The organism is Shewanella electrica (assembly GCF_022321485.1).
Lineage (GTDB): Bacteria > Pseudomonadota > Gammaproteobacteria > Enterobacterales > Shewanellaceae > Shewanella > Shewanella electrica.
Window position 1 is genome coordinate 1 of sequence record NZ_JAKOGG010000011.1, and the last position, 56,966, is coordinate 56,966.

Genomic DNA, 56,966 nt, shown 5'->3' on the forward strand with positions numbered 1-56,966 from the left:
CCATCAAATCGCCATAACGCGGAAGAAAACCGAGAAAAAAGAAACAACCACGCAAATGGTGGCTGTTCCAATTATTTGATGGCCCCAATTATTTGGGCCCGCCAAGATCAGCTAGAACTTATAACCAAAACCAATCGTCACAGAGCTGATATCGTAAAGATCGTCAGCAAAGAAATGGTTGTAAGCAAGCGTGGTGAAATAGCGGTCATAATCGGCTTTTAGTCCAATACTGGCAACAGGTTTATATTCGCTATCGGACGCTGAGCCCGATAGGGAAAAAACATCGCCAACATAGTTCACCTCTACTTTGGCATGCAGATAGCTGTAACCCGCTTTTACAAAACCCTGCACCGTTGGTGTAAATGGGTAGCTGGCTTTCATTGCTACGTCTATGGCATAGACGTCAATATCAATACCGTCGTTACTGCTGTGCCAATAATGGAAATCTGACTCCACTGCCCATGTGGCATTTAATGGAATACCCGCGGTAACACCATACACAGCTTTGTTATCATCGAGGCCGTCTGTCAGGTTTGTGCCATAACCAACATTAGCCGCCAGATAAAACTGACTATCAACACTCTGAGATGACTCATCTGCCACCGCAGCAAATGAAAGCAAACCCGCGATTGGAATAAATAAAGCAATCTTGCTGTACTGCATGAAATTTCCTTATATCAATAACTATCCATCTAGATAGGCTGCAAATACTAGCAGCCCCCATGGAGATGGCAAACAATGTTGAGCTTAACTATTGATAAAAATCGCAAAATCAGCAATTAGCCATCAGCAAATCGTCACGTAAAGAGAGTTGTTGGGGGTTATTGCGTTGGTGGGGTTTATTTGGACAGCCATCAATCTGCAATACAACCACACAAATGGTGGCTGTCCCAATTATTTTTCCTTCGATTCTACCAAAACCGAGAAAAAAGAAACAACCACACAAATGGTGGCTGTCCCAATTATTTTTTGACGCGGAATAAAACCAAGAAAAAGAAACAACCACACAAATGGTGGCTGTCCCAATTATTCTTATTATTTGGACAGCCATCAATCTGCAGTACAACCACACAAATGGTGGCTGTCCCCATTATTCTCCATTATTTTCCAATTATTTGTGCTTACTTTTGTTAATAACTTCAGGATCAGGACTGATCATAATTAAGTTATTTTCATCCGTCTTAAGCAAAAGATGAAAGTTGGCAGTACCGTCATCCACACATAAATCTTCTAACACCAATGTATCCCCATTTTCACTTACATAAGAGTTCTCAACAATTTGCGTGAATGGTTTAGTAAAACCAGCGCCAATAAACCGTAACCCTTTAGGTGCCAAGTCTAAATTAATTAGCTTGTAGAAGATAACTGATGGCCCAGTAATCACTACTTGACGTTCTTTTTCTGATAACGGTTTACTACTACCTGATTCGTAGTAAGTAAATACCGGTTTCTTTTTAGCCGTTACCGTAACACTTACATCAAACATAAATGCATCAATAGATTTCTTATCCATAATATCCCTTATTAATTAAAACATTTTTCAAAACCATTTTTGAAAAAAACGTAACTTTGGTCGTTTTTACTCACACCTATTTTTTCTAATTTTTTATTAATATCAGTACAACTATATGAAATTTTGTCATTACCGATTTCATTATAACCATATATAAACTTTAGCATATCAAAATCGCTGACATCGTAATTCCCGGAAATATAAGCATCATTAAATTTCTCACTCTCCAAAAATGCAGCTTCTGAATCTCCTTTTAACAAAAAATCATAGACTCTAAAAACGATTATATTAGAAGAGTACTCATCTCGACCTAAATCTTCAGTAATAGCTTTCAACTTCTCCAATCTAACATCATCATTTTCTTTTAAATAAACAAACTTTAGATAAAGGATGTTACTTTCCAAAATGATATAGTCCTCTTTCCAACTCGAATTATCAGGATCTTGAGACACTGCTCTATCGACTTTACCTTCTGCTATTATAAATACATTCAAAGCATCGTCATTTTTTGAATAAAAGTAATACTCACCAAGAAATTTTAATGATGAGTAAAGTCGCTCTTGAATATACGAATTATTCGAATATTTTGGTTTGTCAAACTCACGCTTAATACTTTCCCAGATTTTAATTGCATCCTTAGTCTGACCTTCCGCCACCAAAGCACTAGCCACAAAAGATCTCGCATTAATTACATCCCCAACCAACGCTTCATCGTCGGGAGATGCCTTTAGTAAAGCTTCCTTCTGCTGCAACGCCTGTTCAAATAGCACTTTCGCTTGCGCAAAGTTCTTCAATTTAAGCTGTATCGAACCCAAATTATTTAGCGAAGAAGCCAATTCTTTTTGCGCATCCTTATCCTCTGGCGCCATGTCGACCATCTTCTGGCTGTAACTCAAATACTGTTCAAAAAACGTAGCTGTATTGTCCCAATCCGCTTGGTCATAAAACATCTGCCCTTGCCAAAAGGCATTGGCACCAAGGGACTTTAAGAGTTCCAAGTTTTCGGGTTGCTCTTTTAATAATGGCAAGAACTCCTTTTCTGCAGCGAGTAACGCGCTTTTTGCTTCATCATTCTTGCCGCGGGAATACGCCACTTCACCGATGGCTTCTAAGGTTTGCCCATGCTGAAAGCGGCCTTCAAAGCCCAAGGTTTTGTCCTGAATATTACCTTTGGCGGTAAAGTATTCCAGCGCCTTGTTGGAGATACCATCGAGCAAGTCCATACGGCCAATATTACGCAGTTTGTCGGCAAAATCCCCCACCATAAAGCCCAACAAGTTTTCAGCATCTAAACGCCGTGCTGTGGCTTGTTGTTCAGCGTCAATACTGCGGGCGGTCATCAGTACCGAAATTAGCGTCAATGTTGCCAAAGACGCGACAATACCGCGCCGCAACCAACTGCGGCGTTTGGCACGCTGCACCGAGGCGTTGATGAAGCGGTGTTCGGTGTCATCCAATGCGATCAATGGATTGTCGGCCAGCTGTTTGGCATCTTGCAGCGGTTTGCCTTCTTGCAGCAGATAAGCACTGGCTTGCTGTTCAGCTTGCCAACGGCTAGCACTGTGAAACAGCCGCGCTTGCTGCGCGAGCATCTCTTTATGTTGCTCAATCCATTCGCTGGCGCGCGGCCAACGGCGCAGTAACGCTTCGTGAGCGATGTGGAAACTGGGTTCACCTTGGTGCAGTTGCGACACAAATAAGCGCCGCTCGACCATGGCTTCGACCAAGGCGCGTTCGCTGTCGCTTTGTAGCTGTTGCCACGAGGCACTGCGGCTGGTGACTGACTGCTCGTCTTCCCGCAGGGTAACTAACAAGGATAATACCCGTGGCACCGCTTGCTGCTCGGCATCACTGAGTGTGGCAATCGCGTCTTCGGCGGTCACGCCGATTGCGCCTTCCAGTCCGCCGAGTTCGTGGTACACGCTGACCAGCATGGTGCCTTGTGCGTCGCGGCTGAGATACAACTGCTGCAGCATATATTGCAGCATCGGCAGGGCGTCGGGGTAATTGGCCGCTTCGCTACAGAGGATTTCATCCAGCGGTGTGGCGGTGCTGTCATCGGTTTGCCAGTTGAGGCCTGCGGCGGCGGCAGGCAGGCGGATCATCTGCAATAACTCTTGGCGCGATGGTGGTGCTAAGTCAAAGTGAGCGCCACGCCCTTTACCGGCACGCAGGCTCGGGTAACTCACCAACTGTGGATAAAATTCGTTACGACAGGCACTGAGCAGTAGCACGGTGCCAGATGTGGCTAATTGTTCCAGTAGATCAATCCAGTGCTGGCGTTGCTCATCGTCAAATGCGGGGGATGACAACAGCACTTCTAAGCGGTCGATGAACAGACCAAAGCGATAATGTTTGTCCCGTTGCGCCTGCGTATGGGCGGCTAAGCGGCTTAATACCGCGGTGAGATTTTGCTGGAGTTTGTAGGCAAGGGTGTCAGCGCTTTCGCCCTCTAGCACGGGCAGGTCGTCTAGCTCCCAATCGAGCATAGCGGAAGCTAGCGCTAACCATAAGGTGTCGCCGTTGACATCGGCGAGATCCAGCGCCGCGTGCGACAGTAAGCGCACACCGTAGGCGCCCTGATCAGTCAGCAAGTTGGGGATAATACCAGCATTGATTAACGACGATTTACCACTGCCGCTCGGCCCTAAAACCAAGCAGAAGTCGCGCCCATATTTTGCTTGTTGGCCGATACGTTCGAGCAGCAGTTGGATCTGCTCACTGCGACCAAAGAACACCTCAGCATCATCGGCGCTGTATGCACGTAGACCGGGGAATGGCGATTCCCCTTGCCAAGTGGGGGTATCGCTGACCGCTTGTTCGGAGCCGATAGGAAAGCGCACTTCGGCTAAGGTGCGGTAACCGCGTTTGCGAATGGTTTCAATATACGTCGGCGCGGTGGCGCTATCATCCAGCGCACGGCGCAGTTGAGCGATGGTTTTATGCAGTGGATTGTCACCGGTATCGACGCCTGCCCAGCAGTGTTCCAGCAGTTGCTCGCTACTGACCACTTCACCCGCTTGCTCGCATAGGTAGCAGAGCACATCCATCGCTTTGGGTTCAAGCTGTCGTTTTTTACGTCCCTGTTGCAATGTATTGGCGACGGGGCTTACCTGCCAGTCACCGAAAAAGAAGATGCGTTCTGCCATGAATGTTGTCCTACATGGTCAATAAAATGTCGAGTGTCAAAAAACACAATACCTCAAGGCATTATCCCAATTGTTCTATCTAATCACCAGTCGCTTTTATTAACAAGCTGTGTAAATTTGGTTACAACTAGGCATTGGTAAAAATGCGACATCTCCGGGGTTTTATTTTGTGGCGGTTCGGGCGATCATAGCCCGATACCAGTGATGTTAAGGAATATCTTATGAGCAGCCATACAGTGAGCAACCTCAAACTTAAGCGTAAATCTCGCTTGTTAGAGATAACATTTGGCGATGGCAGCGTGCACCAACTCACCTGTGAGTTTTTACGGGTTAATTCACCGTCAGCCGAGGTGCAAGGCCACGGTAATCCAAAGTTAGTGACGCACAAACGCAATGTGAACATTAAGGCGATTGAGCCGGTGGGCAACTATGCGGTAAAGCTAGTGTTTGATGATGGCCACGATAGCGGTCTATTTTCATGGGATTTACTGCATGATTTTTGTGAAAATCAGCAAGCTTATTGGGAGCAATATTTGGCCCGCTTACGCGCCGAGAAAGGTTCGCGCGAGCCGTTGATTGCCATGAATATAAGCTACAGCTAACGTTTAGCAAAATCAGCGCGCTGGACCGACAATCGCTTGGCCGAGCGCGCGATTATCACGCTTGGAGCGCCAGCTATCGGGTAACACCACCTGCTGCCACAGCGCTTGGCATAAGCTTTGTGGATCGCGCCAATCCCCCGCCAGTAACCAGCGCACCAACATGTCGCCAACATCGGGATAATGGATCGGCTGCGGGTTATTGGCTTTCAACCAACGTTTTAGTGCTTGTTGGTCGAGTGTGTTCATATGGTCGGCCGCCGCTAATAGCGCCAAGGCTGCCACATTCGATAGTTGCTCAAACTGGCCTTGCAGCGGCTTAACCAGCAACTTTTTGCCTAAGGTCATTGCTTCGCTAGCTAGCTCAAAACCGGCATTACCAATCACACCACTACAGCGCCCCATGTCACGTTTGAACCCCTCACGATTAAAACCGTGCCAATGGATATGCCCAGCCAACTGCGGCGGCGCGGCACTGGCGTGATACACCTGAAATTGATAGTCACTGAACGGCGTCAGCAGCTCGGCAATATCACCGGCTGCCTCAAACGGGAGATAGACTAAGATCTGCTCGGCGTGCAGTTTTTCGTGGCTGTCCACTTCGACAAACGGTGGCAGTATCGGGTAACCAAAGTGGTGCCAGTGGCAACCGAGTGCCAGATCTGCTGGGGCGAAGTTTTCCAACAACCAATCGTTAAACCAGCTGTTACCAACTTTCGGCACCGGATAACGCAATGCCGCTTGGTGGCTGATACTGATGCAGTTAACCCCTTGGCGCCGCGCGGCCCATGCGGTCACGGGTTCAAAATCATTGAGCACTAAATCGTAATCGCTTAAATCGAGTTGGCGAATATCACGCCACAAACGCCACAGCGAGTTGTTTACCGCAGTGGCAGCAATATCTACCTTACCTTTGCGGGTAGTAAATGACAGCCCATCTCGGACTTGGTATTCCCCAAACGCTGCCATATCAAAATATTGAGCGGCGGCGCGGCCACTGAACAGGTAGTCCACCTGCACTTGATGGGTGGCAAATGCTTTTGCCATCACCCGGGCGCGGCTCAAATGACCATTACCCGTGCCTTGAACACCATACAAAATGCGCATGCGTTATCCTTGCAAACAATAAGAAGCGTAGAAAGCAGCACTGCTGCCAAGCAACATGCCAGCGATGATATCGGTGGGATAATGCACGCCGAGCACCACGCGCGAGCAGGCAACGAGCGACGCCCACGCCAGCAAGGGCAGCGTGAGGATGGGGAACTCTAGCGCTAAGGTGGTGGCAAAGACGAAGGCAGCGGCGGTGTGACCAGATGGCAAGCTGAAACGGTCAGACGGTTCAAAATCGATAGCGATGTCAGCCGGTAAGTTGTGACACGGGCGCACACGACGAATGGTATTTTTCAGCAGTAAATAGAACGGTAGTTCAATAAGAAAGGCGGCCAGTAATAGATTAAACAGATGTTGGCCTTGCTCATAAAACAGCAGTAACAATACCGCAAGGTAGAGATAGAGCGGGCCGTTACCCGAGGCCGAGCACGCTAGCGCAAATGCACGTAGACGATATCTGCGCCCCCAATAGAGCAGTTGGCAAAAGCCTAAGCGATCCCATTCTGCGAGTCGTAGCAGCATAGCGGTCACTCCTTTTCGTCATATGCTGGCAAGACTAGCTAGCGGCGATGACGCATAAGTGACAGTTGCTCGACAGTTTTGTGACAATCTCCCGGGTTAGGCGGTCACGGGATCAGCAGATTTTTTACGGTATAAGCGCACCAGATGCACCACGTTGACGATGCCAACAAAGCCATTCATCACCGCTACTGGCATAGCATTAATGGCAATGCCGTAAGCGACAAACAGGGCACAGCCAACAAAATTCAACCAACGCAGCCAAATAATATCTTTCATCATCAGCGAGATAGCTACCATTAGCGACGCAGCGTAACCGACGATTTCCACGGTATTTAATGTATCCATATTCAGGTACCTCAAACCAGCAAGGCCCTCTGCCATCCATAAGCCTAGTGGGGGATCCGTGCCCCTAAAGCAGCAATAAAATTAGAGAAAGGAACTTTTAAGGCGCATATAATAGCAGACCGCAGTAAAACGGGTCATGCAATTTCAGCGCAAACTGAAGTGCTGCACACCTGTACTGCTGCAACGGGGATGCGCTGAAACTGTTGTAAATGTCATAACTTGCGTGACTAAATACACTTTTCTTTTGAAGAAACCCTTATATACTGACGATGTTGTGCCAACCCTTGTCTGACAAGGCCGAGCTGAAGAAACAGGAGTAATAAAATGGAATACAACACTTCCGAACTGTGTGATATGTACCTGGATGTTGTTGATGTAGTAGAACCCATGTTCAGTAACTATGGTGGCTGCAGTTCCTTTGGTGGTGCGATCTGCACGATCAAATGTTTTGAAGACAACGGTCTGATCCTTGATGTGTTGCAAGAAGACGGAGAAGGCAAGGTACTGTTAGTTGATGGCGGTGGTTCATTGCGCCGCGCGCTGGTTGATGCCGAAGTGGCCGAACTGGCGGTAAAAAACAACTGGGAAGGTCTTGTTATCTACGGTAGCGTGCGCGAAGTCGATGCGCTGGAAGACTTGGATATTGGTATTCAAGCAGTGGCTTCCATTCCAGTGGGCGCCGATGCCAACGCCGTGGGTGAAGTGGATATTCCGGTGAACTTTGGCGGTGTGACCTTCCTACCCGGCGACCATATCTATGCCGATAACACTGGCATCATTTTGTCACCTGAACCACTCGACATCGAATAAGTGCCACTGCACCGCAAAAGCCGACTCTGTGTCGGCTTTTTTGTCGGCGTAAACTCCAAAGCCGATCACTATTCACAACGGATGGTTTATGGTCTAATGCACAACCTAAATTATCAGCGACATGCCTAATTTTTAAGAGATGATCACACCCTGACACGAAAGGGATTTGGTACATCAGCATTAGCGCATACACTTTTACGCAATTTTTAGCTCGTCATAGGAACACACGAATGTCTGAAGACTCATCCCAAAGCACCCACTTTGGTTTTAAGACGGTTGAAGCCGACAAGAAAGCGGATATGGTCGCAGGTGTTTTCCACTCAGTTGCCACGCGTTACGACATCATGAATGATGTTTTGTCCTTTGGTATTCATCGTATTTGGAAACGTTTTACCATTGAGTGCGCCGGTGCGCGCCCTGGCATGAAAGTGCTTGATTTGGCCGGTGGTACTGGTGATTTGACCGCCAAGTTCTCACGCTTGGTTGGTGATAGCGGCGAAGTCGTATTGGCCGATATCAACGACTCAATGCTGAAAGTTGGCCGCGCCAAACTGCGCGATAAAGGCATAGTGAACAACGTCAATTACGTGCAAGCCAACGCGGAAAATCTGCCGTTTCCGGATAACACCTTTGACATTATCACCATCGCCTTTGGTCTGCGAAACGTGACCGACAAAGACGCGGCGCTGAAGTCTATGCAACGCGTGTTGAAACCAGGTGGCAAGCTGTTGGTGTTGGAATTCTCTAAACCAAAACACGCCATCATGAACAAAGCCTACGATCTGTATAGCTTTAAGATGCTGCCGATGATTGGCAAGGTGATCGCGCACGATGCTGACAGCTACGAATATCTGGCAGAATCGATCCGCATGCATCCAGACCAAGAAACCCTCAAAGGGATGATGGAAAACGCTGGTCTTGAGCAAGTTGACTACATCAACATGACCGATGGCATTGTGGCACTACACCGTGGTTACAAGTTCTAAGATGCAATTCACTCCCGCCCACCAATGGCGTTTGCTGTGCTGCGGCGCCATTGAAACGGCGCTCGCCAAGGCGATGAGCCTATCCAGCATTGAACCAAGTAAGCTCAAACCTCTGCAAGGCAAAGTGTTTTGCTTTGCGTTGTCAGAGCTGTCTTGGCCGATGTACTGGATATTTAGCGATGAGATCCAAATCCTCAGCGACTACAGCGGCAACGTCGATGTGCGCGTCAAAGCCGACGCCACCCAACTGCTTAAACTACGTGAAGGCGAAAATCTCACCGAGCTGATCAAGCAAGACAAGCTCAGCATCGAAGGGGATTTGGCGCTGCTCCAGCAGTTTAGCCAGTTCTTGCAGCAGTTAGATCCTGACGTAGTCGAGCCGCTATCGCGCTATATTGGCGATGCCCCGGCGCATTGGCTCACCAACGGTCTAGCCCGTGCGAAAAGTGATCTACAGATGGTGGCGCGCAAAACTTGGTCACACCTTGGACAACTTGCCACCGAGGAGTACCAAATTGCACCGCACAAGCTTGAATTTATTCGCCATTGCGACAGAATTGAGCAGCTTGTGACGCAAGTCACTTCGTTAGAACAACGCATTGCCAAATTGAAGGACAACATCACCCCATGAGTTTCGTCAGTAGTATCAAAAGAGCCTATCAAGTTGTTGCTATCTTCCTACACTATGGGTTGGATGAGTTGCTGCCGAAAAAGATGACTCCTTGGTACTTCCGCTTATGGCGTCGCAGCTTATTCTGGCTGCGCAACAAACATAAAAACAAAGCGGGTGGCGAACGTCTGAAACTGGCGCTGCAAGAGCTAGGGCCGGTGTACATTAAATTTGGTCAAATGCTGTCAACGCGCCGCGATTTGCTCAGTGATGAGTGGGCGTATGAGCTAGCCATGCTGCAAGACCGCGTGCCGCCGTTTGACTCCCAGCTAGCTCGCGCAGCGATTGAAGCTGAGCTAAAAGCACCGATTGAATCATTATTTGATGATTTTGATGATAAGCCGTTAGCCTCAGCCTCCATTTCACAAGTACACACAGCTACGCTCAAGTCGAACGGCGAAAGAGTGGTACTGAAGGTGCTGCGGCCAAACGTAGAAAAGCAGATTCTGGCGGACCTGCTGTTAATGAGCCAAACCGCTCACCTGATTGATAGCCTGTTAGGTTCAGGCAACCGATTGCGCCCCGCTGAAGTGGTGGATGATTATCGCACCACCATCTTGGGTGAACTGAATCTCAAGTTAGAAGCGCTGAACACGGTGCGTTTGCGCAATAACTTCCTCGATTCCAATGCGCTGTACATACCTTATGTTTATGAGGATTTGTGTTATCCCCGCTTGATGGTGATGGAACGCATTGAGGGCATTCCGGTATCAGATATTGCGGCGCTGAAAGCGCAAGGCACCAATTTGCAACGGCTGGCCGAAAAAGGCGTTGAGCTGTTTTTTACCCAAGTGTTCCGCGATAACTTTTTCCATGCCGATATGCACCCGGGCAACATTTTTGTCTCACGCGAGAACCCGCAAGATCCGCATTACATCGGCCTCGACTGCGGCATTATGGGCACGCTGAGCGATACCGACACGCGCTATTTGGCAGAAAACTTTCTGGCATTTTTCAACCGCGATTATCACCGCATTGCGCAGTTGTACGTCGAATCGGGTTGGGTGTCGGCCGACACCGATATGCAAGCGTTTGAACAAGCGGTGAAAGTGGTCTGTGAACCGATGTTTAACAAACCACTGAACCAGATTTCGTTCGGCCACGTGTTGCTGGAGTTATTCCGTACCGCACGCGAGTTCCACATCATAGTGCAGCCACAATTAGTGCTGCTGGAAAAAACCCTACTCTATATTGAAGGATTAGGGCGCCAGTTGTATCCGCAGTTGGATCTGTGGCAAACCGCTAAACCGTTTCTCGAACAGTGGATGGCGCAACAAGTTGGCCCGAAGGCAATGTTTTCGAAAGCGAAAAAGCAGTTGCCTTATTGGTCGGACAAACTGCCAGAACTGCCAGAACTGATCTACGACAATCTTAAACTTGGACGCAATCTGCTCGGGTCTCAACAGCAGATGCTGGATAGATATCTGCGCCATCAGCAACGGTCGCACACAAGTAATTATCTCCTAATTACATCTGCAGTTTTGTTGATCTGTGGCACGATATTATTCACTCAGGACGTTACACTCTGGGGCGCAAATGCCTGTGTGATCGCTGGAGCGATAATCTGGCTACTCGGATGGAGATCCAGACCAAAGATCCGAAAATTTTAATTCGTTATTTACTAATCAACGGTTCATAATAGGGCCGAAAATTGATTCAAGAGGAAACCTTCATGGGTGGTATCAGTATTTGGCAACTTCTTATCGTCGCATTGATCGTAGTTCTATTGTTCGGAACGAAAAAGCTGCGCGGTATTGGCGGTGATCTGGGCGGTGCAATCAAAGGCTTTAAGAAAGCAATGTCTTCTGAAGAAGAGCAGAAAAAATCTCTTGAAGATACTGCGGCAACCAAAGACAACGCTGCTGAAACCAACGCGCAGCCGAAATCTGAGTCCAAGGAAAAAGAACAGGCGTAATCCTATATGTTCGACGGTATCGGTTTTTCCGAGCTACTGTTGATCGGGATTTTGGGGCTGGTGGTTCTCGGCCCCGAACGTCTACCGATTGCAGTACGCACGGTGTCCGGTTGGATCCGCGCGATGAAGCGCATGGCCAATTCGGTTAAAGACGAGCTTGAGCAAGAACTTAAGCTTGAAGAGTTGCAGGCCGATCTCAAAAAGGCCGAGCAGAAAGGTCTTGGCAACCTGTCTCCTGAACTTAAAGAGTCTCTCGATCAGCTAAAAGAAGCAGCGCAGGCGGTTAATCGTCCCTACGAGATTGACTCATCTTCACCATTTTCTAAAAACCCGCCGAAACTTCACGATGACAGTGAAAGTGACAGCGTGGCGGTGACTCCAGCCCCAGCCGCTAATTCTGAAAAAGATAAAAAAAGCGAGTAATTCATGTCGCAACAGCAGCCGTTAATCAGTCATTTGCTGGAACTGCGCAATCGTTTGCTCAGAGCCATTGCCAGCGTTTTGCTGGTCTTTGTCTGCCTAGTTTATTGGGCAAAAGATATCTATCACTACATCGCGGTGCCATTGCTGCAAGCGATGCCTGAAACGGGCACCATGATTGCCACTGATGTGGGGGCGCCATTTTTTGCGCCGTTTAAACTCACTATCGTGCTGTCGTTGTTTATTGCTATTCCCTATGTGTTATTCCAGATTTGGTCATTTGTTGCCCCTGGTTTATACAAACATGAAAAACGCTTAGTCTTTCCACTATTAGTGAGCAGCACCTTGTTGTTTTATCTCGGTATTGTGTTTGCTTATTATGTGGTGTTCCCAGTGGTATTCGGTTTCTTTGCGAACGTGGCGCCTGAAGGCGTGCAAGTTGCCACCGATATCAGCAGTTATCTCAATTTTGTACTCAAGCTGTTTTTCGCCTTTGGTTTAGCGTTTGAGATCCCGATTGCCGTGGTATTGCTGTGCTGGGCAGGTGTCACCACTCCGGAAGATCTGCGAGCTAAACGGCCTTATATTGTGGTCGGCGCATTTGTGGTTGGTATGTTACTGACACCGCCAGATGTGTTGTCACAGACGATGTTAGCAGTACCGATGTTACTGCTGTTTGAAGGTGGTTTGCTGGCCGCGCGCTTCTATAAACCCGCCGCCGATGAGGACGACTCAGAGGAAACTGAGCAGCCCTAGTAACACATCCCGCATCATATTAAGATAACGGCAGTATTTAATTGATAAAGGATGTTTCGATGCGCTATTTATGTTTGGCCATGTTTTGTGCATGTTTAACTCTGCCGGCGGTTGCGTCGGTGGAACAATCACTGCAGCAATGCGGACAGATCAGTAACGATAAGCAACGTTTGGCCTGTTTTGATCAACTCAGCGCATCAATCAACACATCTCAATCCCAAGACAAGGTAGCCTCAGCGGCTGCCTTGTCTGGAACTACGCCATCCGAGTCTGCCGTTGATCGTTTTGGTGCCAAGCCCAAAGAAACCGTTAGCGAACCAGATGAGATTAAACTCACAGTGGCGAGCATAGATAAGTCACCCCGTGGTGCGTTAATTATGACCTTTGAAAATGGTCAAATCTGGCGGCAATTGGAAGTCGAACACTTTTCACTCCAGCCGGGGAGTAAAGTGACAATTAAAAAGGCCGCGTTTGGGTCATTTTTATTACAAGCGGACGGACTTTCCCGTTCAACTAGAGTGCGTCGAGTTCAGTGAATCAGTACATTGATATTGCCGTAAATTTGCTGGGCAGTAGCTTAGAAGCGCAAGCAGCGCAGGTCATTGCTGATGCAGCGGCGGTGGGAGTTGCGCCGCTGATCTTGATCGGCAGCGAATTAGATGAAAGTGCGCGTTGTATCGATCTCTGCCAACAGTACCCACAGCAGCTGTATTCCACTGCGGGGGTCCATCCGCATCATGCTAGCAGTTGGCAACTCAGTAGCATCGAGCAACAACGCCAATTGTGCGCCGCGCCTGCTGTGGTGGCTGTTGGCGAGTGTGGTTTAGACTTTAACCGTAATTACTCGACCCCAGCGGAGCAGCGCCAAGCATTTGCCGCCCAGTTGGCCTTAGCCGTAGAGTTGCAACTGCCAGTACTCATGCACGAGCGTGATGCCCATGATGAGTTCCTCGCTATGGTGCAAGAGTATCGGCCACAACTAAACGGCGCGCTACTGCATTGTTTCACCGGTGATATCGCCCAAGCCGAAGCATATTTAGCCCTCGATCTGCATTTGGGCGTTACCGGTTGGGTATGCGACGAGCGCCGTGGTCAAGCCCTAGCTGAAGCGGTCAAGATCATTCCAGATAATCGGCTGCTATTAGAAACTGACAGTCCCTATCTGTTGCCACGCACCCTTAAACCAAAACCTAAATCCAGCAAGAACCTGCCGCAATATCTGCCCCATATCGCTGAATATGTAGCGCATTTACGACATCAGCCAGCAGAAGAATTAGCCCATCGGTGCTATAACAATAGTTTGCGTTTCTTCGGGCTGGAGTAAGCATGACACATTGGCTGAGTGGGTGGGCGAGCGTTTTGCTATTGCTGATATGTGCTTCCGCGTCAGCGGTTGAAATCAGCGACAGTAAAACCATTGATATGGCGCTTGCTCCTTTTGCTTTAGCCACACTCCAAGCTGCAAATGCAAGCTATGAACAGGTACGCCAACTTCCAGCGGAACAATGGCAACAAGCTGACGAAGGCATATTGCTGCGTATGGGGGAAAAAGGTCTATGGTTATACGTTAAGCTGTCACAACAGGGTGTTGGCAAACGTGACCGCATTCTGGAAATGGGCAATCCCAATATTGACCATCTTACGATCTATCACGCAGTTAACGGCGAATTAGTCGAGCAGAAAGTACTCGGTGATAGCTTACCCTTTTCGCAACGTCCACAAGTACACGCCAACTTCCTGTTGCCATTTGAGATGGAAGCGGGAGAAGTACATGAGTTTTGGCTGCATGTAAGTTCACAAGGCAGTAATTACTTGCCACTGCATCTCTGGTCGCCAACTGCGTTGATGCAACATGACCAGCCGCGTGAGCTGACAAAAGGATTACAACTTGGCACCCTATGTGCCATCGGTTTGTTTTCACTGTTCATGGCTGCGGTAACTGGGTCATATACCTACGGCTATTATGCCGCCTATGTGTTGTTGATGGCACTGTTAGTCAGCAGTATGAACGGCACGGCGTTTCAGTATCTATGGCCCAACTCACCACTGTTGCAGCAACTGGTACTGCCGTTTACCCTCCCCCTCGTGGTCGCGTTTAACGCATTGTTTACCGAAAAAACCTTACTGCTTAAATATCACAGTATGCGCATGTTGCGGCTGTGCCGTGCCATGGCGGCGGTCTCGATAATGTGTGCTTTCTTAACCCTCATTATTAGCCAGTATGCTGGTTTGCTGTTAGGTATGTTGCTAGTGGTCAGCGTATGTTTAACCATCGCCGTTATCACCATCATGCAGGCCATCGCCGGTAACAAACTCGCGCAGTTATATGCCTTTTCCTCTCTGGGAATCGTCGTTGGTTCACTGCTAACTTGCGGTCAATACCTGGGCCTCATCGTGCTGGCACTCAATCCACAAACGCCAGTAATGATTGGTCTGACGGTCGAAATCACCCTCAAGGCGGCGGTATTAGCCATTCGTTATAATGAGGAACGCAAAGCTAAAGCGGATATTCAGCAACAAGCCTTGTTACAAGCGGAGCGCATGAGAGAAGCCAAAGAGGAAGCGCTGCACACCGAGGAAGAAACCAATGCACGACTGGAACGCATGGTGCAAGAGCGCACGCTAGAGTTGGAATTTGCCCTACGAGAGCTGAATGAGGTGAATCATAAGCTGACGGAGCAAACTCAAATTGATAGCTTAACTGGGGTGCGCAACCGCTCGAGCTTTGAAAAACGGTTACAGGCCGAAGGCCGTATCAGCCGTCGGCAACACACTCCGATGGCGTTACTGATGTTAGACATCGACCATTTCAAAATCATTAATGACACCTTCGGCCACCTCGCCGGTGACGCCACGCTAAAAGCGGTGGCAGAAACCCTGCGTAACAACGTCAAGCGACCGAGCGACCTCGTCTGTCGCTTTGGTGGTGAGGAGTTTGCCGTGATTCTGCCAAACACTGATACTGAAGGCGCGCTAGCGCTGGCAGAGTCGTTACGCTTAGCGGTGTCACAACTCAATGTGCAGTGGGATACCCAAAAGGTACCGCTGACGATCAGCATTGGGGTCAGCAGCAGTATTATTCACTCAGATGATCACATCACCTTAGTCCTGAGCGAAGCGGATAAAGCGCTCTACCGCGCTAAAAGTCAGGGGCGAAATCAGGTGTGCCTCTATCAAGCCGAACAAGATGTGGCAGCCACACCTGTGGTAGTTGCGCCACAAAGCTAACGTCTACCCAAATCCTTTTAAAAAGTTTAGTGATCCCTGTAACAGCCGCAACCTTGTTTACTTCTCAACCGGAATTAACAATGCTTCAATCAAGCAAGACTAGAGTCACAGTTGTTAAGGACGTAGAATGCACAACCAAATAAAAGCATTACTGGCGACTACTGCTATCTTTTTTGCTGGTTACAGCGTTGCAGATCCCGGATGCAGTTTTGAAGAGAATCAGGAAGGCTTTATGTCGACCTGTAAGCAGGAGAAGCAAGAAGTGATATTAACGGGTGTGGTTGATGGTCACAAACTGGTGACAGAATTGCCGCCATTTATGAGCGGTTATACAGAATATCAAGTCGATACCACGGCGATTGCGCCGATTAAAGCCGTCACTAAACCGACTGAGATTGTGGTGATCATTGGCACTTGGTGCCCCGATTGTCACCGCGAAACACCGCGCTTTATTCGCATCATGGAAGCCGTGAATAACCCAAATATTAAGGTGACTTTCATCGGTGTGGATCGTCAAAAACAAGATCCTGAAGGTTTGGCTGCGAAATACGATTTCAAACGTATTCCAACCTTTATGGTGCTCCAAGACGGCAAAGAGATTGGCCGGATTGTGGAACGCCCAACCGAATCGTTAGAAAAAGATTTGGCTAACATTCTTAAATAGCTACTCGCTAAATACGTTAAAGGCTCCCGCGGGAGCCTTTATTATTTATATCACTGTAACCGCTGCTGTAGCATTAACAACACACCTTCTCGCAAGGCCCCACCTGATAGACTGAGTTGGCTAATTTGCAGTTGTTGAAACAGCGCCAGCAAGATAGCTACGCCAGCGGCAAAGGTTGGTGCTCGCTCAGGTGATAAACCCACGATGTGCGTCAGCGATAGCGAGGTTTGACTGAGGATCTCTTGCTTGAGCCCTTCCAGCACAGGATAAGTGATAGTTTCCGATACGCCGCGATGTTGCAACACTTCCACCACCGCTTGCACCGCGCCAGACGCCCCAACCACCGTGTGCCAACCAAGCGTCAGCAACTGCTGGCGATGTTCGGCAAGACAGGCCGCAACGGCGGCCGCGGCATCATCAAAATCTAATGGCTGTAACGGCGCCTCACTAAAAAACTGGCGATTAAATGTCACCGAGCCAAAGGGCAGGCTGGTTTTAAATAGCAGTTGTTCACCATCGCCGATAATAAACTCGGTGCTGGCACCGCCAATATCGATCACCAAACGGCGACCTTCGCTGTGCGTCGTTGCCACCATGCCTTGATAGATCAACTCGGCTTCACGCATGCCGCAGATCACTTCAATCGGATGGCCTAATATGGGGAGCGCGCGACGATTAAATTCATCGGCGTTGTTGATTGAACGCAGTGTGGCGGTGGCAATCACCGCCACCGCATCTTGGCCCACTTTGTGTTGCTGCAACATTGCAGCGAACATTTGCAGGCAATCTAAGCCACGTAGTATAGCTTCTTCAGTCAGCGTACCATCAGCCGCTATGCCCTCTGCCAGCCGCACCTTACGCTTGTACTTGGCAATCACTTGCGGCTGATTTCCGACAGTGTGCGCAACCAGCATATTGAAACTATTAGAACCAAGCGTGATAGCTGCGTACGACTTCAAGATGGCTTATTTCCTGCGGCTGCGGTCACTACTGCTGCGGCGTGGACGGCCAGTATTACTGCGCTCACGCTTAGCACCTGAACTGTTCGCGGGACGACGACGTTGGATCTTCACTGGCGCAGGAACATCACTAAGTAACGCATCACGGTCATACGAGCTGACGGGAATTGAGTGCTGAATGTAGGTTTCAATCGCCGGTAAGTTCAACGCATATTCTTCGCAAGCAAAACTGACCGAAATTCCCTTGTGACCAGCACGTCCGGTACGGCCAATGCGGTGCACATAGTCTTCACAGTCATCTGGCAAGTCAAAGTTATACACGTGAGTCACATCAGCGATGTGCAAACCACGGGCAGCAACGTCGGTAGCTACCAGAATATCCAATTCGCCTTTGGTAAATTGATCAAGGATCTTCAGACGTTTTTTCTGCGGTACATCGCCGGTCAGCAGACCGACACGGTGACCATCACCTTCCAACCAGCTCCAGAGGTTCTCACACTGATGCTTGGTATTGGCAAACACGATCGCTTTATCTGGCCAATCTTCTTCAATTAGGCTCAGCAGCAACAACACCTTGTCTTCCATTGATGGATAGAACAGTTCTTCTTTGATGTTGCGTGAAGTTTTCTCTTCCGGGGCGATTTCGACTTTGACCGGATCATTCATGTGATCGTACGCCAGCTCCTGCACTTTCATCGATAAAGTGGCAGAAAACAGCATGTTCAAACGATCAGCAGCGTCCGGCATACGACGGAACAGGAAGCGGATATCTTTAATAAAGCCGAGATCGAACATGCGATCGGCTTCATCAAGCACCACAGCTTGAATCGAGTTGAGGTTAATAACGCCTTGACGCACATAGTCGATGATACGGCCAGTGGTGCCCACCAGAATATCAACGCCTTGATCTAAGACTTTACGTTGGGTTTCGTACGCCTCACCGCCATAAACAATACCGAGTTTTAACCCAGTATGTTTGGCTAACAAGCGCCCGTCTTTGGCAATTTGAATCGCCAATTCACGGGTAGGTGCCATAATGATTGCACGCGGTTGATTCAACTGGCGCCCTTCTGGGCTGGCAGTAGTCAGTAAGTGGTTAAACGTCGCGACTAAAAACGCTAATGTTTTACCAGTACCCGTTTGTGCTTGTCCGGCAATGTCCTTGCCTTGCAAGAGCACAGGCAAAGATAACGCTTGAATGGGTGTACAGTGTTCGTAGCCAGTTTCTTGCAACGCGGCGAGCACTTGAGGCTGCAACGGCAAGTCGGCAAATTTTTGTTGGGATAAATGTGTTTCGCTCATAGCGGAGAAGCATAGCAGTTAGGGTTGCAATAAGATATACGATAGTTTGAAATAGCCACAAGGGAAAATGGCGACTTGAAACGCTGTTTTGTGGCCCAATATAAAGGTTAAGCCGATTACATACCAGTAAAGGCACCCATTTGGAGAACATCATGAGTGACAAAATTATCTACGTAAGCGATGACAGCTTTGGTAACGACGTGCTGAAATCTGACACACCAGTATTGGTAGACTTCTGGGCCGAATGGTGCGGACCATGTAAAATGGTTGCGCCAATCCTCGATGACTTAGCTGGTGAATACGAAGGTAAACTGACTATCGCCAAACTTAACGTTGACCAAAATAACACAACTACAGTGAAGTATGGTGTGCGCAGCATCCCAACTTTGTTGTTGTTCAAAAACGGTGAGCTGGCAGCAACCAAAGTTGGCGCACTGTCTAAAACTCAATTAAGAGAGTTTATCGACGCTCAAATCTAAGCCTTTAGGCTAACTTTTGAGTGACCCCCAACACGCTCTCATTTAAAAAGCGTGTTGGGCGGTCTAAATCTCTGGACGCTCCTCGGTTTCAGTGCTAACGTATTAACCAGTTTCTATCTAAACCCACTTCTTCGCAGTTCAATCATCCTTCTTCGAGTCAATAATTGAGTGGTTGACCGCGTAGCTTTTTCGCTAAAACAAGACCCACCAGAAATGAACTTAAGTGAATTAAAAAACAAGTCTATTGCTGACTTAGTCGCGCTGGCCGAGGCCATGAACATCGAAAACATGGCGCGTGCCCGTAAGCAGGACATTATTTTCGCCATTCTGAAAGCCCACTCCAAAAGTGGTGAAGACATTTTTGGCGGTGGTGTGCTGGAGATTTTGCAAGACGGATTCGGATTCCTACGCAGTGCCGATGGATCTTATCTAGCAGGCCCAGATGACATCTATGTGTCGCCGAGCCAAATTCGCCGCTTCAACATGCGCACGGGTGACACCATTTTTGGTAAAATCCGCCCGCCAAAAGAAGGCGAACGTTATTTTGCCCTGCTGAAAGTCTCTGAAGTCAACTTCGACAAACCTGAAAACTCCCGCACCAAAATCCTGTTTGAGAACTTAACCCCATTACATGCCGAAGAACGTTTGCGCATGGAACGTGGTAATGGTTCTACCGAAGACATCACTGCTCGTATTCTGGATTTGTGCTCGCCTATCGGTAAAGGCCAACGTGGTTTGATTGTTGCTCCGCCAAAAGCGGGTAAAACCATGCTGCTGCAAAACATCGCTCAATCCATTACCTACAACAACCCAGAAGTGACGTTGATGGTGTTGCTGATCGATGAACGCCCGGAAGAAGTGACCGAAATGCAACGTCTGGTTAATGGTGAAGTTATTGCTTCAACCTTTGACGAACCAGCCAGCCGTCACGTACAAGTGGCTGAAATGGTTATCGAAAAAGCCAAACGTTTGGTTGAACACAAAAAAGACGTGGTGATTCTGCTCGACTCTATCACCCGTCTGGCACGTGCTTACAACACCGTCGTACCTTCATCAGGTAAAGTGCTGACCGGTGGTGTGGACGCTAACGCCCTGCACCGTCCGAAGCGTTTCTTCGGTGCGGCACGTAACATCGAAAACGGCGGTAGCTTGACCATTATCGCTACGGCATTGATCGATACCGGTTCGAAGATGGACGAAGTGATTTACGAAGAGTTTAAAGGTACTGGTAACCAAGAGTTACACCTGTCTCGTAAAGCTGCTGAAAAACGTATCTTCCCAGCGATTGACTTCAACCGTTCAGGTACTCGCCGCGAAGAGAAACTGACCTCTAGCGACGAACTGCAGAAGATGTGGATCCTGCGTAAAATCCTCAACCCTATGGATGAGGTCAGCGCCATGGAATTCTTGATCGACAAGTTGGCGATGACCAAAACCAACGATGAATTCTTTAATGCGATGAAACGCTCTAAGTAATCCATTGAACGCATAAAAAAAGCCGCTAATTAGCGGCTTTTTTGTTGCAACAAAATAAGCTACTGCGGTTTTTCTTCCAAGCCGACAGTCGTCATCCACTGCTCAAAATCGATCAGGTTGGCCGGCAGAATGACGCGGTTGCCCGCTTTACCTAGTTCGCCTAATTTGGACAGATACTGTTCACCAAGTTGCATCCGCAAGGCGTTTTCACCGCCAGGGGCACTGATGACTACCGCTAACTTCTCAATCGATTCCGCAGTTGCCTTAGCAATGGCGAGGATCTCTTCTGCCTTACCTTCGGCTTCGTTGATACGGCGCTGCATTTCACCTTCAGAGATGTTGATCATCTCCTGCTTCACACCTTCAGAGCGATTAATTTTGCTTTGCTTGTCGCCTTCGCTCTTGGCTAATAATGCTCGGCGTTCACGCTCCGCGTTAACTTGCATCTCCATGGCGTTTTTCACGGTTTCTGGTGGGGCGATGTTTTTAATTTCATAACGGTGCACCCGAATCCCCCAGCTCGCGCCAGCTTGATCGAGCACTTCCACCACTTTGGCACTGATCAGATCGCGTTCTTCAAAAGTGCGGTCTAATTCCAGCGTACCAATCACCGAGCGAGTGGTGGTCTGCGCCAACTGAATCGCCGCATAGCGGTAGTTGGTCACGCCGTAACTGGCTTTGATTGGATCGGTAACAGAGATATAGATAACGCCATCCACTTCGACATTAACTTCATCGCTCGAGAAACACTCTTGCGGCGGTACGTCGATGGTTTCTTCTTTGAGATCATGGATATAAGCCACTTTATCCACAAAGGGGATCAACGCATGAAAGCCCGCGTCCAAGGTGGTGTGATACTTACCTAAGCGCTCCACGATATACGCAGACTTGGTAGGTACCAGCCGAATCGAGCGAAACAGGTTAACGATAAAGACCAGAAAGATAACGCCCCAAATACCGAGCACCACTAAATCGGTGTCAATGTTGTTCATGCTTTTGCTCCTTTTAGCGCATTCACTGTCCCTGTTACTTGCTCGATGCCTTCAAAGAAGCCTTCCATTTTGGCTAACTCTGCGGGTACCACGGCAATATCTGACTTACGCATAATGTCGCCTAGTTGTTCGATGAACTGCTCTTTGAGTTGCATGTTCATTGCTTCGTTACCGCCTTTAACGGCGAGCGCTTTAGCGACCAAACTCATGGCTTCGGCTTGCGCATTGGCGACAATGGCAATCTCTTGTGCGGTGCCTTTTGCTTCGTTAATCCGTTTTTGTTTATGTCCTTCAGAGATGTTGATCGCCTCTTGCCGCTCACCTTGTGACATGTTGATGGTGGCTTCTTTCTCGGCGCTGGCTAAGGTGATTTCCGCCCGCTTACGTCGCTCGGCTTCCATCTGTTTTTCAAGGGTATGAATAACATGACGCGATGGCGTGATGTTTTTGATCTCATAGCGCAGCATCTTGATGCCCCATGGATCAGACGCTTTATCGATTTCACGCACTATGGCTTCGTTCAAGCGTTCCCGCTCGGAGAAGGTTTCGCTCAGAGTCAATTTACCAATTTCTGAACGCATGGTGGTTTGCGCTAAGTTGACTGCCGCCATGCGGTAATCTTCAATACCGTAACTGGCGAGCTTGCCATCCATCACCCGCAGATACACTAAGCCGTCGACTTCCAACTGGATGTTGTCTTTGGAAATACAGCTTTGTGGTGGCACATCGAGCACTTGCTCGCGGGTATCGTGTTTGTAGGCAACACGATCAAAAAATGGGATCAGGAAATGAAATCCCGGTGCTAAGGTCGTGCGAAATTTACCAAGACGTTCAATCACATGCACTTCACGCATGGGCACAATGAGCATCAATTTATAAAGAATGAACATGACGAACAGAAACAGAATGGTTATAGCTAACATTGCAATCTCCCTGCAAAAATCAATCGGTTTCAGCGAGCGGTTCCACCACTAACGCAATATTTTCACGGCAAACAACACGCACGCGGCTGCCTGCGACAATTTGACTGCCATCGCCCAAGGCAGGCCAATCGGCGCCTTGAAAGTTGACTCGCCCAAGTTGTTCTCCCGGACCAATGGTCTGTTTAACCACGGCAACTTGGTTGTAGATATCTAGCTCTTCGTCGGTGTTGTCGACATGAGAATCGCCGCCCACCAATTTTTGGGTCACTTGGCGAAATGCCAGCAGTAACACAATGGAAGCGATAAACCACAACGTAAATGCCTGTGCGATACCACTTATTAGCCCTAGCCAAAGGGCTGCGGCAACGATTAAACACGCCGCCCCTAGAAACACCACGATACCGCCAGGGATAATCAGCTCTGCCAGCATTAACACCACGCCGGCAATTCCCCACCATAACAGCGAATTTGAAGACATTGATTCCCCCCCGGTTGCTGCCTCCACTGCGGCACTATAACAACTGTTTCGTTGACAATCGACATAATATGTCAAAAATATTTAAAATTTCTGTGTACATTGGCTGATGATGACCAGTTCAGTCGTCAGCGAATTTTAAATCTGATCACAAATATGCAATCTTTTCTGCCGCAATGGCATAAGCCAATGGCACAGAGTTAATTTAAACCAAATAAAAAACAGTATTTTTCATGGTGTTAAGCACGGCATTTCAATTTAATGCTAATAAGCAAAAATTCTTTGAGTCTAACGAGGTTTTTCCCTATAGTGCTCGGGATTTTTACCCGGTGACAACAAATAAAATTCGCCCACGAAACTTAGTCCCAGACTGAATTGAGCGGACGTCGCAATAGCCGGTAAAACGACATTTTGCTTCGACTCTACCAAGGGAAAACTGATGAAAAAAACCTGTTTATGTCTGGCGTTGCTAGCCGCCGCACCTCAGGCTTATTGTGGTGATTGGGTGCAGTGGACAGACACCAGCGTGACCGTGTTATACGGTGATGATTACAAACTAGCGAACTCCGATGAACAAACCACAGTAACCATCGAATCAGCTGGTGCATGGAAATACGGCGATTGGTTCGTATTCCATGACTTTATCAACTTCAATGGCGGTGTGGGTGATTCCAATACCAACTATGGTGAGATCTCCCCTCGTTTCAGTGCCAGCAAAATCCTTGGCACCAAAGTTGGCGCGGGCGCGATCTCTGACGTGTCATTAGCGTTCACTATGGAACACGGTGACGGCCCCGTTGAAACCTTCTTGTACGGTGTGGGCGTGGACGTGCAGGTGCCATACTTCACCTACTTGCAGTTAAACACCTATCGCCGTGACGCCAACGACAACAACAGCAGCGGCTGGCAGTTCACCCCATGCTACCGCATTGATATTCCTGTCGGTAGCAGCAATGTGGTGATTGATGGCTTCATCGATTGGGTGTTTGCTTCTGATGAAGCCAGTTACTCAAACAACATCCATATCAACCCACAAATCAAATACGATCTGGGTTCAGTGATCTTCGGTCAATCTCAGAAAAACCGTCTGATGGTCGGTATCGAGTACGATTACTGGAAAAACAAATACGGTGTTGATGGCGTAAACCAAAGCACCTACTCAATGATTGTTAAATATCACTTCTAATCATTTTGAGTGATAACAAACTCCTCGGCTCGCCGGGGAGTTTTTGTTTCTGCCAGCAGTACCACGTGTTGCCACAGGTCGAACAAGCAAGGCGCAGCGATTGAGCCGAATGGCAACAGCAGGTAACATAAGCCCTCTTAATTATTCCCCTCGTCTTTTTTGGAGTTTATCAGTTGGCACTCATCCGTGGTTCATTGGCGTTTATCTGCTACGTCATCAACACCCTTTTTTGGGCAATCCCAATTTTGCTGGGGAGTTTAGTCAAGCTGATACCGCTCAAACCATTGCAACGGGTTTGTAGCCGTTTTCTTGATAGCTGTGCAACCGGTTGGATCAGCACTAATGGGCTGATTGAGCAGCTATTTCATCCGGTAAAACTACACATTGAAGCGATGCCAGAACTGTCCACCCAAGAGTGGTACATGGTGATTGCGAACCACCAAAGCTGGGTCGATATTCTGATGCTGCAACGCCTGCTCAATGGCCGCGTACCGTTTTTGAAGTTCTTCTTAAAACAGCAGCTAATCTATGTGCCGGTACTCGGTCTGGCGTGGTGGGCACTGGATTTCCCGTTCATGCGCCGTTACACCACTGCGCAGTTGAAGAAAAATCCTAAACTGAAAGGCAAAGATATTGAGATCACTCGTAAGGCGTGTGCCAAATTTAAGCACAATCCGGTCAGTGTGATGAACTTTGTCGAAGGCACGCGCTTTTTACCTGAAAAACATGCCAAGCAAAACTCGCCATATAAACATTTATTGCGTCCGAAAGCGGGCGGCATGGCCTTTGCGCTATCGGCGATGGGTGAGCAAATTCACCAGTTGCTGAACGTTACCATTCACTATCCCAACAAGATCCCGACCTTTTGGGAATATATCAGTGGCAAAGTCAAAGACGTTTATGTGGCGGTAGAGTTGACGGAAATTGGTGCTGAGATGCGTGGCGACTACATGAACGACCGCGAATTCAAACAGCAGTTTCAAGAGCAGCTCAACCAACTGTGGCTGCACAAAGATGAAGTGTTTGCCCAGCTGCAAGCTAAAGCATCTAAGGAGAAGGCTTAATGCTCAATTTTCTGCCGAGCCCGCTACTGTTTTTTATTAGTTCGGTATTGCTGGTGTTAAACACTGTACTGTGGAGCTTACTGGTGTGTTTGGGTGGCTTAGTGAAGCTGCTATTACCGATTAAAGCGGTTCGCATCAATGTCACGCGTGTAATGAACACCTTCATGTGGGCATGGGCCACATGGAATGGCGGCATTCTGCACTTGATTGCCAAAGTCGAATGGGATGTGCAAGGCCTAGAATCTTTGCATAAAAATGGCTGGTATCTGGTGATCAGTAATCACCTCAGCGGCTTTGATATTGCGGCGCATACTTATGTGTTCCGCAATCATATTCCGATGCTGAAGTTCTTTTTGAAAAAAGAATTGCTGTACGTGCCGCTGATGGGGCTTGGCTGCTGGGCGCTCGATATGCCGTTTATGAACCGCACCAGCCCAGAAAAGTTGAAAAAGAACCCTAAGCTGAAAGGCAAAGACTTAGCCACCACTCGCCGCTCATGCGAGAAGTTTAAAGACTTACCGACATCAATCATCAACTATGTCGAAGGTAGCCGCTTTACCGAAGATAAACGCCAGCGCCAAAAATCACCGTACAAACATCTGCTGAAACCTAAGGCTGGCGGCATCGCCTTTACCTTGTCAGCCATGGGTGAACAGTTTGATGCGCTGCTGAATGTCACCGTGGTTTACCCGGATGCGCCAGCAGATATCCTCAACGGTGTCATGCACGGCAAGGTGCATAAAATCATCGTGCGCGTTGAGGCGCTGCCAGTGCCGCAAGTGGATTCGGAGCGTTACTTCAGCGAGCCAGAATATCGAGTGGAGTTCCAACGTTGGTTGAACGGCGTGTGGGAACAAAAAGATACGCAGATTGACGCACTGCTCTCGGGGCTGCCGGAAGACGGTAAACCGAAAGACAGCAGCTACGGCTCACAACTGGCGTCATAAGCTGCCAACCAGCGACTAGCATCATCCAGTTGCAACTCGGAAAACACCGCGATCCCAGCCGCTTGTAAACAAGCGGCTGTCACCCCATCTCCAGCAATCAATCTGTTACTAAAACTACCATCGTAGATCTGCGTGACACCGCATGACGGGCTGCGCGCTTTCAAAATAGCCATCACCACACCTCGAGCCTGAGCGGTATGTAATGCCAACTGCGCCCCCAATTGAAATTCGGCAGTCACATCAGCCCCATCAATCGTGATAACGCGCGCGCCTTGCCGCTCTGCTGGCGGCCTTGGTGTTGGCAAGCCACCAGCACATTCAGGACAAAAAGGGACGATTCGTTGCTGCTGGTGTAACTGCGTCAGCAAAGGATGCTGCTGCCAATGATGACCACCATCGTAACGTACCTTTTCACCGAGCAAACATGCACTCACCAGCACGGTTGACTGCATTGTGAACTATCCTTTGTAGAGTGTGAATAAATCGCCGTCTACTTTACCTTGCAATATCGAAGTAGACCAAGACCTCGACAGATTGTCGACAAAAGTATGCAACCTCGCTAATTCACCACATTAGACAAAAGCATAAGCTAAAATATTTAATATTGATTAATATCAATTACATAGCTAATTATAACCCACAATTTTAGACTTACGTCTAGCCTGTGAGATTGTTGACAACAAGGCTAACCGTTCATATTGTGAACAACATTGTCGACAATCTTTCATTTGGTAAGCCGTATGCAACCGCAAAAAATCACTGCTGAATCTGTTACCTCAGATAAGAACCAAACCTTGGTTGAGCAAATTTTGGTGCAGATCCAAGAAAGCATCATCAAAGGCGAGCTGCGCCCAGGCAGCAAGATTAATGAACAAGCCTTAGCCGAAAAATACGGCATCAGCCGTGGCCCGACCCGTGAAGCATTACAACAGTTAGAGCGGCAACGCTTAGTGGTACGCATTCCTCACGTTGGCGCTCGTGTTGCCACGCTCACCATTGAAGAACTCAACGACCTTTATGAGCTGCGCAGCACCTTGGAAGGCATGGCCTGCGAACTGGCAGCGCAGCGGATTGATGAGCAGCAACTTAGCCAACTGTGGGCGTTGCTGGAGCAACAAGAAGCCGACCTCGCCCGCGGCGATAGCTATTTCCAGCAAGAAGGTGACGTCGACTTTCACTACCAAATCATTCAAGCCAGCGGTAACCGCCACCTGCAAGAAACCTTAATTGGTGGCTTGTATCACCTGCTGCGCATGTATCGCTATCAGTGCACTAGCAGTTCGCGGCCGGTCCGCGCCATTGCCGAACATCGACGCATTGTCGAAGCCATTGCGGCGCGGGATGCAGAACTCGCCGGTTTGTTGATGCGCCGCCACATTGAACAGGGTCGCCAAAATACTGAACAGCGACTACGACAGTTAACCGCGCAAGAAGCTAGCGCCGTTTCCTGAGCCAACTCAAGGAGCAACACCATGAAAAAGAGTGCTGGATTACGATTCCGCCAAGCGTTAGATAACAACCCGCCGTTACAGATTGTCGGTACCACTAACGCTTATTTCGCGCTGATGGCCAAGCAAGCGGGCGTGCAAGCGCTGTATCTGTCAGGCGCTGGCGTCGCCAATGCCTCTTACGGTTTGCCCGATCTCGGCATGACCTCGATGAACGATGTATTGATTGACGCTAGCCGCATCACCTCAGCGGTGGATCTGCCGCTGCTCGTCGATATTGATACCGGCTGGGGCGGCGCATTCAACATTGCGCGCACCATCAAGGAGTTTGAAAAAGCCGGGGTGGCCGCAGTGCATATGGAAGACCAAGTATCGCAAAAACGTTGTGGCCATCGCCCCAATAAAGCGGTGGTTAGCACAGATGAAATGGTTGACCGCATCAAAGCCGCTGTCGATGCCCGCCAAGACGACAACTTTGTCATTATGGCACGCACCGATGCGGTGGCGGTGGAAGGCTTAGAAGCGGGCATCGAACGTGCCGCCAAATATATCGAAGCGGGCGCCGACATGATTTTTGCCGAAGCGCTGACCGAACTCGAGCAATACCGTCATTTCAAAGAGGTGGTGAAAGCGCCGATCCTCGCCAACATGACCGAGTTTGGCAAAACTGAACTGTTCAACAAAGAGCAACTCGCCGAGGTCGGAGTAGAGATGATCCTTTACCCGCTCAGCACCTTCCGCGCCGCCAACCAAGCCGCGTTGAAAGTGATGCAAGCGCTGCTGCAAGACGGTCATCAACGGAATGTGGTCGACACCATGCAAACTCGCGAAGAGTTGTATGACTTCCTCGGTTACCACAATTACGAAGACAAATTAGATCAACTATTTAAGTAACACATAGCTGGTCAATCCGGGCGGACACGTCCAGGTAGTGGCTTGACCCAATGCCGTACTGCGGTGCACTCATCTGGGGTGAGTACATCGTGGCGATAACCGATAGCGACTTAAGGTCGCCATACGATAAAGCGTTAACGGAAAGAGGGACGCAGTCATGACTGACAAGAAACTGGGCGGCGCAGGTTTGCGCGGTCAGAGCGCCGGAGAAACCGCACTGAGCACGGTAGGAAAATCAGGCTCAGGCCTCACCTATCGCGGCTACGATGTCAAAGATCTGGCCGAGAACACCGGCTTCGAAGAGGTCGCCTATTTAATTCTCCACGGCGAGCTGCCCACTAAAACACAATTGGCTGATTACCAAAGCCAACTGAAAAAAATGCGTGGCCTGCCGCAAGCATTAAAAGAGGTACTGGAGCGAATTCCTGCCAATGCCCATCCAATGGATGTGATGCGTACCGGTTGCTCAATGCTCGGTAACCTCGAGCCAGAAAATAACTTCGGTGAGCAACTGCATGTCGCCGACCGTTTGCTAGCGGCCTTCCCGTCAATCATCTGCTACTGGTATCGCTTTAGCCACGATGGGGTACGCATCAATACCGAAACCGACGACGATGAAATTGGCGCCCATTTTCTGCATCTGCTGCACGGCAAAACACCATCACCACTGCATGCCAAAGTGATGAGCGTCTCGCTGATCCTCTACGCCGAGCACGAATTCAACGCCTCCACGTTTACTGCCCGCGTGTGCGCCTCTACCTTGTCGGATATGTTTTCCTGCATCACTGGCGCGATTGGTTCGCTGCGCGGCCCACTGCATGGCGGCGCTAACGAAGCGGCCATGGAACTGATCCAAGAGATGCGCAACGAAGCACACGCCCAAGAAGTGCTGCTCGGCAAACTGGAACGCAAAGAGAAAATCATGGGTTTTGGTCACGCCATCTATCGCGAGTCCGACCCGCGTAACGCCATCATCAAATCTTGGTCAGAAAAGCTGGCCAGTGAAACCGGTGATGACCGCCTATATCGCGTATCAGTCGCCTGTGAAGCCTTGATGTGGCAAGAGAAAAAGTTGTTCTGCAACGCCGACTTCTTCCACGCCAGCGCCTATCACTACATGGGCATTCCGACCAAGTTGTTTACGCCGATTTTTGTCTGCTCACGCTTAACCGGCTGGGCTGCACATGTAATGGAGCAACGGGCTAACAACCGCATTATTCGCCCAAGCGCGGATTATGTCGGCGTCGAATTGCGGCCCGTTACGCCGCTGAGCCAACGTAAGTAAGTTATTGGGACGACGTGCCAACCACGCCAACGAGTCATCCGACAGCGGCACCAACCGCTGTCATCAGTTGAGTGCAAGGATTATGAACACACGCTATCGCGAAGCTCTAGCAGGTACAGGGCTTGATTATTTTGACGCGGCTGCCGCGGTTAATGCCATTAAATCCGGCAGTTGGGACGGCCTGCCGTACACCTCACGGGTGCATGCCGAGAACTTAGTGCGCAAAGCCGACCCAGCGCAGTTGGATAGCTATTTAAGCCAGTTGATTGAGCGCAAACGCGACTTAGATTTTCCGTGGTTTCCTGCCCGCGTGGTGTGCCACGACATTCTGGGGCAAACCGCGTTGGTCGACTTAGCAGGGTTGCGCGATGCCATTGCCGAGCAAGGTGGCGATCCCGCCAAAGTGAATCCGGTCGTGCCAACGCAACTGATTGTCGATCACTCGTTAGCGGTGGAGCACGCTGGTTTTGAGAGCGATGCGTTTGACAAGAACCGCGCCATTGAAGATCGCCGCAACGAGGACCGTTTTCACTTTATCAACTGGTGTAAAACCGCTTTTAATAATGTGGATGTGATCCCGCCCGGCAACGGCATCATGCATCAAATCAACCTTGAGCGTATGTCACCGGTGGTGCACGCGCAAAACGGCGTGGCCTTTGCCGATACCTTGGTAGGCACCGACAGCCACACGCCACATGTGGATGCGCTTGGCGTTATCGCCGTCGGCGTCGGCGGCTTAGAAGCAGAGAGCGTGATGCTCGGCCGCGCCTCTTGGATGCGGCTGCCGGATATTGTTGGCGTCGAGCTAACTGGCAAACCCGCTGCGGGCATTACCGCTACCGACATCGTGTTAGCGTTAACTGAATTTTTGCGTGAACAACGGGTAGTGTCGGCCTATCTAGAATTTTTTGGCAGCGGCGCCGCGCACCTAACGCTGGGCGATCGCGCCACCATTTCCAACATGACGCCAGAGTACGGCGCCACCGCCGCGTTGTTCTACATCGACCAGCAAACCTTAGATTATCTGCGTCTGACGGGGCGCGACGAGCAGCAAGTACAGTTGGTGGAAACCTACGCCAAAGCCGCAGGCTTGTGGAGCGATACCCTGACGCAGGCTGAGTATGAGCGCTCGCTGACGTTTGATCTCTCCAACGTGGTGCGTAATATCGCGGGGCCATCCAATCCGCACAAGCGCGTTGCCACCAGCACGCTGACAGATAAAGGCATCGCCAGTGATTATCGCCAGCAAGGCGACTTAATGCCTGACGGCGCGGTGATTATCGCCGCCATCACCAGCTGTACTAACACTAGCAATCCGCGCAACGTGATTGCGGCGGGCTTGCTGGCGCGTAATGCAGTCGCTAAAGGCTTAAGCCGCAAGCCGTGGGTGAAAACCTCGCTGGCGCCCGGCTCCAAAACCGTCAAACTCTACTTGGAAGAAGCAGGGTTGCTGCCAAGCTTAGAAACCCTCGGCTTTGGTGTGGTCGCCTTTGCCTGCACTACCTGTAACGGCATGAGCGGCGCGCTCGATCCACAAATCCAACAGCAGATTATTGAGCGCGATCTGTACGCCACCGCGGTACTGTCTGGCAACCGTAACTTTGATGGCCGCATTCATCCCTATGCCAAACAAGCGTTTCTGGCGTCACCGCCGTTAGTGGTCGCCTACGCCATTGCCGGTTCGATTCGTTTCGATATCGAAAAAGATGCGTTGGGTTATGACGCCGATGGTCAAGCGGTGTATCTGAAAGACATCTGGCCGGACGATGCCGAGATTGATGCGGTGATCAAAACCGCCGTCAAACCGGAGCAGTTCCGCCAAGTGTACGAGCCGATGTTTGACCTCAAAGTCGACTACGGCGACAAAATTAGCCCGTTGTATGATTGGCGGCCGATGAGCACCTATATTCGCCGCCCCCCCTACTGGGAAGGCGCATTGGCGGCCGAGCGCACGCTGCGCTGCATGCGGCCATTGGCGGTGCTGGGCGATAACATCACCACCGACCATCTGTCCCCCTCCAACGCCATTATGGCGAGCAGCGCCGCGGGTGAATACTTGGCGAAAATGGGCTTACCAGAAGCGGACTTTAACTCTTACGCCACCCACCGTGGCGACCATCTGACCGCACAGCGCGCCACGCTGGCTAACCCGAAACTGTTTAACGAAATGGTGCGTGATAGCACCGGCGAGGTCATTCAAGGCTCGCTGATGCGACTGGAGCCGGAAGGCAAACAGCTGCGGATGTGGGAAGGCATTGAGACCTACATGCTACGGCGCCAACCGCTATGCATCATCGCCGGCAAAGATTATGGCCAAGGCTCTAGCCGCGATTGGGCCGCCAAAGGCGTACGTTTAGCCGGGGTAGAAGTGATTGTCGCCGAAGGCTTTGAACGCATTCACCGCACCAACTTGGTCGGCATGGGCGTATTGCCGCTGCAATTTATGCTCGGCACTGACCGCCACACGCTGGCGATTGATGGCCGCGAAACCTTTGATGTTTTGGGCGAACCGACCCCCGGCGCCACGTTGACATTGCTGATCCATCGTCCTAACGGCAGCAGTATTGACGTGCCGGTACGCTGCCGCCTCGACACCGCCGAGGAAGTGACTATCTATCAAGCCGGTGGCGTGCTGCAACGTTTTGCGCAAGAGTTTCTGGAGGAGCAAAGCGCATGATCAAGCAGTTAAAAATTGCCGCAACTTACATGCGCGGCGGCACCAGTAAAGGGGTGTTCTTCGCCTTGGATGACCTGCCCGCGGCGGCGCAGCAACCGGGGCCCGCCCGCGATGCTTTATTACTGCGGGTGATTGGCAGCCCCGACCCATACGGCAAACACACCGACGGCATGGGCGGCGCCACGTCTAGCACCAGCAAGGCGGTGATTTTAAGCCGTAGCACGCAACCTGAGCACGATGTCGATTATCTGTTTGGCCAAGTGGCGATTGATAAGCCGTTTGTCGATTGGAGCGGCAACTGTGGCAACCTCACTGCCGCCGTTGGTGCCGTTGCCATCAGCCAAGGCTTGGTCGATGCCAGCCGTATTCCGCGTGATGGCCTCTGCACTGTGCGCATCTGGCAAGCCAATATTCACAAGACCATTTTGGCACAAGTGCCGATGGCGGCTGGCGAAGTGGTCGAATGCGGCGACTTTGAGCTGGACGGTGTGACGTTCCCCGCTGCCGAAGTGCAAATCACTTTTGTTGATCCCGCCGATGACAGCGATGGCGGCAGCATGTTTCCCACCGGCCAATTGGTGGATGAGCTGGAGGTGCCGACTTCGTTAGTGCCCAGCGGCAAGCTTAAGGCCACGCTGATTAACGCCGGCATTCCCACTATTTTCGTCAATGCCGCCGATATCGGCTATCAAGGCACCGAATTACAACCCGACATCAACGGCGATGAAGCAGCGTTAGCCCGTTTTGAGCAACTGAGAGCCTACGGTGCCTTGAAGATGGGGCTGATTAACCAGCTCGATGACATCTCGGCGCGGCAACATACGCCTAAGATCGCTTTTGTCGCGCCCGCTGCCAGCTATCAAGCGTCCAGTGGCAAAACCATTGCCGCTGATGACATCGATTTGTGTGTGCGCGCCTTGTCGATGGGCAAACTGCATCACGCCATGATGGGCACCGCTGCGGTGGCAATTGCGGCAGCGGCAGCTATCCCCGGCACCTTAGTGAATCTCGCGGCGGGCGGCGGTGAGCGCGAACTGCTGCGTTTTGGTCATCCATCGGGCACGCTCAAAGTCGGTGCCAGCGCGCAATGTCGCGACGGCCAATGGCAAGTGCGTCAGGTGGTGATGAGCCGCAGCGCCCGCGTGTTGATGGAGGGTTGGGTGCGCATTCCCGAAGACAGTTTCTAAATTTCATCAACGAGTTCAAGCCAAAAAGGCCTTGCTTCCTCCCCTTCCGGCAAGGCCTTTTTTATTTATGTAGTGATAAAGCCGTATCAACTACATTTGTTATAAGGTATGTTACAAACTTTACAAACCTAGATGACAGAGTTGACGTTGTTTCGAGTGTTCTGCCAATGGATGTTGATTGTCGGCGCAGCGATATGCTGTTGGCCGAGTGCAGCCGCTACCTCACAGAAATATCGCTTTCAACATATCAACAGCCTAGATGGGCTGCATCAAAACAGCGTCTACAGCTTATTCGAAAGCAACAGCGGCATGCTGTGGGTAGGCACCCAAGATGGATTACATCGTTATAACGGTACTGACTTTACCCTGTTCCTACCGCAAGCAGATAACCCCCACAGCATCAGTGATGCCTTTGTCACTGATATGCTGCAACAAGACAATACCTTATGGCTGGCTACCGTCAGCGGTGGCGTGAACGCGTTGGACTTAACCACCGGTGAGTTTCAGCAGCTAACCATTAAAAATCGAACCGCTAAGCTGCACGTGTACCGATTAGCCATGTTTAACGGCCAACTCTGGGCGGCCACCGACGATGGTCTTTACCGCCAATCGGCGCCACTGCAATTGACCAGAGTTGAGTTAGGCATGCTCAACAACCCGGTGGTAACGTACATCCTCAGCGTGGATGCAAATACGTTACTCGTCAGCACCGAACGCCACGGTGCGTTTCTCTATCGTGATGGTCACTTTAGCCCGTTTACGCTGCCCGATGGGGCCGAGCAGATTAGTCACGCACGCATCGCCGCAGATCACTCAGTGTGGCTAGCGCTCGGCAATCAACTTTGGCGCTATGCCAACATCGAGCAACCGCCGCAACGCATTTTTCAGCTAACCGACCATCGCCAATCGATACGCGCCTTTGTGTTCGATAATCAGCATGGCGTGTGGCTCGGCGGTATCGGGACGGGCCTGATCCACCTGATGCCGCGACAAGGCCAGTGGCTACTAGAAAAGATCCAGCACCAACCCGATGAGCAAGATAGCCTCAGCGATAACGACATCACCAGCTTGTTATTAGATCGGCAGGGAAACTTATGGGTAGGCAGTTATTACTCTGGCCTTAACCGTATCAATATTGAACGGCAATACTTTACCCACCTCTACAACAAAACCGATACTCAGTTGCTCAGGCGTAACAACAATATTCGCGCTATCAGCCGTGCGGCAGATGGGCAAATGTACATTGGCACCAACGATGCGGGCCTGTTTCGCCTAGACGATGTTGGCAATTTTACCCCGCTCAATACGCTGTTTACCCCGCTGATTGGTGCCGAAGCCACCGACAATCTGCGAGTATTGGATATTGCTAACGCCAGCGACGACAGCCTGTGGTTAGCCACCAGCACCGGCTTATTCCAGCTCACCTTACCTGCTACGCTGCGCCGAGTTGCCCTACCGCCGACCATCAGCCAAATTCGCGCACTGAGCGTAGATAGTGCGGCGCAGCAGCTGTGGTTTACCTCAGGAACTGCACTCTACCGCTACGATATCACCAGCCAGCAACTCACACATGTCAGCTTGCAATACGCCACGGATCGGCCAAATAACGCCATTCTCAATCTGCGGAAAACGGCCAGTGGTTTATGGGTGATGACCATGAATGGCCTATACCAATTAGCCGCCAACGGCGAGTTGCTGCACTACTTTTCACCACAGCAACTGCCACATCCGATAGTACGAGATGTATTAGAGATGGCTAACGGCAACATCTGGATTGCCACCCATGGTGGAGTGGTCCTGCTGCAAGACGGCAAGATCACCAACTATAGCGCCGTCCATAAACTGCCCAACAACACGGTTTATGCGTTGGCTGACGATAGCCAAGGCAACTTATGGTTTACCAGTAATACCGGCGTCAGCCGTCTGGATGTCACTACCGGACAATTCCTCAGTTTTAATGAGAATGAAGGGCTACAGTCACCGGAGTTTAACGGTGGCGTGCGTTGGCAAGATCGCGATGGCACCATCTGGTTTGGCGGCATCAACGGCCTCAACTACTTTCAGCCAGACAAGATCCCAGCAGCACGGCAAGATGTTGAGATTGCGTTGGCGAGTTATCGTATCGGTGAACAGCAATACCCGTTCTACAGCTTTAATAACCTCACCGACATTGTCCAGCCATACAGTAATGAGTTGCTGAGTTTCAAAGTCACCCCTATCGACTTTAGCTACCCCAATCACCACCAATATAGCTTTCTCCTCAAAGGGCTAGAAAGCAACTGGCACCCGTTTGAAGCGATGAATGAGATCAGCTATACCGCCGTTCCCGCTGGTCATTATCAACTACTGGTACGGCATAAACTCAATGGCAGTGCCGAGTTTAATCAGCAACAGCTGGCAAACATCACCATTATCGCGCCGTGGTACCGCACGCCATTAGCCTACGCCTTGTATTGCTTGTTTAGCGTCATGATGGTTGGCCTGATTGCACGCTACTACGTGAAGAAATGGCATAAAGAAAAGCAGATACAGCAGCAGATCAATGATTCTCACGAGCGCTTTAAGCTGGCGCTATGGGGCTCAGGTGATCGCTTGTGGGATTGGAAGATTACCAGCGGCATCTTGACGATTACCCATCTCAGCCAAGATAAAGAACTCACGCAACAGCTCAATCGACACCAGTATTTGGCACTGATCCATCCCGAAGACCGCGAGTTAGTGCAGCAAGCGATGACGGCGTATTTGGTGGGAAAAACGCCCTATTTTGAAGCGGAGTACCGCAGTTTCTCGATTGATGGCGTGTGGCGTTGGGGCTTGGATCGCGGCAAGATCACCGAAGTAGATGCCGACAATAGACCAGTACGTTTGGCAGGCACATTTACCGATATTACCGACCGTAAACAGCAAGAAGATGAACTGCTGCTGTCACATCAAGTGTTAGAAAGTATGAATGAATCGGTGGTGATTTGTGATTTGGACTATCGCATCATCGCGGTTAATCGCGCTTTTACCGACACCATGGGCTATCAAGAAGCACGCATTCTCGGCAAATACTGCTTAGCACTCACGCGTGGTTTGTATGCGATAAATGTGTACCGCGATATCGAACGTATTTTGTTGATGGAGCACCACTGGGCCGGTGAAGTTCAGCTACGCCAAGCCGATGGCAAGGTGATACTGGTGTGGTTAGAAGTCAATCAAGTGATTGACCATAAAGCGGAAGCTAGCCATCTGGTGATGGTATTCAACGACATCACTGATCGTAAAAAAGTAGAGGAAGACCTGCGGCTGCTGGCCAACTATGATCCACTCACAGGGCTGCCCAACCGTACCTTATTTAAAGAGCGCCTCAAGCACGCTCTAGAGCAGGCACAACGCCAAGAAACCAAAGTGGCGCTATTGTTCCTTGACCTTGACCGCTTCAAAACCATTAACGACTCCAAAGGCCACCATGTGGGCGATGAATTGCTTAAAGCGGTGGGACAACGCTTAGCTGGCGTTGTGCGCGCAGGTGATACCGTGGCGCGTATCGGTGGCGATGAATTCACTATCATTCTCGAAGGCATTGTCAAAGCCAAAGCCGCCACAGTGATTGCCGAGAAGATTATTCATGTGCTCGATCAGCCATTTGAGCTATCGCAAAACACGCTAGATATCACCACCTCTATCGGTATCAGCCTGTCTCCCGATGACACCTTAGATGCGCAAGAACTGCTGAAATATGCCGATACTGCCATGTATCACGCCAAATCGATGGGACGTAATAACTTCCAGTTCTACAGCAGCCACATGAATGTTTCCGCCGTGCGCCATCTACAGCTGGAAACTGGACTGAAACAAGCGATCAGTAAAAATGAGTTAAGGGTGGTGTATCAACCTAAATACTGCGTTAAAACGGGCAATATTATCGGCAGCGAAGCGCTAATGCGTTGGCACAGCGAGGAACTCGGCCCAGTATCGCCCGCTGAGTTTATTCCGCTGGCCGAAGAAACCGGCCTGATCACTAGCTTAGGCTCGTGGTTACTCGATCATGTCGCACAGCAGTTACACCTATGGCGCCAACAAGGCGTTACCCTGCTGCCTGTCGCGGTCAATATCTCCGCCAAACAGCTACAACACGAGCTGCTGGAAGAGATAGAACAGATTTTGCAACTGTACCAACTGCCGGCGCAATTGCTAGAACTTGAACTGACCGAATCCGCCGTGATGAAACATCCGAAGCAATCGATTGCTATCTTGAATCGCCTTGAAGCGTTGGGGCTGAGCTTGGCGGTTGATGACTTTGGTACCGGCTACTCCAGCTTGGCTTACCTAAAACGTTTCCCCATCAATACGCTGAAAATCGACCGTGAATTTGTGCGCGATATTTCCGAAGATCCAGATGATGCCGCCATTACCAGCGCCATTATCGCCCTCGCCCACAGCTTAGAACTGCAAGTGGTTGCCGAAGGGGTAGAAACCGACGAGCAGTTACAGTACCTCGCTAGCCAAGGCTGTGACCAGATCCAGGGCTTCCTGCTCAGTAAGCCGCTACCCGCCGCTGACTACCTCGCACTGTTACTGCAACAGCAAGCCGCTACTCCGCATTAATCCAAAACAAAAGACCCCAGCGGTTAAGCTGAGGTCTTAGCGCGTCGCAACCGCTTAACGCGGCTTATTTCTCAAGGTGTGGCACTTTTTGCAACCAGCCCGCTGGCGCTTGGTGATGGCCTTTTTGAATGGCGGTGTAAGTGTCGTAAATGCGTTTTACATTATCACCCACTTGACCATCAGCCACGGTCACCACTCGGCCATCTTCAAAGATGTACGAACCTACCGGAGACACCACTGCCGCAGTACCGAAACCACCGGCTTCGACAATTTCACCCGCTTCAATACCAGCGATGAAATCATCCAACTTAATGGTTTCTTGGCGGACATCGCAGCCCAAGGTTGGCGCCAGCTCGATGATCGATTGCGAGGTGATTGAACGCAGAATCGTGTCGGTAAACTCTGGAATAATCACCGTGCCATCTTTCAGGATATGGAAGTGGTTCATTGCGCCCGCTTCTTCCAGATAGGTATTGGTTGAGTCCAGATATAGCACTTGCGCCGCACCGGCTTCAGCAGCAGCGCGGCCAGCACGCAATGATGCAGCATAGTTACCCGACGCTTTCGACGCACCAGTACCGCCAGGCACTGCGCGGTGATATTTTTTGCTGATCAGCAAACGGATCGCGCTCAGATCTTTACCGTAGTAAGCACCACTTGGGCTCACCACCACGCAGAAGGTGTAGCGTGTTGACGGGCTAACAGACAGGCGATCTTCGGTAGCAAAAATGAATGGACGAATGTACAAACACGCGCCATCTTGCATCGGGAACCATAAACGATCCACATCCAGCAGCGCTTGAATCGCTTGCTGTTGGTCCACTTCTGGAATATTCGGAATACAAAGGATGTCGGCAGAACGATTTAAACGCTCGGCATTTTTGTTAATGCGGAACGCGTAAATCTCGCCATCGTCATGCATAAAGGCTTTAGCGCCTTCGAAAATGGACTGACCGTAGTGCAACGCCATTGCACCAGGTGCCAATTCAAATGGGCCATACGGCACGATGCGTGGATCACGCCATTCGCCGTCATAATAATCCATCAAAAACATATGATCAGTGCGTAGCCGACCAAACCCAACATTACCTTCTGGGCGGAACTGCTCTTGACGGCGTTCTGCGGCAGGTTTTAAAGAATACTTGATTTCCATTGTGTACAACCCTAATTATCGTCTAAGCAGACTAGGAATCGTACGATTGAAAGTCAATAGCCATTGGGCCGCTTTGTCAAAAGGATGAAAATTTTTTTGGCAACAAATGTCAACAACCACAGTTTTCTCTTGCACTTAGTGGTATCAGCGGGTTAAGTACGGTGATAAATGCAGCAGTCAAAATTTGCCCGCTATCAGCATGGTCAACAGGCTGCTAAAATCCCATCCCTATACTAACCCAGGAGGACTCCCCCATGAGCCTTGAATTACTGTCCCAACTGGAACAAAAAATTCAATCAGCGCTGGAGCATATCGAGCTGCTGAAAATGGAACTTGAAGAAGAGAAAACAAAAAATCAGCAGCTCACAGAGAAAAACGAGCAGTTGCAGCAAGACCTTACGACATGGAGCGAAAAAGTGTCAGGTCTGGTAGGATTACTGAATCACGAAATTAGTTAGTGTCATTCAGAGATAACTGCTTGGTTTGCGAATCAAGCAGTTGATTTAACTCAATTACCGCTTGCTTCACCTTTGGCAGTCCGGCATGTTGTGGTAACAAAAACCGCCCTCGCTCAAATTCCAGTCGTCCTAAATCCTTCACCCAGATAACGCCTTGCATAAAAATCCGCGCATGCTTAGCAATGAGTTTAGGGGCATAAACCGGAAAAACACGCATTGAACCCTCCTAGTTTTCGGCTGAATCCAAACGTTTGACCACAGATCACTACGGTTAGTTTCATCCGCCAGTTGCGATTTTAGCGGTGGAATAGTAACGCCCTGAAACATTTGCCAGTTTTTATATTGCCAATTTTTTGACGCAGTGCTAAGTTATTGACGTTACTCAGGGTAAAAAACTGAGCCTTTGGCTCTAAATCCGTGCCGCCGTAAGGTAGTACGGTTTTTTTTTGCATAAAAAAAGCGATGCTCAGCATCGCTTCCTTCACTGACAACCTTACCCTAAGGCAAGGTGCTCAGATACGTCACCAATTCCATCATATCTTCAAATGACTTCAATGATTCGTTTTTAATCAGATACTTATCATTAATGATAATCGCAGGTACGCCCTCGATACCTGAGTTTTGTGTGGCACGACTCATAGAGTCGACCATGCTGTTCACCATAAATGAACCAGCGGCAGCCTCAAATTTCTTGGCATCGACACCGTTCGCCACATAAAAGGCTTTAACCTCTTCCAGTGATTTAAAGCTATGGCGCTTTTCATGGATTTCACTGAACAGCAGCGGTTCGATTTGTGCGGTGACACCCAACACTTCTGAGATAGCAAACGCGCGACTCATCACTTTGCCCATCTCTTTACCGATAAAATCGACGTGATTCTGTTTGAACTCCATACCCGCTGGCAGGTTGGCTTCCAACTGGGGAATATATTTTTTGGAGAACACATAGCAGTGTGGACAGTAGTAGGAGAAAAACTCTGTGGCATTAGGTTTGGCACTGGCTGGCGCACTGCTAATCACCTTGTAATTCACACCTTCTCTAAATTCTGCAGCACTTGCTGCCAGCGGAAGCAACAACAAGGCTGCCAACATCCAAATCTTTCTCATGACCGTTCCTTTCTTCTTAATAACTAAACCTGCAAACTCTTGCTGGGCAATAACATAGCGTGTCTTTTGAGTTGAATACAACACTTCAGTTCCGTTAGCGTGCGCTAATAAGGGATTAAACTCAGCGGCGGCTGCGACAATCGCTGCAACTGCTCAGTAAAACTCTGGTATTGCTGTTGCCAATATTGTGGCTCGGCAAACCATGGGAAATGCTGCGGAAATGCCGGATCATCCCAACGACGGCACAACCATGCGTTATAGTGCAGCATGCGCAAGCCACGTAGCGGCTCGATTAGTTTCAGTTCAGCGGGATGAAAATCGCAAAACTCTTGGTAGCCTTCCACCAACTCGGCCAATTGCGCCTGCTGTTGATCGCGCTCACCAGACAACATCATCCACAAATCTTGCACCGCTGGGCCGTTACAAGCATCGTCGAGGTCAACAAAGCCTGGGCCATCTGGCGTCCACAAAATATTGCCGATGTGTAAGTCGCCATGTAAGCGCATTACTGAGGGCGTTGATTTGTGCCACTGCTGCTCAATCGCCTCTGCTAACGCCGTGGCACTGCTGAGCACTTGCTCGCGCCACTGTGCCGGGAGCAAATCAGACTGTTGCAGCACCGCCAATGACTCGCTGCCAAAGGTGGTTGGCGTTAGGCTACGACGTTGGCTGAAACGACTGCCTTTGGCGTACTGGTGCATACGGCCAATAAACTGGCCGACTTCAAACAATTGGTCGAGATTATCCACCTCAAATTGACGGCCGCCTATCGATGGAAACAGGGTGAACAGATAACCTTGGTATTCATGCAGCGTGGCGCCGTCGATCACCACCGGTGCAGCGATAGGAAACTCTTCGGCAAGCAGTTCAGCGGCAAACTGGTGTTCTTCCAAGATCTGCGCCTTGCTCCAACGCTCTGGCCGATAAAACTTCACCACATAGCGGTTACCGCGGTCACAGCGAAACTGGTACACACGGTTTTCATAACTATTTAGCGCGGTTAAGCCAGTTTCTGGATAGATACCGACAGATTCAATCGCCGTTAAAATCAGATCAGGTGTCAAACCCGCAAAATGAAACGCGGAGTTGCTCATAGTTGTGCCTCCAATAACGACTGCAGATAGGCTAGCACTTCCACATCGGCAGCGTCATCGCTATTTAACCAGCAACAACGCGCATACAACTCAAAGTTGAGCCACAGACGGCTACCTTCAAACTCCACCAGCCATTGATGACGATCGGCCCCCCACTGTTGTTCCAGCACCCGCAGATCCATCGCTTGGCATAATTTTGCCGCCAGCGCTGCAAAGGCATCAAAGTCGATGTCGGCGCTCATCGACAAACTGACATTGTCGCGATCCAGCCGCAGATCAGACACGGCGGCCAACGCAGAATTACTCATGATTTTTTGTCCTTTAACTGCTGCACGACATAATTAACCCTTCACCCCATTGTGGGGGACGCGCCGCATAATGAGCCAGCTCAGGCTGTTCGTCAAAGGGCTTTTGCAGCAGTTGTTGCAGGGTTTGAAGACCGCTGAGATCGCCAGCAAGCGCTTGTTCGGTGGCTTGCTGCGCTTGGTAGTTACGCAGAATATATTTCGGGCTCGCCAAACGCCGTGCTTGCTGCCAACTGCCGATATCGTCTACCCGCCCGACCCGGTCACAATAGTGTTGCCACCAGCCATCAAACGCGTGCGTATCAACAAATTCGTCCCGCAGTGCAGTGGCGTTTTCCGTCGCGGCGATGGCGCCAAACTGCCGCAAGGTGTTGGTGTAATCCAGCCGTTGTTGTTCGAGCAATTGGGTAAAGCCGCCAATCAGTTGCAGGTCAAAATCCATCGCATGTGAATCATCCAACTGTGGCGCAAAGCCCAATCGGCCAGCCATTAGCTCGACATATTCCGCCACCAGTGCGGGTTGATAGGCGCGTAAGCCATCGACCAGATCATCACTGCTTAGCAGCGGCGTCAGCGCTTGCGCCAAACAACGTAGATTCCACAGCCCCACGCCGGGTTGCTGACCATAAGCGTAGCGGCCATCGGGATCGGAATGGTTGCAGATAAAGTTTTCTTGGAAGGTATCCAAGAAGGCGAACGGGCCAAAATCAAAACTGTCGCCGAGGATCGACATGTTATCGGTGTTCATCACCCCGTGGGCGAAGCCAAAGGCTTGCCACTTGGCAATCAAGCGGGCGGTGAGTTGCACCACCTTAGTAAACCATGCTTTATAACCGGCGCGGTCACAGCTAAATTGTGGGAAATGTTGGGTGATAACAAAATCAGCGAGCCGTTTCACTCGGTCGGTTTGCTGTTCGCCGTCAAAAGCGTAAAAGCTATGTTCAAAGTGACCAAAGCGGATATGGCTGCGTGCCAAACGCACCGTCGTCGCGCCCTTTTCCAGCGTTTCACGCCACACTGGCAGTTCAGAACCAATCACCGCCAACGCGCGAGTGGTGGGAATATTCAGCGCCGCCAGCGCTTCAGACACTAAAAACTCACGCACTGCCGAACGTGTTACCGCGCGACCATCGCCACGGCGAGAGAATGGTGTAGGTCCAGCGCCTTTAAGCGCCACATCCCAACTGCCATGAGGGCCAACCGCCTCACCGAGAATGATCGAGCGACCATCGCCAAGCTGTGGTGAATAACCGCCAAACTGGTGGCCGCTATAAACTTGGGCATAGTATTGCGCTTCCGCGTGACGCTGATTACCGGAGAACACTTGCAGCAGCTCATCATTGGGCTGTTGTAGGCCAATCAGCGCGGCGGCGTCATCGCTCCACAGCAGCCAATGCGGTGCAGGCAGCGGCGTGGGTAACACCTGCTGGTAAAAGCCGTCGAGTTGCTCAAAAAAATCTTGCTTTAACTTCATGGTTGCTTGGGCGTAAAAGTGTGCCATTGGTCACACTTTACCACATCATGCTCATCAAGCTGACACTGAAAGCCGCATTGATAAACCGAGGGAGTTTCTGTGAGAAACTCCAATCCTTCAGCTTTCTTTTTACACTGCGCTAAATCTTGGTAATAACCTTTGATGGCGTGGTAATGCTCGCCTTCCGGCACCGTTGTTTGACCAGAGTAATAAAACAAGGTCCAAGCGGGGGGCTTGCTGCAACCGCCGACCATCAACATCAGCAGCGCCGCCGCTATAATTATCGCAATACGCATGACTGCTTCTCCTATGTGATTGCAATAAAAAGGGTGGTCTGCTGACCACCCTCGTTCAATTCAAAGCCGGTTAATCATTGGCTTTAGCTCGCGCTTTTTCAATGCGCAGCATACGGCCTTCAAAGCCGCTAACGGTGCCATCTTGCAAGCCGTAATCAATAGCTTGTTGGCACAAGGCAATGGCGCTGACAAAGTCGCCGCTGTCGTTACACAAGGTCGACAACTGCATAAAGCCAACACCTTTGAGTTCCGCTTTTGGCGTGCGCTTGAGTTGCACCTCACGGCTGGCGGCAAAGACACTCGGATACTCGGCAGCCAGTTGGGTGCCCAGTGCCAAATATGGCGCGTTTTTACGTTGTTTGTAACACTCGCCAATCACCGCCAACAGCGCGTCGTGTTGCGTTACGGGGGTGCTGGCGGTTTGCCATTTCTCTACCGCTTTTTTCAGCGAGGCGTTGCCCCAGCTAACATCGGCGCTGGCTAAAGGCGATACTTGATGAACTTCGGCTTCGGCTTCGGCTTCGGCTTCGGCTTCGGCTTCGGCTTCGGCTTCGGCTTCGGCAGCATGCAACTCAGCTTGGCTGACGGGAGCAACCGGCTCAAGGGCTGAATCCAACGACACCGGCTCAGCTTCAGCGGCCATCACTTCCACCACGGTTTCCGCTTTCACTGGCTCTGGCTCTGGCTCTGGCTCTGGCTCTGGCTCTGGCTCTGGCTCTGGCTCTGGCTCTGGCTCTGGCTCTGGCAGGACATCTTGTTCACTAAACTGCGCATCGGCAACGGCGGGCTCTGCGGCGGTTTCGGTATGCGTTTCAGGTGCGGCTTGATGATGGTGGTGATGTTTTTCCTGCTCGGCCAACTTTTTGGTGCGAACATATAAGAAAATCCCCACACACACCAACAGCAGCAGGAGAATATAAGGCATCATGAAGTGGTTCCTTCAATTAAGTCGTTGCTGTAGTAGTATTTATAGCTCTTTTTAGAGCAATAAATTTTCCAATTCAAGGCGTTAATGTAACAAATCCATTAGAGCACACATTTTGCTATAGCGGGCTACGCGCGCTTTTGCAACGGGTACAAGCTGTTACACTGAGTGCGCAATTTTTTACTAATGGAGCAATAGCCATGCAAAAAGTTCTGATTGTGGCGCACGCCAGTCCCTATGGCTCAGAAAAAATGTTCAATGCATTGCGCATCGCGGTAGCACTCAAGGAACTCGCTGACGAACCGGTGGAGCTAAAACTGTTTCTGATGTCTGATGCGGTATTTAGTGCGGTGAAAGGCCAAAGCACGCCTGATCTCACCTATAACTTACAACAGATGTTAGAGATTCTACTGGCTCAGCAGGTGGCTGTAAAATTATGTAAAACCTGCGCGGATGCTCGTGGAGTCAACGCCAGCATGTTAGTAGAAGGCGCCGAGATTGGCACCTTGGGCGATCTCACCCAATGGACCTTAGCCGCTGATAAGGTGATGCACATCTAACCCGCTTAAACATCTATTTTGTGCGCATGTTCTAAGTTCCCGTGCAGCACGGTTGTTGCCTGAACTCGCCTGTCGCTACACTTTGGCTAAATCCAAAGCGGAGACAGGCGATGACTGCAGTGCTGACCGGTGAACTTGCCACTGAATTAGCCACCATAGCGGCGATGGCCGAGCTATATTGCCGCGTTCATCATCATCCCAACGGCAGCGCATTATGCCAAGAATGCCAAGCGCTGCTGAAATATGCCGAAACTCGCTTAGATCGCTGTCCTTATGGGCATAACAAACCCGCTTGCCGCCATTGCCCCATCCATTGTTACAAGCCCGACCCCAAAGCCGCGATACAACACATTATGCGTTACAGTGGCCCGCGCATGTTACTGCGCCATCCGTTACTGGCGCTGCGGCATCTGCGGCGCGAACGGCGCCCATTTCCGGCACAACCGCCGCGTAATCAGTCTCAGCGTTACCTGCGCTCGCAAACCGATGATCCCGCCAAATAGCGGCCAGCTTCAGTAACCCTATGCGCTCCATCAACCAATCAGTGAATAAGGCGCTACCGCTGCTGCTGGCGGTTTAGTCATTATTGCTGTGATTAACGCCACTGCAGCAAATATTCTTGCCTGCCGCTGCATAAAGCTGAGGTGCAAAAGTCACGACTAGCGTATCCTTATGTGAGTTACAAAAGACGAAACTGTCGGGCAGATCTCAATGACGTAAACGCAATATCTGTTAAACAAATCAATTAAATAAACTGAATCGACCCTGACAGTAAAAGCAAAATGAACGCTCAACGATGCTTTTTCTGTATCAGTGACTAGGAATTTGATGCGGCATAGGTAATCTTAGGCCGTCAGCACTAAAGATGAAAATACAGAATGGAGGTGCTTATGACATTTTTTAAGAAATTCACCGTAATGATGGTAACGATGTTGACCGGCGCATTACTCGCCACCAGCGCAGCGGCGGATGATAGCTACGGTGCAGCATTGGCTGAATTCCAAAAAGCATCTGAAACTCAAAAGTTTTTTGACTCCGCCTACGGCTACGCCGTCTTCCCTACCGTAGGTAAAGGCGGTATCGGTATTGGCGCAGCTTATGGCAAAGGCCGCGTCTATCGTGGCGGCGTTTACACCGGTAACTCCACTCTGACCCAACTGTCGATTGGCTTTCAACTGGGTGGTCAAGCCTATAGCGAAATCATCTTCTTTAAAGACGCCAAATCATACAACGATTTCACCAGCGGCAGCTTTGAGTTTGGCGCCCAAGCATCAGCGGTTGCCATTAATGTGGGCGCCAATGCCCAAGCAGGCACCACAGGTAACTCTGTCGGCGCCGGCCAGCACGGTGGCAATCAATCTGCGACCGCAGCCTATATCAACGGCATGGCGGTGTTTACCGCAGCTAAAGGTGGCTTGATGTTTGAAGCGGCACTCGCGGGACAATCGTTTACTTACGAACAACGTTAACCGCTAACGTCTAATTAAGGGAGGCATCGCCTCCCTTTTTTGTGGCCGCAATGCAAGGTCAGCGTTCATATTGTCAATCTGTCACAAGTATTGGCAGCAGCTTAACGATACGCCAACGGATGCAATTGCCACATCAGCGACGAATCTTACCCCGCATATTGGCTTGCCATCTCGCCAACCAATAACAGAGCGCGACGTACTCCACTTGAATACGGTGATGGGGAAGATGGGTGAATAACCACACGGCACAGCAGCTTCACCTCAATCTCGTTCCGCCAACTCACGCAGCGCCCATAAAAGTAAAGCTCCCAATGGGAGCTTTGACTTATGACTCATCTCTTACCGCTACGGCTTACGGCTAATCTCTTACCTCTTACCGCTTACGGCTTACCGCTTACCGCTTACGGCTAATCTCTTACCAACCCATCACAGTTTTACTGCGCTCACCAAAGCAGCGCTTCAACCACAATGCCAACCACACACTGCCCCATAACTGTACGGTGAAGAGCACTAATGAATAGGCAATTGACGTGACCGCCGACCCCGGCGCTAATTTAAAGTGCAGCAAATGCGATACCACACCAATCGCAATCGTCAGCAGTGGATGCAGGAAGAAGATAGCAAAACTCATATCAGCCAAGCGGGTCAGCCATGGCATCTCTTTGCCTTGTGCTAACCATTCACAGCCCTGCAATGCCAACACACACAGCGCCATTTTCTGAATAAACTGCCAATCAATACCGGTATATTGCCAAAAATCTTTGTGGTAATTACCTAAGTGCCCTTCCACATACGTTTGCATCACTAAGGTAACTGCCAACACTAGCCAAGAAATCCACCGCAGCGGCATTTTGATGCTCGCCAAGCGGCTGTCGTCTTGCGAGTAGCAAATACCCAGCATGTAAAATGGCGTGAAATACAGTACCGACTGCAACACGTTCACGTTACCAATCGGCCGCTGCACCACAATAGCCACCAGCGACAATGCCAATAACATCAGCCACCGCGCTTTAGCGGAGCATTTGATGTAAGACATAAACACAGGTGAGATTAAAAACACCAATAAAATGAATGGAATATACCAATGCGGATACAACACATAACCATTGCGCAGCGTATACCACATATCGAGCGGGATCTGCGATAGGGTATGATTATCTAGCTCGATCCACTGCGGGATCAGCGCAAATAAACCGACAAATGAGACAATCAAAAACGGCCACAGCACGTTGTTGACTTTGTTCTGCATAAAGCTGCGGAATTCGAAGCGTTTGTAGAATACTCGGTGGAAAAAATAGCCCGAGATAAACACAAATAACGCGGTACCACCACGCAGCAGATTTTCCAGTAACAGCGGAAAGCCTTCGCCTGAATTATAAATACTATGCCCCGCCACAATCAGCATGATGGCGACGCCCCGCATGTAAACAAACTCTAACTGTTTCTGACGCATGTTGCCCTCGATGATGTTGGAGAAAGGAAAACAAACAAATAGGAGAATAATCGTGCTGCTGAAAGGCTGATGGAATGCTGTACAGGCTTGATAATAACGTTTTTTTTCGACGAGGCAATATATACGCAAATAATAATTATTCGCTAATAATTTCATTATGTTAAACCGTTTTTGTTGCTAGAATTACCGCGCCAAATCACAACATTTAACTAACAAAAAAAACGACAATTTCTGCAGCCTATACAGAAAGGACAGTCTCATGAAAGCTCGTGCAATAGATAAAACCGATGCAGCGCGATTATCGGATTATTTTCTACGCAATCAGCCGCACTTTAAACCGTGGGACCCATTACGCCCAACCGGCTTTCACAGCCCGGCCAACTGGCAACAGCGGCTGAATCATATGTTTGCCGAGCCGCGCAACGAATATTGGTTTGCGTTGGAACACGAGCAGCGCATTATTGGGCATTGTGCGCTAAGTAACGTGGTGCTTGGGCCGTTTCAGGCCTGCTATATGGGCTATGGCATTGATGCTGATTACCAAGGTCAGGGGCTGATGCCGCAGCTGTGCCATGCCGCATTGGCATTTGCTTTTAATCGCCTTAAGCTGCATCGTGTTATGGCAAACTACATTCCGCATAACGCTCGCTCAGCGAAACTGCTACAGCGGCTGGGCTTTGAACATGAAGGGCTTGCCAAGGAATACCTGTGTATTAATGGCGAGTGGCAAGACCATGTATTGACCTCATTGCGAGCATCAAACTACTTGCCGAAACACTAAACTGACGGACAGCTATGATAAAAGTACATCACCTCGAATTATCCCGTTCATTTCGCGTCATTTGGCTCCTAGAAGAGCTTGGTGTGGAGTATGAGATCATCACCTATCGCCGTGATCCCAAAACCTATGGCGCGCCGGCAGCACTAAAACGGGTACATCCGTTAGGTAAATCACCGGTCATCACCGATGGCGAAATCACCGTGGCCGAATCGGGTGCCATTATTGAATACCTGCTCGATAAGTATGACACCGAGGGCCAATATCGGCCTACATCAGGCCAAGCGCTGCTCGACTATCGCTACTGGATGCATTTTGCCGAAGGCTCGATGATGCCACTGTTGGTGCTGCGTTTGGTGCTGGGCAAAGTCAAAGATCGGCCGATGCCGTTCTTCGTCAAACCGATTGCGCGCAAGTTGATGGATGGCATCGACCAAGGCTTTATTATGCCGCGCTTGCAACCGCAACTTGAACTAATTGACGCTTGGCTCAAAGACCATGAATGGTTTGCGGGCGACAGCATCAGCGGCGCCGATTTTCAAATGGAGTTGGCACTGCGTTTTGCTGCCAATCGCGCCGATGTCAGTGGCTTGGAACATATCACGGCCTATTTAGAAAAAGTGGCAGCACGTCCAGCGCATCAGCAAGCCGATACTCGCGCTAAATAACACGCCAGCTAACCGCCGCCACCAACAATAACGCCAGCATTTCGCTGGCGTTATTTATTTAAGGACACTGCTTTGCATGGCGCTGGCTTATCCAGCCAGCCTGTCGCCAAAGCTTATTGACACTCTTTATAAGCGGCGCGCAAATTAGCGTTGTTTGGCTTTTTGTGCCGCCGGTTTAGTGCCAAATTTGGGCCGTGCGCCCGGACGCGGATTACCACGGCTAGCATTGTTGCCGCCTTTGTTGGCTTGACCGTTACCCGCCGCTTTGCCCGCTTGACCATGGCTGCCTGTGCCGCCATTGCCTTTGCCGTTGGCGGCTTTGGCATCGCCTTTCGCGGCTTTGCCCGGCCCAGCTTGAGTAAACTGGTTAGCGCTAAAGCGCGTCAGACCTTGCTGGCCTTTCGCGGGTTTAGCACCATTTTGGCGGGCAAACTGCTCGGCGCGACCTTCTGGCGGCACCAGATGCTGCGGACCGGTACCAATCAAATCTTCACGCTTCATCGCCACTAAGGCTTCACGGATCAGCGGCCAACCAGCAGGATCGTGATAACGCAGCAGTGCCTTGTGCAAGCGACGCTGACGGCCTTTTTTGGCAATCGGCACCTCTTCACTGTCATGCTTTACGTTGCGCAGCGAGTTGAGACCGGTGTGATACATGGTGGTCGCGTTGGCCATCGGCGACGGATAAAAGTTCTGTACTTGATCCAGCTTGAATTTACGCTCTTTCAGCCACAGCGCCAGATTGAGCATATCCTCATCTTTGGTGCCGGGGTGCGCCGAGATAAAGTACGGGATCAAGAACTGCTCTTTTCCTGCTTCTTTGGAATATTGGTCAAACAGTTCTTTGAAACGATCATAGGTGCCCATGCCGGGCTTCATCATCTTCGACAACGGCCCTTCTTCGGTATGCTCTGGGGCAATCTTCAGATAGCCGCCGACATGGTGTTTAGCCAATTCCTTCACATAGCGCGGATCTTCAATTGCCAAATCATAGCGCACGCCAGAGGCGATCAATATTTTCTTAATGCCGGGCACGTCACGGGCGGCACGATACAGATCGATGGTGTGTTGATGGTCGGTATCTAAGTGACCACAAATGGCCGGATAAACACACGACAGCCGACGACAGGTTTTTTCCGCTTTTTCACTCTTACAGCCCAAGCGATACATGTTGGCGGTTGGGCCGCCGAGATCGGAAATCACCCCGGTAAATCCCGGCACTTTGGCTTGGATCTCTTTGATCTCTTTAATAATCGACTCTTGCGAACGGCTTTGAATGATGCGGCCTTCATGCTCGGTAATCGAGCAGAACGAACAACCACCAAAACAACCACGCATAATGTTGATGGAGGTTTTGATCATGTCGTAGGCGGGGATTTTTTCCTTGCCGTAGACCGGATGCGGCACACGCTGATACGGCAGATCAAACACTGCATCCATCTCGTCGGTATTCAGTGGAAACGCTGGCGGGTTCACCCACACGCCACGGTCGCCGTGCATCTGAAATAACGCGCGCGCGCAACCTGGGTTGGTTTCTTGGTGCAACACCCGCGAGGCGTGCGCGTACAGAAAACGGTCTTCACTGACACGTTCAAACGCTGGCAGCAGCACGTAGGTTTTTTCCCACGGCCGTGGTTTAGGCGGTTGCACGCTAATCGGCTGCGCGGCGTCGCTCGCAAAGGTTTGCACACCGCTTGGGCCAGACAAGTTTTGACACCCCACATCATCAGCACCATAAGGATTTGGGATCGGGTCGATTTTGTGCAGCTGGTCGATTTTACGTGAATCAACGCCACGCCATTCTGGCAGCGCTTCGCGGCGCAACACCGCCGTACCACGCACGTTTTGCATCTCGTCCAACGAGGCGCCACGGGCGTAGAGATGTGCCACTTCGGCCAATGGTCGCTCGGCGTTACCGTAGATCAACATGTCCGCTTTGGCGTCAAACAACACGCTGCGGCGCACCTTGTCTTGCCAGTAATCGTAATGGGCAATACGGCGCAAACTGGCCTCGATACCACCAATCACTACCGGAATATCTTTGTAGGCTTCTTTGCAGCGTTGGGTATACACCGTCACCGCTCGGTCTGGGCGTTTACCGCCCACGTTACCCGCCGTGTAAGCGTCGTCGTGACGCAACTTTCGGTCGGCGGTGTAGCGGTTGATCATCGAGTCCATGTTGCCGGCAGTGACGCCGAAAAACAGGTTCGGCCGCCCGAGCTGCATAAAGTCATCTTTATTAAGCCAATCTGGCTGGGAAATAATGCCGACACGGAATCCTTGTGCCTCCAACTGACGTCCAATCACCGCCATCCCAAAGCTAGGATGGTCAACATAAGCATCGCCGGTAACCACAATAATGTCGCAACTGTCCCACCCAAGTTGCTGCATCTCCTTTTTCGACATAGGCAAAAAAGGCGCAGGCTTGAGGTCAGCGCGATAGGGTTTGTGGTGGAATAACGTGGATTCGACTTGCATGAACTTGACCCGTAAAAATCTACTGACTGACAACGTTTGTCAGGGGCGCGGAGTATAACAGTACCCCGCAATTCAGTGTGAACAATATTTCAGCAAAAACCGCATTTTTACCGCAAAAAGTGGTTAGCTTGCCAGCCAGTAACTTGCCGCCCAATACCAGCAGTTAAGTAGGCTCAACACCAGTAAGGTTATCCATGTCAGCAGAATGCCAACGAGCCGCCCCGGATGCACATTGCCCTGTGCGGTAATCATGCCGAACGCATGCAGTATACGGCCCACCAACCACACTACACCGATGATGTGTAACCACATGGCGTTTAAATGCGCCGCTTCCGCCATCACCAGCAATAACAACACCAATGGTGCGTATTCGATCAAATTACCTTGGGCGCGCATTGCAGCCACTAACGCGGGTTGCTGACCATCACCAATCCCGACTTTGGTTTTTGCGCGCACCGCGACCACAAACGCACTGAGCACTAACAACAGTAAGCCTGTCAGCCCTGCGTATAACCCTGAAATATAAAATGTCATCGTTCATTCTCCTTGAAACCAAATTGATGCAGCTAAGTATGACATTGTTTATCAAAAATTAATTTATTGTGTCATGCTGCCTTTTATCGCACAGTTACATACAATGCGCGCCAGTTGGCTAGCCCCCTTTTGACAGGTTTTACTGTGGATAATCTGGAATTTATCGAAAAACGCCGTTTCATTATCAAGCTCGGTAAAGCGCTGCATAAATTTGGCACGCCCGCCTATCGGCTCGAAACCCATCTGCAAACCGTGGCGCTCACCTTGGGCTTAGATGGTTACTTTCTGATTTCGCCCACCTCGATGACCTTTGTACTGCAACACGATACCGACCAAGAGTATAACCATGTCGCTAGGGTAAAACCGGGCGAGCTGGATTTAGGCTCGCTGGCACGTACCGATGAATTGGTGGAGGAGCTGCGCACCGGCCAACGCACTTTGGCCGAAGCGATGGAGCGGTTGGAGGAAATTGCCAACAAACCCAATCCTTATGGCCCGCTGCTCACCTTATGCGCCTTTGGCACCTCGGCTGCCGCCTTTGCCATGTTGATGGCCACCAGCTGGAACGATGTGTTTTGGTCGGGCGTGGTCGGCATGTTGGTGTACAGTTTGGCCTATCGCGCTGAGACATCGAAACGAATGGCGGAAACTCTGGAGCCAGTGGCGTCGCTGGTGGCGGGCTTAGCTGCCTGCGTGATCAGCCAGTTTGACGCCTCGATCAATATTCCAGTAGTGATCCTCTCCGGTATCATTGTGTTTATTCCCGGTTTGGCACTGACACTCGGTTTAGCTGAACTGGCCGCGCGCGACTTAATGTCTGGCACCATGCGCATCATGGACGCGGTGATGTTGCTGTTTAAGCTGTATTTTGGTGCGGTGCTGGGGGTAGCTATCGGCAATGCCATTTTCGGTGAATATCTGTTTATTGAGCCGCTGCCTTTGCCGCGTTGGGCCAGTTGGTTGGCGGTGCCGCTGCTTTCTTCAGCGCTGGTATTTATCTTTAAAGCGCGCCTTAAAGATGCCCCTTGGGGTGTGTTTGCTGGGGTGCTGGCGTTTTTCTCCGCCATGGCGGGGGGGATTTATTTGGGAGACTCCATCGGTATCTTCGTCGGTGCGCTAGTGGTGGGGATTTATGCCAACCTGTTTTCGCGCTGGACTAAAGCACCGGCGTCGATCGCACTGCTACAAGGCATAGTGATTCTGGTGCCGGGCAGCAAGACTTACATGGGGCTGAACGCCTTTATCTCCGGCGAAAGCATGCTGAACATGTCGCACCTAGGGCCACAACTGTTCTTGATTTTTATGTCGTTGATCGCAGGTTTGATTTTTTCTAACGTGGTGATTCCGCCGCGCTCAACACTTTAGCGAAATAACGGCTCAATTTAACAACTTCATTACAAAAAAGCGTCTATCCTTTTAAAACGTCGGCCATTTTTGTGCCGCGTTTGGGGAGACGCCTATGCCGAATTGCTGCCGAGTCGTACTGCTGATTGCCTGTTTGGTCAGTTGTTCTGTTATTGCAGCCACAGCCCCAATCCACGCAGAAGAGTTGCAATATCAGGTCGGCAAGATCATCGTACTCAGCAACCCGATTTTTGATGAATCGGCCGATAACGCCATTTTTCTGCATCACTGGGCCAACGCCCTGCACGTGAACACCCGCGAATACGTGATTCGCGATCGCCTGAGCTTTCATGAAGGCGACATCGTCACTCGTAAAACCTTAGATGAAGCGCAGCGTATTCTGCGTGCCGAGCCCTATCTGCGTGATGCGCGCATTCGCGTGGCTGAAGCCGACCCGAGTGTCCAATCACAACAAGGCACCGTCAATATTCTGGTAGAAACGTGGGACCAATGGTCGCTATTGCCCACCATCGACTTTGGCCGCTCTGGCGGTAAAAACCACTTTGCACTCGGTATAAAGGACGACAACATTCTCGGCTCGGGGATTCAAAGTGAATTGGAATACCAAACCGACGAAGACCGTAACGGCTATAAAATTAAAGTGGAGGCGCCGATCTCTTGGGTAAAACATGGCGAAATCGCCGGTGACTTTACCAGTAATAACGATGGCACCGCTGCTTTTCTGGCCTTTAAAAAACCGTTTTACACCTTGGCCGACAACTATAGCTACGGCGCCAGTTACAGCCGCAATAACCGCATTAATACCTTCAGGCAGAACGGCGAAGATGTCAGTGAGTATCGCGAACGCGCCGAGTTTAATAACCTGTTTTGGGGCGTGAAATTTGCTGAATCCGCCAGCGCGCGACAGCGTTTACGGGTCGGCATCACCCAAGATTTTCACGACTTTGACAGCGAAGGGAGCCGTACCCGCATTCCTATCCCGCAAGATCGTGAGTTTCTTTACCCGTGGCTCTCATGGGAATACCTGCAAGATGACTTTGTGGTGCTGCAAAACATTCATCTGATTAACTATAACGAAGACCTTAATTTGGGCTGGCATCATTCCGCCAAAATTGGTCTCGAAACCCATGACAATGACGGATTGGGTTATCACTTCTGGTGGGAGACTTCGCGCGGCTACAGCAGTGAGCAGCAACTGCTGCTATTAAATGCCGAGTTGCAGTTGACCCGCGGGACAACCCAAGTCAATTTTTACAGTGCCAGCACCAACGCCGAGTATTTTTATCGTTTTAACCGCAAGTGGGTGGCCTACTCTCATCTACGGCTGCAAACCAGTAAAAACCGCTACCTTGACTGGCCAGCAGGCCTCGGCGATGCCAACGGCGTGCGCGGTTATCCCAACGAGTTTCAGTTGGGCGATCAGCAATGGTTATTCACCGCCGAGCTGCGTAATTATCCCAACATCAACTTATATCAATTGGCTGAACTGGGTTGGGTCGCCTTTGTCGATGTCGGCCGCGCTTATGGTGGCGAGCTAGCCGAACACAATGAAATCAGTGGCCCCATTGGCGCCGTCGGTGTGGGCGCACGCATCTATTCGTCACGTTCGAGTTACGGCAATGTGGTCCACATCGACTTCAGCATGCCGTTTAAGGACAGTGAACATGTGGATGGCTGGGAATGGCGTTTCGAAGTGAAACGGCAATTTTAACAACTTGTTACCACACACAGGCTCACGCTGAATCTAGCTGCAAACTCAGCGGCAGGAGATTAGTATGGAACACATCTATTTTATGGATAAGCTGGAGATTACGCAGTGCCCCATCTATTCACACCAATAACCTTTGGCCCGCTCACCCTAGCTAACCGCATCGTGATTGCGCCAATGTGTATGTACTCCGCTGAAAATGGTCTGGTGCAACCTTGGCATTGGCAGCATTACGGCAACCTATCGCAGTCTGGTGCAGGCATGCTGATTATTGAAGCCAGCGCCGTGGCACCAGAAGGCCGCATCAGCTTTGCCGATGTGGGCATTTGGAATATCCATTGCCAAGATGCACTGGGCAAACTGCTGCAAGATATTCGCCGTGACTCTGACATGCCCGCCATAGTGCAGATTGGTCACGCTGGCCGCAAAGCCTCGTGTAATCGCCCTTGGGACGGCGGAGGTCAATTGCCACCAGCAGAGGCTAACGGCTGGAACACCTTGGCGCCGAGCGCCATTCCCTTTCAAGCGCACGACGTCGCGCCGCGTGAGATCACTAAGCCGGAGATCAAC

56 protein-coding genes (1 of these 56 running past the window's edge) are annotated in these 56,966 nt (G+C 50.3%); 32 read left to right on the forward strand and 24 right to left on the reverse strand.

The annotated features are described in order from the left end of the window. Positions 1-111: 111 nt before the first annotated feature. From L9G74_RS14185 to L9G74_RS14195, 3 genes are all read right to left on the reverse strand, one after another. Entirely contained in the window at positions 112-663 is a 552-nt protein-coding gene (locus tag L9G74_RS14185; RefSeq protein WP_238897075.1) for an outer membrane beta-barrel protein, read from the reverse strand. A gap of 448 nt (positions 664-1,111) precedes the next feature. Next, positions 1,112-1,513, reverse strand: a complete 402-nt coding sequence (locus L9G74_RS14190) for a DP-EP family protein (protein WP_238897076.1) — start codon at positions 1,511-1,513, stop codon at positions 1,112-1,114. Between the two features lie 11 nt (positions 1,514-1,524). Next, positions 1,525-4,662 (reverse strand): nSTAND1 domain-containing NTPase, encoded by a 3,138-nt coding sequence (locus tag L9G74_RS14195; RefSeq protein WP_238897077.1) that lies wholly within the window; start codon positions 4,660-4,662, stop codon positions 1,525-1,527. A gap of 221 nt (positions 4,663-4,883) precedes the next feature. On the opposite strand from L9G74_RS14195, the gene L9G74_RS14200 reads away from it, so the two are divergent. Next, entirely contained in the window at positions 4,884-5,264 is a 381-nt protein-coding gene (locus L9G74_RS14200) for a gamma-butyrobetaine hydroxylase family protein (RefSeq protein WP_238897078.1), read from the forward strand. A 12-nt stretch (positions 5,265-5,276) separates the two neighbouring features. Here the strand turns inward: L9G74_RS14200 and L9G74_RS14205 are convergent, their stop codons facing one another. The 3 genes from L9G74_RS14205 to L9G74_RS14215 form a co-directional block, all read right to left on the reverse strand. Beyond that, positions 5,277-6,368, reverse strand: a complete 1,092-nt coding sequence (locus L9G74_RS14205; RefSeq protein ID WP_238897079.1) for an MJ1255/VC2487 family glycosyltransferase — start codon at positions 6,366-6,368, stop codon at positions 5,277-5,279. 3 nt (positions 6,369-6,371) lie between these two features. After that, positions 6,372-6,893: a phosphatase PAP2 family protein gene (locus L9G74_RS14210; RefSeq protein WP_238897080.1), complete on the reverse strand. Its 522-nt coding sequence runs from the start codon at positions 6,891-6,893 to the stop codon at positions 6,372-6,374. 96 nt (positions 6,894-6,989) lie between these two features. Next, positions 6,990-7,238 (reverse strand): YgjV family protein, encoded by a 249-nt coding sequence (locus L9G74_RS14215; protein WP_238897081.1) that lies wholly within the window; start codon positions 7,236-7,238, stop codon positions 6,990-6,992. A 324-nt stretch (positions 7,239-7,562) separates the two neighbouring features. Here L9G74_RS14215 and rraA point away from each other — a divergent pair, with 324 nt between their 5' ends. The 11 genes from rraA to L9G74_RS14270 all read left to right on the forward strand — a co-directional run bounded on the left by rraA (position 7,563) and on the right by L9G74_RS14270 (position 16,687). Then, the gene (rraA, locus tag L9G74_RS14220; protein ID WP_238897082.1) at positions 7,563-8,048 is read left to right on the forward strand and encodes a ribonuclease E activity regulator RraA; all 486 of its coding nucleotides are present in this window, start codon (positions 7,563-7,565) and stop codon (positions 8,046-8,048) included. Between the two features lie 230 nt (positions 8,049-8,278). After that, positions 8,279-9,034 carry a bifunctional demethylmenaquinone methyltransferase/2-methoxy-6-polyprenyl-1,4-benzoquinol methylase UbiE gene (ubiE, locus tag L9G74_RS14225; protein WP_238897083.1) on the forward strand — a complete coding sequence of 252 codons (756 nt, stop codon included), beginning with the start codon at positions 8,279-8,281 and terminating at the stop codon, positions 9,032-9,034. Between the two features lies 1 nt (position 9,035). Beyond that, on the forward strand, positions 9,036-9,665 hold the full coding sequence (locus tag L9G74_RS14230; RefSeq protein ID WP_238897084.1) for a ubiquinone biosynthesis accessory factor UbiJ: 630 nt from the start codon (positions 9,036-9,038) through the stop codon (positions 9,663-9,665). Next, on the forward strand, positions 9,662-11,314 hold the full coding sequence (gene ubiB / locus L9G74_RS14235) for a ubiquinone biosynthesis regulatory protein kinase UbiB (protein ID WP_238897085.1): 1,653 nt from the start codon (positions 9,662-9,664) through the stop codon (positions 11,312-11,314). The genes L9G74_RS14230 and ubiB overlap by 4 nt, the downstream gene beginning before the upstream one ends. Positions 11,315-11,376: 62 nt before the next feature. Next, positions 11,377-11,619, forward strand: coding sequence for a Sec-independent protein translocase subunit TatA (gene tatA, locus L9G74_RS14240; protein WP_238897086.1), 243 nt, complete (start codon positions 11,377-11,379; stop codon positions 11,617-11,619). 6 nt (positions 11,620-11,625) lie between these two features. Then, on the forward strand, positions 11,626-12,042 hold the full coding sequence (gene tatB, locus L9G74_RS14245) for a Sec-independent protein translocase protein TatB (RefSeq protein ID WP_238897087.1): 417 nt from the start codon (positions 11,626-11,628) through the stop codon (positions 12,040-12,042). 3 nt (positions 12,043-12,045) lie between these two features. Next, entirely contained in the window at positions 12,046-12,795 is a 750-nt protein-coding gene (tatC, locus tag L9G74_RS14250; RefSeq protein WP_238897088.1) for a twin-arginine translocase subunit TatC, read from the forward strand. Positions 12,796-12,854: 59 nt separating this feature from the next. Further along, positions 12,855-13,331, forward strand: a complete 477-nt coding sequence (locus L9G74_RS14255; protein ID WP_238897089.1) for a hypothetical protein — start codon at positions 12,855-12,857, stop codon at positions 13,329-13,331. Next, positions 13,328-14,119 carry a TatD family hydrolase gene (locus L9G74_RS14260; protein ID WP_238897090.1) on the forward strand — a complete coding sequence of 264 codons (792 nt, stop codon included), beginning with the start codon at positions 13,328-13,330 and terminating at the stop codon, positions 14,117-14,119. Before L9G74_RS14255 ends, L9G74_RS14260 begins: the two co-directional genes overlap by 4 nt. A gap of 2 nt (positions 14,120-14,121) precedes the next feature. Further along, positions 14,122-16,023, forward strand: coding sequence for a sensor domain-containing diguanylate cyclase (locus L9G74_RS14265; RefSeq protein ID WP_238897091.1), 1,902 nt, complete (start codon positions 14,122-14,124; stop codon positions 16,021-16,023). Between the two features lie 127 nt (positions 16,024-16,150). Continuing rightward, entirely contained in the window at positions 16,151-16,687 is a 537-nt protein-coding gene (locus L9G74_RS14270; RefSeq protein WP_238897092.1) for a thioredoxin family protein, read from the forward strand. A gap of 50 nt (positions 16,688-16,737) precedes the next feature. On the opposite strand, the gene L9G74_RS14275 is transcribed toward L9G74_RS14270, so the two are convergent. Next, a complete protein-coding gene (locus L9G74_RS14275; RefSeq protein WP_238897170.1) occupies positions 16,738-17,601 on the reverse strand; it encodes a Ppx/GppA phosphatase family protein in 864 nt (287 codons plus the stop codon). Between the two features lie 51 nt (positions 17,602-17,652). Further along, the gene (rhlB, locus tag L9G74_RS14280) at positions 17,653-18,948 is read right to left on the reverse strand and encodes an ATP-dependent RNA helicase RhlB (protein WP_238897093.1); all 1,296 of its coding nucleotides are present in this window, start codon (positions 18,946-18,948) and stop codon (positions 17,653-17,655) included. Between the two features lie 152 nt (positions 18,949-19,100). Between rhlB and trxA the strand changes: the two genes are divergently transcribed. Further along, positions 19,101-19,427, forward strand: a complete 327-nt coding sequence (gene trxA / locus L9G74_RS14285) for a thioredoxin TrxA (RefSeq protein ID WP_238897094.1) — start codon at positions 19,101-19,103, stop codon at positions 19,425-19,427. A gap of 213 nt (positions 19,428-19,640) precedes the next feature. Beyond that, a complete protein-coding gene (rho, locus tag L9G74_RS14290) occupies positions 19,641-20,903 on the forward strand; it encodes a transcription termination factor Rho (protein ID WP_238897095.1) in 1,263 nt (420 codons plus the stop codon). Positions 20,904-20,962: 59 nt separating this feature from the next. Here rho and L9G74_RS14295 read toward each other — a convergent pair whose 3' ends face one another. The 3 genes from L9G74_RS14295 to L9G74_RS14305 are packed head-to-tail and all read right to left on the reverse strand — an operon-like array spanning position 20,963 to position 23,296. Continuing rightward, positions 20,963-21,895, reverse strand: a complete 933-nt coding sequence (locus tag L9G74_RS14295) for an SPFH domain-containing protein (protein ID WP_238897096.1) — start codon at positions 21,893-21,895, stop codon at positions 20,963-20,965. Further along, positions 21,892-22,818, reverse strand: a complete 927-nt coding sequence (locus L9G74_RS14300; protein WP_238897097.1) for an SPFH domain-containing protein — start codon at positions 22,816-22,818, stop codon at positions 21,892-21,894. Before L9G74_RS14300 ends, L9G74_RS14295 begins: the two co-directional genes overlap by 4 nt. A 19-nt stretch (positions 22,819-22,837) precedes the next feature. Beyond that, a complete protein-coding gene (locus tag L9G74_RS14305; RefSeq protein ID WP_238897098.1) occupies positions 22,838-23,296 on the reverse strand; it encodes an NfeD family protein in 459 nt (152 codons plus the stop codon). Between the two features lie 436 nt (positions 23,297-23,732). On the opposite strand from L9G74_RS14305, the gene L9G74_RS14310 reads away from it, so the two are divergent. The 3 genes from L9G74_RS14310 to yihG (L9G74_RS14320) all read left to right on the forward strand — a co-directional run bounded on the left by L9G74_RS14310 (position 23,733) and on the right by yihG (L9G74_RS14320) (position 26,490). Further along, the gene (locus L9G74_RS14310) at positions 23,733-24,479 is read left to right on the forward strand and encodes an outer membrane protein OmpK (protein WP_238897099.1); all 747 of its coding nucleotides are present in this window, start codon (positions 23,733-23,735) and stop codon (positions 24,477-24,479) included. A 173-nt stretch (positions 24,480-24,652) separates the two neighbouring features. Further along, positions 24,653-25,543, forward strand: a complete 891-nt coding sequence (gene yihG, locus L9G74_RS14315; RefSeq protein ID WP_238897100.1) for a 1-acylglycerol-3-phosphate O-acyltransferase, YihG family — start codon at positions 24,653-24,655, stop codon at positions 25,541-25,543. Then, entirely contained in the window at positions 25,543-26,490 is a 948-nt protein-coding gene (yihG, locus tag L9G74_RS14320; protein ID WP_238897101.1) for a 1-acylglycerol-3-phosphate O-acyltransferase, YihG family, read from the forward strand. The genes yihG (L9G74_RS14315) and yihG (L9G74_RS14320) overlap by 1 nt, the downstream gene beginning before the upstream one ends. Here the strand turns inward: yihG (L9G74_RS14320) and L9G74_RS14325 are convergent. After that, complete coding sequence (locus L9G74_RS14325) at positions 26,466-26,942, reverse strand: 2-thiouracil desulfurase family protein (RefSeq protein WP_238897102.1); 477 nt, start codon at positions 26,940-26,942, stop codon at positions 26,466-26,468. The genes yihG (L9G74_RS14320) and L9G74_RS14325 overlap by 25 nt on opposite strands. 288 nt (positions 26,943-27,230) lie before the next feature. On the opposite strand from L9G74_RS14325, the gene L9G74_RS14330 reads away from it, so the two are divergent. The 6 genes from L9G74_RS14330 to L9G74_RS14355 all read left to right on the forward strand — a co-directional run bounded on the left by L9G74_RS14330 (position 27,231) and on the right by L9G74_RS14355 (position 38,571). Continuing rightward, entirely contained in the window at positions 27,231-27,941 is a 711-nt protein-coding gene (locus L9G74_RS14330) for a GntR family transcriptional regulator (RefSeq protein ID WP_238897103.1), read from the forward strand. Positions 27,942-27,962: 21 nt separating this feature from the next. Continuing rightward, positions 27,963-28,832 carry a methylisocitrate lyase gene (gene prpB / locus L9G74_RS14335; protein ID WP_238897104.1) on the forward strand — a complete coding sequence of 290 codons (870 nt, stop codon included), beginning with the start codon at positions 27,963-27,965 and terminating at the stop codon, positions 28,830-28,832. Between the two features lie 157 nt (positions 28,833-28,989). Continuing rightward, positions 28,990-30,117: a bifunctional 2-methylcitrate synthase/citrate synthase gene (gene prpC / locus L9G74_RS14340; RefSeq protein WP_238897105.1), complete on the forward strand. Its 1,128-nt coding sequence runs from the start codon at positions 28,990-28,992 to the stop codon at positions 30,115-30,117. A gap of 82 nt (positions 30,118-30,199) precedes the next feature. Next, positions 30,200-32,794 carry a Fe/S-dependent 2-methylisocitrate dehydratase AcnD gene (acnD, locus tag L9G74_RS14345; RefSeq protein WP_238897106.1) on the forward strand — a complete coding sequence of 865 codons (2,595 nt, stop codon included), beginning with the start codon at positions 30,200-30,202 and terminating at the stop codon, positions 32,792-32,794. Further along, positions 32,791-33,981: a 2-methylaconitate cis-trans isomerase PrpF gene (gene prpF, locus L9G74_RS14350; RefSeq protein WP_238897107.1), complete on the forward strand. Its 1,191-nt coding sequence runs from the start codon at positions 32,791-32,793 to the stop codon at positions 33,979-33,981. The genes acnD and prpF overlap by 4 nt, the downstream gene beginning before the upstream one ends. 132 nt (positions 33,982-34,113) lie before the next feature. After that, positions 34,114-38,571: an EAL domain-containing protein gene (locus L9G74_RS14355; protein ID WP_238897108.1), complete on the forward strand. Its 4,458-nt coding sequence runs from the start codon at positions 34,114-34,116 to the stop codon at positions 38,569-38,571. Positions 38,572-38,635: 64 nt separating this feature from the next. Here the strand turns inward: L9G74_RS14355 and L9G74_RS14360 are convergent, their stop codons facing one another. After that, positions 38,636-39,724 (reverse strand): branched-chain amino acid aminotransferase, encoded by a 1,089-nt coding sequence (locus tag L9G74_RS14360; protein ID WP_238897109.1) that lies wholly within the window; start codon positions 39,722-39,724, stop codon positions 38,636-38,638. A gap of 254 nt (positions 39,725-39,978) precedes the next feature. Between L9G74_RS14360 and L9G74_RS14365 the strand changes: the two genes are divergently transcribed. Then, positions 39,979-40,182, forward strand: coding sequence for a cell division protein ZapB (locus L9G74_RS14365; protein ID WP_238897110.1), 204 nt, complete (start codon positions 39,979-39,981; stop codon positions 40,180-40,182). Here the strand turns inward: L9G74_RS14365 and L9G74_RS14370 are convergent. The 8 genes from L9G74_RS14370 to L9G74_RS14405 form a co-directional block, all read right to left on the reverse strand. Continuing rightward, positions 40,175-40,399: a DUF1107 domain-containing protein gene (locus L9G74_RS14370; protein ID WP_238897111.1), complete on the reverse strand. Its 225-nt coding sequence runs from the start codon at positions 40,397-40,399 to the stop codon at positions 40,175-40,177. The genes L9G74_RS14365 and L9G74_RS14370 overlap by 8 nt on opposite strands. Positions 40,400-40,478: 79 nt before the next feature. Then, complete coding sequence (locus L9G74_RS14375; protein ID WP_238897112.1) at positions 40,479-40,667, reverse strand: hypothetical protein; 189 nt, start codon at positions 40,665-40,667, stop codon at positions 40,479-40,481. 13 nt (positions 40,668-40,680) lie between these two features. After that, the gene (locus L9G74_RS14380) at positions 40,681-41,289 is read right to left on the reverse strand and encodes a thiol:disulfide interchange protein DsbA/DsbL (protein ID WP_238897113.1); all 609 of its coding nucleotides are present in this window, start codon (positions 41,287-41,289) and stop codon (positions 40,681-40,683) included. Positions 41,290-41,393: 104 nt separating this feature from the next. Continuing rightward, positions 41,394-42,383, reverse strand: a complete 990-nt coding sequence (locus tag L9G74_RS14385; protein ID WP_238897114.1) for a serine/threonine protein kinase — start codon at positions 42,381-42,383, stop codon at positions 41,394-41,396. Next, the gene (locus L9G74_RS14390) at positions 42,380-42,691 is read right to left on the reverse strand and encodes a DUF3630 family protein (RefSeq protein ID WP_238897115.1); all 312 of its coding nucleotides are present in this window, start codon (positions 42,689-42,691) and stop codon (positions 42,380-42,382) included. Before L9G74_RS14390 ends, L9G74_RS14385 begins: the two co-directional genes overlap by 4 nt. Before the next feature lie 13 nt (positions 42,692-42,704). Continuing rightward, on the reverse strand, positions 42,705-44,162 hold the full coding sequence (locus tag L9G74_RS14395; RefSeq protein ID WP_238897171.1) for a protein adenylyltransferase SelO: 1,458 nt from the start codon (positions 44,160-44,162) through the stop codon (positions 42,705-42,707). After that, positions 44,159-44,458: a hypothetical protein gene (locus L9G74_RS14400; RefSeq protein WP_238897116.1), complete on the reverse strand. Its 300-nt coding sequence runs from the start codon at positions 44,456-44,458 to the stop codon at positions 44,159-44,161. Before L9G74_RS14400 ends, L9G74_RS14395 begins: the two co-directional genes overlap by 4 nt. Before the next feature lie 70 nt (positions 44,459-44,528). Continuing rightward, positions 44,529-45,386 (reverse strand): hypothetical protein, encoded by an 858-nt coding sequence (locus tag L9G74_RS14405; protein WP_238897117.1) that lies wholly within the window; start codon positions 45,384-45,386, stop codon positions 44,529-44,531. Between the two features lie 197 nt (positions 45,387-45,583). Here L9G74_RS14405 and L9G74_RS14410 point away from each other — a divergent pair, with 197 nt between their 5' ends. The 3 genes from L9G74_RS14410 (at position 45,584) to L9G74_RS14420 (ending at position 47,412) form a co-directional block, all read left to right on the forward strand. Continuing rightward, the gene (locus tag L9G74_RS14410; protein WP_238897118.1) at positions 45,584-45,943 is read left to right on the forward strand and encodes a DsrE/DsrF/TusD sulfur relay family protein; all 360 of its coding nucleotides are present in this window, start codon (positions 45,584-45,586) and stop codon (positions 45,941-45,943) included. Between the two features lie 110 nt (positions 45,944-46,053). Then, a complete protein-coding gene (locus L9G74_RS14415) occupies positions 46,054-46,446 on the forward strand; it encodes a nitrous oxide-stimulated promoter family protein (protein WP_238897119.1) in 393 nt (130 codons plus the stop codon). 414 nt (positions 46,447-46,860) lie between these two features. Continuing rightward, the gene (locus L9G74_RS14420) at positions 46,861-47,412 is read left to right on the forward strand and encodes a YSC84-related protein (RefSeq protein ID WP_438944576.1); all 552 of its coding nucleotides are present in this window, start codon (positions 46,861-46,863) and stop codon (positions 47,410-47,412) included. A 415-nt stretch (positions 47,413-47,827) separates the two neighbouring features. On the opposite strand, the gene L9G74_RS14425 is transcribed toward L9G74_RS14420, so the two are convergent. Then, a complete protein-coding gene (locus L9G74_RS14425; RefSeq protein ID WP_238897120.1) occupies positions 47,828-48,865 on the reverse strand; it encodes an acyltransferase family protein in 1,038 nt (345 codons plus the stop codon). 259 nt (positions 48,866-49,124) lie between these two features. Between L9G74_RS14425 and L9G74_RS14430 the strand changes: the two genes are divergently transcribed. Together L9G74_RS14430 and L9G74_RS14435 are read left to right on the forward strand one after the other, a co-directional pair. Beyond that, the gene (locus tag L9G74_RS14430; RefSeq protein ID WP_238897121.1) at positions 49,125-49,646 is read left to right on the forward strand and encodes a GNAT family N-acetyltransferase; all 522 of its coding nucleotides are present in this window, start codon (positions 49,125-49,127) and stop codon (positions 49,644-49,646) included. A 14-nt stretch (positions 49,647-49,660) separates the two neighbouring features. Continuing rightward, complete coding sequence (locus L9G74_RS14435; protein WP_238897122.1) at positions 49,661-50,311, forward strand: glutathione S-transferase family protein; 651 nt, start codon at positions 49,661-49,663, stop codon at positions 50,309-50,311. A 144-nt stretch (positions 50,312-50,455) separates the two neighbouring features. Here L9G74_RS14435 and L9G74_RS14440 read toward each other — a convergent pair whose 3' ends face one another. Further along, entirely contained in the window at positions 50,456-52,789 is a 2,334-nt protein-coding gene (locus tag L9G74_RS14440) for a YgiQ family radical SAM protein (RefSeq protein WP_238897123.1), read from the reverse strand. 123 nt (positions 52,790-52,912) lie between these two features. Next, positions 52,913-53,323: an MAPEG family protein gene (locus L9G74_RS14445; protein WP_238897124.1), complete on the reverse strand. Its 411-nt coding sequence runs from the start codon at positions 53,321-53,323 to the stop codon at positions 52,913-52,915. Positions 53,324-53,467: 144 nt separating this feature from the next. Between L9G74_RS14445 and L9G74_RS14450 the strand changes: the two genes are divergently transcribed. From L9G74_RS14450 to L9G74_RS14460, 3 genes are all read left to right on the forward strand, one after another. Then, positions 53,468-54,688 carry a threonine/serine exporter family protein gene (locus L9G74_RS14450; RefSeq protein WP_238897125.1) on the forward strand — a complete coding sequence of 407 codons (1,221 nt, stop codon included), beginning with the start codon at positions 53,468-53,470 and terminating at the stop codon, positions 54,686-54,688. Between the two features lie 94 nt (positions 54,689-54,782). After that, positions 54,783-56,399, forward strand: a complete 1,617-nt coding sequence (locus L9G74_RS14455; RefSeq protein ID WP_238897126.1) for a BamA/TamA family outer membrane protein — start codon at positions 54,783-54,785, stop codon at positions 56,397-56,399. Between the two features lie 105 nt (positions 56,400-56,504). Then, positions 56,505-56,966 carry the 5' portion of an NADH:flavin oxidoreductase/NADH oxidase gene (locus L9G74_RS14460; RefSeq protein ID WP_238897127.1) on the forward strand. It continues 636 nt past the right edge of the window, so 462 of the gene's 1,098 nt are visible here — the first part of the coding sequence; its start codon is at positions 56,505-56,507; the stop codon falls past the right edge of the window.

What these genes read in the sequence shown, in the direction of transcription:
- L9G74_RS14205 (WP_238897079.1), bottom strand. Translation starts at nt 6,368, where the DNA reads ATGCGCATTTTGTATGGTGTTCAAGGCACGGGTAATGGTCATTTGAGC.
- L9G74_RS14395 (WP_238897171.1), bottom strand. Translation starts at nt 44,162, where the DNA reads ATGAAGTTAAAGCAAGATTTTTTTGAGCAACTCGACGGCTTTTACCAG.
- ubiE (WP_238897083.1), top strand. Translation starts at nt 8,279, where the DNA reads ATGTCTGAAGACTCATCCCAAAGCACCCACTTTGGTTTTAAGACGGTT.
- L9G74_RS14370 (WP_238897111.1), bottom strand. Translation starts at nt 40,399, where the DNA reads ATGCGTGTTTTTCCGGTTTATGCCCCTAAACTCATTGCTAAGCATGCG.
- L9G74_RS14365 (WP_238897110.1), top strand. Translation starts at nt 39,979, where the DNA reads ATGAGCCTTGAATTACTGTCCCAACTGGAACAAAAAATTCAATCAGCG.
- L9G74_RS14275 (WP_238897170.1), bottom strand. Translation starts at nt 17,601, where the DNA reads ATGCTGGTTGCGCACACTGTCGGAAATCAGCCGCAAGTGATTGCCAAG.
- L9G74_RS14445 (WP_238897124.1), bottom strand. Translation starts at nt 53,323, where the DNA reads ATGACATTTTATATTTCAGGGTTATACGCAGGGCTGACAGGCTTACTG.
- L9G74_RS14440 (WP_238897123.1), bottom strand. Translation starts at nt 52,789, where the DNA reads ATGCAAGTCGAATCCACGTTATTCCACCACAAACCCTATCGCGCTGAC.
- L9G74_RS14305 (WP_238897098.1), bottom strand. Translation starts at nt 23,296, where the DNA reads ATGTCTTCAAATTCGCTGTTATGGTGGGGAATTGCCGGCGTGGTGTTA.
- L9G74_RS14195 (WP_238897077.1), bottom strand. Translation starts at nt 4,662, where the DNA reads ATGGCAGAACGCATCTTCTTTTTCGGTGACTGGCAGGTAAGCCCCGTC.
- L9G74_RS14295 (WP_238897096.1), bottom strand. Translation starts at nt 21,895, where the DNA reads ATGAACAACATTGACACCGATTTAGTGGTGCTCGGTATTTGGGGCGTT.
- L9G74_RS14455 (WP_238897126.1), top strand. Translation starts at nt 54,783, where the DNA reads ATGCCGAATTGCTGCCGAGTCGTACTGCTGATTGCCTGTTTGGTCAGT.
- ubiB (WP_238897085.1), top strand. Translation starts at nt 9,662, where the DNA reads ATGAGTTTCGTCAGTAGTATCAAAAGAGCCTATCAAGTTGTTGCTATC.
- L9G74_RS14310 (WP_238897099.1), top strand. Translation starts at nt 23,733, where the DNA reads ATGAAAAAAACCTGTTTATGTCTGGCGTTGCTAGCCGCCGCACCTCAG.
- L9G74_RS14325 (WP_238897102.1), bottom strand. Translation starts at nt 26,942, where the DNA reads ATGCAGTCAACCGTGCTGGTGAGTGCATGTTTGCTCGGTGAAAAGGTA.
- L9G74_RS14210 (WP_238897080.1), bottom strand. Translation starts at nt 6,893, where the DNA reads ATGCTGCTACGACTCGCAGAATGGGATCGCTTAGGCTTTTGCCAACTG.
- L9G74_RS14270 (WP_238897092.1), top strand. Translation starts at nt 16,151, where the DNA reads ATGCACAACCAAATAAAAGCATTACTGGCGACTACTGCTATCTTTTTT.
- L9G74_RS14425 (WP_238897120.1), bottom strand. Translation starts at nt 48,865, where the DNA reads ATGCGTCAGAAACAGTTAGAGTTTGTTTACATGCGGGGCGTCGCCATC.
- prpF (WP_238897107.1), top strand. Translation starts at nt 32,791, where the DNA reads ATGATCAAGCAGTTAAAAATTGCCGCAACTTACATGCGCGGCGGCACC.
- L9G74_RS14185 (WP_238897075.1), bottom strand. Translation starts at nt 663, where the DNA reads ATGCAGTACAGCAAGATTGCTTTATTTATTCCAATCGCGGGTTTGCTT.
- L9G74_RS14190 (WP_238897076.1), bottom strand. Translation starts at nt 1,513, where the DNA reads ATGGATAAGAAATCTATTGATGCATTTATGTTTGATGTAAGTGTTACG.
- L9G74_RS14360 (WP_238897109.1), bottom strand. Translation starts at nt 39,724, where the DNA reads ATGGAAATCAAGTATTCTTTAAAACCTGCCGCAGAACGCCGTCAAGAG.
- L9G74_RS14400 (WP_238897116.1), bottom strand. Translation starts at nt 44,458, where the DNA reads ATGCGTATTGCGATAATTATAGCGGCGGCGCTGCTGATGTTGATGGTC.
- tatA (WP_238897086.1), top strand. Translation starts at nt 11,377, where the DNA reads ATGGGTGGTATCAGTATTTGGCAACTTCTTATCGTCGCATTGATCGTA.
- L9G74_RS14200 (WP_238897078.1), top strand. Translation starts at nt 4,884, where the DNA reads ATGAGCAGCCATACAGTGAGCAACCTCAAACTTAAGCGTAAATCTCGC.
- prpC (WP_238897105.1), top strand. Translation starts at nt 28,990, where the DNA reads ATGACTGACAAGAAACTGGGCGGCGCAGGTTTGCGCGGTCAGAGCGCC.
- L9G74_RS14410 (WP_238897118.1), top strand. Translation starts at nt 45,584, where the DNA reads ATGCAAAAAGTTCTGATTGTGGCGCACGCCAGTCCCTATGGCTCAGAA.
- L9G74_RS14405 (WP_238897117.1), bottom strand. Translation starts at nt 45,386, where the DNA reads ATGATGCCTTATATTCTCCTGCTGCTGTTGGTGTGTGTGGGGATTTTC.
- L9G74_RS14435 (WP_238897122.1), top strand. Translation starts at nt 49,661, where the DNA reads ATGATAAAAGTACATCACCTCGAATTATCCCGTTCATTTCGCGTCATT.
- rraA (WP_238897082.1), top strand. Translation starts at nt 7,563, where the DNA reads ATGGAATACAACACTTCCGAACTGTGTGATATGTACCTGGATGTTGTT.
- L9G74_RS14300 (WP_238897097.1), bottom strand. Translation starts at nt 22,818, where the DNA reads ATGTTAGCTATAACCATTCTGTTTCTGTTCGTCATGTTCATTCTTTAT.
- tatC (WP_238897088.1), top strand. Translation starts at nt 12,046, where the DNA reads ATGTCGCAACAGCAGCCGTTAATCAGTCATTTGCTGGAACTGCGCAAT.
- L9G74_RS14415 (WP_238897119.1), top strand. Translation starts at nt 46,054, where the DNA reads ATGACTGCAGTGCTGACCGGTGAACTTGCCACTGAATTAGCCACCATA.
- L9G74_RS14430 (WP_238897121.1), top strand. Translation starts at nt 49,125, where the DNA reads ATGAAAGCTCGTGCAATAGATAAAACCGATGCAGCGCGATTATCGGAT.
- acnD (WP_238897106.1), top strand. Translation starts at nt 30,200, where the DNA reads ATGAACACACGCTATCGCGAAGCTCTAGCAGGTACAGGGCTTGATTAT.
- L9G74_RS14380 (WP_238897113.1), bottom strand. Translation starts at nt 41,289, where the DNA reads ATGAGAAAGATTTGGATGTTGGCAGCCTTGTTGTTGCTTCCGCTGGCA.
- L9G74_RS14355 (WP_238897108.1), top strand. Translation starts at nt 34,114, where the DNA reads ATGACAGAGTTGACGTTGTTTCGAGTGTTCTGCCAATGGATGTTGATT.
- tatB (WP_238897087.1), top strand. Translation starts at nt 11,626, where the DNA reads ATGTTCGACGGTATCGGTTTTTCCGAGCTACTGTTGATCGGGATTTTG.
- L9G74_RS14265 (WP_238897091.1), top strand. Translation starts at nt 14,122, where the DNA reads ATGACACATTGGCTGAGTGGGTGGGCGAGCGTTTTGCTATTGCTGATA.
- L9G74_RS14390 (WP_238897115.1), bottom strand. Translation starts at nt 42,691, where the DNA reads ATGAGTAATTCTGCGTTGGCCGCCGTGTCTGATCTGCGGCTGGATCGC.
- rho (WP_238897095.1), top strand. Translation starts at nt 19,641, where the DNA reads ATGAACTTAAGTGAATTAAAAAACAAGTCTATTGCTGACTTAGTCGCG.
- L9G74_RS14215 (WP_238897081.1), bottom strand. Translation starts at nt 7,238, where the DNA reads ATGGATACATTAAATACCGTGGAAATCGTCGGTTACGCTGCGTCGCTA.
- L9G74_RS14230 (WP_238897084.1), top strand. Translation starts at nt 9,036, where the DNA reads ATGCAATTCACTCCCGCCCACCAATGGCGTTTGCTGTGCTGCGGCGCC.
- L9G74_RS14385 (WP_238897114.1), bottom strand. Translation starts at nt 42,383, where the DNA reads ATGAGCAACTCCGCGTTTCATTTTGCGGGTTTGACACCTGATCTGATT.
- prpB (WP_238897104.1), top strand. Translation starts at nt 27,963, where the DNA reads ATGAAAAAGAGTGCTGGATTACGATTCCGCCAAGCGTTAGATAACAAC.
- L9G74_RS14255 (WP_238897089.1), top strand. Translation starts at nt 12,855, where the DNA reads ATGCGCTATTTATGTTTGGCCATGTTTTGTGCATGTTTAACTCTGCCG.
- L9G74_RS14420 (WP_438944576.1), top strand. Translation starts at nt 46,861, where the DNA reads ATGATGGTAACGATGTTGACCGGCGCATTACTCGCCACCAGCGCAGCG.
- L9G74_RS14330 (WP_238897103.1), top strand. Translation starts at nt 27,231, where the DNA reads ATGCAACCGCAAAAAATCACTGCTGAATCTGTTACCTCAGATAAGAAC.
- yihG (WP_238897101.1), top strand. Translation starts at nt 25,543, where the DNA reads ATGCTCAATTTTCTGCCGAGCCCGCTACTGTTTTTTATTAGTTCGGTA.
- trxA (WP_238897094.1), top strand. Translation starts at nt 19,101, where the DNA reads ATGAGTGACAAAATTATCTACGTAAGCGATGACAGCTTTGGTAACGAC.
- rhlB (WP_238897093.1), bottom strand. Translation starts at nt 18,948, where the DNA reads ATGAGCGAAACACATTTATCCCAACAAAAATTTGCCGACTTGCCGTTG.